This is a genomic window from Bradyrhizobium sp. 33ap4, from assembly GCF_032654765.1.
In the GTDB taxonomy this organism is placed as follows: Bacteria; Pseudomonadota; Alphaproteobacteria; order Rhizobiales; family Xanthobacteraceae; genus Bradyrhizobium; species Bradyrhizobium australafricanum.
On record NZ_JAUMTJ010000052.1, the window covers coordinates 1 to 54,134 of the forward strand.

General features: G+C 61.2%; 58 protein-coding genes and 5 pseudogenes (1 of these 63 running past the window's edge). 20 read left to right on the forward strand and 43 right to left on the reverse strand.

All coding sequences use genetic code 11. From position 1 onward, the window contains the following. Window positions 1-804: 804 nt before the first annotated feature. Both Q2M23_RS31940 and Q2M23_RS31945 read right to left on the reverse strand, forming a co-directional pair. A complete protein-coding gene (locus tag Q2M23_RS31940) occupies window positions 805-1,011 on the reverse strand; it encodes a hypothetical protein (RefSeq protein ID WP_141342846.1) in 207 nt (68 codons plus the stop codon). A 438-nt stretch (window positions 1,012-1,449) separates the two neighbouring features. Continuing rightward, the gene (locus tag Q2M23_RS31945) at window positions 1,450-1,653 is read right to left on the reverse strand and encodes a hypothetical protein (RefSeq protein WP_076834276.1); all 204 of its coding nucleotides are present in this window, start codon (window positions 1,651-1,653) and stop codon (window positions 1,450-1,452) included. Between the two features lie 844 nt (window positions 1,654-2,497). Here Q2M23_RS31945 and Q2M23_RS31950 point away from each other — a divergent pair. Both Q2M23_RS31950 and Q2M23_RS31955 read left to right on the forward strand, forming a co-directional pair. After that, window positions 2,498-2,551: pseudogene (locus Q2M23_RS31950) on the forward strand (twin-arginine translocation signal domain-containing protein); the annotation flags it as partial. Between the two features lie 403 nt (window positions 2,552-2,954). Continuing rightward, a complete protein-coding gene (locus tag Q2M23_RS31955; protein ID WP_316398166.1) occupies window positions 2,955-3,575 on the forward strand; it encodes an amidohydrolase family protein in 621 nt (206 codons plus the stop codon). 61 nt (window positions 3,576-3,636) lie between these two features. Here the strand turns inward: Q2M23_RS31955 and Q2M23_RS31960 are convergent, their stop codons facing one another. Continuing rightward, on the reverse strand, window positions 3,637-3,906 hold the full coding sequence (locus tag Q2M23_RS31960) for a hypothetical protein (RefSeq protein ID WP_141342844.1): 270 nt from the start codon (window positions 3,904-3,906) through the stop codon (window positions 3,637-3,639). 132 nt (window positions 3,907-4,038) lie between these two features. Next, window positions 4,039-4,710, reverse strand: coding sequence for a Crp/Fnr family transcriptional regulator (locus tag Q2M23_RS31965; protein ID WP_233442927.1), 672 nt, complete (start codon window positions 4,708-4,710; stop codon window positions 4,039-4,041). On the opposite strand from Q2M23_RS31965, the gene Q2M23_RS31970 reads away from it, so the two are divergent. Beyond that, window positions 4,700-4,852, forward strand: coding sequence for a hypothetical protein (locus Q2M23_RS31970; protein WP_233442928.1), 153 nt, complete (start codon window positions 4,700-4,702; stop codon window positions 4,850-4,852). The two genes, Q2M23_RS31965 and Q2M23_RS31970, sit on opposite strands and share 11 nt — an antisense overlap. Before the next feature lie 215 nt (window positions 4,853-5,067). Here the strand turns inward: Q2M23_RS31970 and Q2M23_RS31975 are convergent, their stop codons facing one another. Genes Q2M23_RS31975 through Q2M23_RS31995 form a run of 5 tightly spaced genes read right to left on the reverse strand, consistent with a single transcriptional unit; the run spans window position 5,068 to window position 9,620 of the window. Further along, on the reverse strand, window positions 5,068-5,904 hold the full coding sequence (locus tag Q2M23_RS31975; protein ID WP_316398167.1) for a phosphodiesterase: 837 nt from the start codon (window positions 5,902-5,904) through the stop codon (window positions 5,068-5,070). A 3-nt stretch (window positions 5,905-5,907) separates the two neighbouring features. Further along, window positions 5,908-6,972: an ABC transporter ATP-binding protein gene (locus Q2M23_RS31980; RefSeq protein ID WP_316398168.1), complete on the reverse strand. Its 1,065-nt coding sequence runs from the start codon at window positions 6,970-6,972 to the stop codon at window positions 5,908-5,910. Beyond that, on the reverse strand, window positions 6,969-7,754 hold the full coding sequence (locus Q2M23_RS31985; protein WP_316398169.1) for an ABC transporter permease: 786 nt from the start codon (window positions 7,752-7,754) through the stop codon (window positions 6,969-6,971). Before Q2M23_RS31985 ends, Q2M23_RS31980 begins: the two co-directional genes overlap by 4 nt. Window positions 7,755-7,758: 4 nt before the next feature. After that, the gene (locus tag Q2M23_RS31990) at window positions 7,759-8,574 is read right to left on the reverse strand and encodes an ABC transporter permease (RefSeq protein ID WP_076834043.1); all 816 of its coding nucleotides are present in this window, start codon (window positions 8,572-8,574) and stop codon (window positions 7,759-7,761) included. A gap of 38 nt (window positions 8,575-8,612) precedes the next feature. Then, on the reverse strand, window positions 8,613-9,620 hold the full coding sequence (locus Q2M23_RS31995; RefSeq protein WP_069275426.1) for an ABC transporter substrate-binding protein: 1,008 nt from the start codon (window positions 9,618-9,620) through the stop codon (window positions 8,613-8,615). Between the two features lie 192 nt (window positions 9,621-9,812). Here Q2M23_RS31995 and Q2M23_RS32000 point away from each other — a divergent pair, with 192 nt between their 5' ends. Further along, window positions 9,813-10,964 carry a zinc-dependent alcohol dehydrogenase gene (locus Q2M23_RS32000; protein ID WP_316398170.1) on the forward strand — a complete coding sequence of 384 codons (1,152 nt, stop codon included), beginning with the start codon at window positions 9,813-9,815 and terminating at the stop codon, window positions 10,962-10,964. A 36-nt stretch (window positions 10,965-11,000) separates the two neighbouring features. Here Q2M23_RS32000 and Q2M23_RS32005 read toward each other — a convergent pair whose 3' ends face one another. The 8 genes from Q2M23_RS32005 to Q2M23_RS32040 all read right to left on the reverse strand — a co-directional run bounded on the left by Q2M23_RS32005 (window position 11,001) and on the right by Q2M23_RS32040 (window position 19,480). Beyond that, a complete protein-coding gene (locus tag Q2M23_RS32005; RefSeq protein WP_316398171.1) occupies window positions 11,001-11,705 on the reverse strand; it encodes an ABC transporter ATP-binding protein in 705 nt (234 codons plus the stop codon). Window positions 11,706-11,708: 3 nt separating this feature from the next. After that, a complete protein-coding gene (locus Q2M23_RS32010; RefSeq protein WP_316398172.1) occupies window positions 11,709-12,479 on the reverse strand; it encodes an ABC transporter ATP-binding protein in 771 nt (256 codons plus the stop codon). Beyond that, a complete protein-coding gene (locus tag Q2M23_RS32015) occupies window positions 12,476-13,462 on the reverse strand; it encodes a branched-chain amino acid ABC transporter permease (RefSeq protein WP_316398173.1) in 987 nt (328 codons plus the stop codon). The genes Q2M23_RS32010 and Q2M23_RS32015 overlap by 4 nt, the downstream gene beginning before the upstream one ends. Before the next feature lie 9 nt (window positions 13,463-13,471). Continuing rightward, complete coding sequence (locus tag Q2M23_RS32020) at window positions 13,472-14,356, reverse strand: branched-chain amino acid ABC transporter permease (protein WP_076834052.1); 885 nt, start codon at window positions 14,354-14,356, stop codon at window positions 13,472-13,474. A 52-nt stretch (window positions 14,357-14,408) separates the two neighbouring features. Continuing rightward, window positions 14,409-15,662 carry an ABC transporter substrate-binding protein gene (locus Q2M23_RS32025; protein ID WP_316398174.1) on the reverse strand — a complete coding sequence of 418 codons (1,254 nt, stop codon included), beginning with the start codon at window positions 15,660-15,662 and terminating at the stop codon, window positions 14,409-14,411. A gap of 67 nt (window positions 15,663-15,729) precedes the next feature. Continuing rightward, window positions 15,730-18,120: a xanthine dehydrogenase family protein molybdopterin-binding subunit gene (locus tag Q2M23_RS32030; RefSeq protein ID WP_316398175.1), complete on the reverse strand. Its 2,391-nt coding sequence runs from the start codon at window positions 18,118-18,120 to the stop codon at window positions 15,730-15,732. Further along, window positions 18,117-18,602 (reverse strand): (2Fe-2S)-binding protein, encoded by a 486-nt coding sequence (locus tag Q2M23_RS32035; protein ID WP_316398176.1) that lies wholly within the window; start codon window positions 18,600-18,602, stop codon window positions 18,117-18,119. Before Q2M23_RS32035 ends, Q2M23_RS32030 begins: the two co-directional genes overlap by 4 nt. Beyond that, the gene (locus tag Q2M23_RS32040; RefSeq protein ID WP_316398177.1) at window positions 18,599-19,480 is read right to left on the reverse strand and encodes a xanthine dehydrogenase family protein subunit M; all 882 of its coding nucleotides are present in this window, start codon (window positions 19,478-19,480) and stop codon (window positions 18,599-18,601) included. The genes Q2M23_RS32035 and Q2M23_RS32040 overlap by 4 nt, the downstream gene beginning before the upstream one ends. Before the next feature lie 169 nt (window positions 19,481-19,649). Between Q2M23_RS32040 and Q2M23_RS32045 the strand changes: the two genes are divergently transcribed. Both Q2M23_RS32045 and Q2M23_RS32050 read left to right on the forward strand, forming a co-directional pair. Continuing rightward, entirely contained in the window at window positions 19,650-20,747 is a 1,098-nt protein-coding gene (locus tag Q2M23_RS32045) for an LLM class flavin-dependent oxidoreductase (RefSeq protein WP_316398178.1), read from the forward strand. Between the two features lie 12 nt (window positions 20,748-20,759). Further along, on the forward strand, window positions 20,760-21,635 hold the full coding sequence (locus Q2M23_RS32050; protein WP_316398179.1) for a polysaccharide deacetylase family protein: 876 nt from the start codon (window positions 20,760-20,762) through the stop codon (window positions 21,633-21,635). A gap of 6 nt (window positions 21,636-21,641) precedes the next feature. On the opposite strand, the gene Q2M23_RS32055 is transcribed toward Q2M23_RS32050, so the two are convergent. The 4 genes and pseudogenes from Q2M23_RS32055 to Q2M23_RS44150 all read right to left on the reverse strand — a co-directional run. Then, entirely contained in the window at window positions 21,642-22,328 is a 687-nt protein-coding gene (locus Q2M23_RS32055) for a TetR/AcrR family transcriptional regulator (protein WP_018272811.1), read from the reverse strand. Next, entirely contained in the window at window positions 22,325-22,879 is a 555-nt protein-coding gene (locus tag Q2M23_RS32060) for a flavin reductase family protein (protein ID WP_076834073.1), read from the reverse strand. Before Q2M23_RS32060 ends, Q2M23_RS32055 begins: the two co-directional genes overlap by 4 nt. A 10-nt stretch (window positions 22,880-22,889) precedes the next feature. After that, the gene (locus tag Q2M23_RS32065) at window positions 22,890-24,065 is read right to left on the reverse strand and encodes an acyl-CoA dehydrogenase family protein (protein ID WP_168856105.1); all 1,176 of its coding nucleotides are present in this window, start codon (window positions 24,063-24,065) and stop codon (window positions 22,890-22,892) included. Between the two features lie 407 nt (window positions 24,066-24,472). Next, window positions 24,473-24,568 (reverse strand): annotated as a pseudogene (locus Q2M23_RS44150) (GNAT family N-acetyltransferase); the annotation flags it as partial. 846 nt (window positions 24,569-25,414) lie between these two features. On the opposite strand from Q2M23_RS44150, the gene Q2M23_RS32070 reads away from it, so the two are divergent. Continuing rightward, window positions 25,415-25,600, forward strand: a complete 186-nt coding sequence (locus Q2M23_RS32070) for a hypothetical protein (protein ID WP_253626143.1) — start codon at window positions 25,415-25,417, stop codon at window positions 25,598-25,600. Window positions 25,601-25,700: 100 nt separating this feature from the next. Here Q2M23_RS32070 and Q2M23_RS32075 read toward each other — a convergent pair whose 3' ends face one another. Beyond that, window positions 25,701-26,003 carry a hypothetical protein gene (locus Q2M23_RS32075; protein ID WP_316398180.1) on the reverse strand — a complete coding sequence of 101 codons (303 nt, stop codon included), beginning with the start codon at window positions 26,001-26,003 and terminating at the stop codon, window positions 25,701-25,703. A gap of 199 nt (window positions 26,004-26,202) precedes the next feature. On the opposite strand from Q2M23_RS32075, the gene Q2M23_RS32080 reads away from it, so the two are divergent. Beyond that, the gene (locus Q2M23_RS32080) at window positions 26,203-26,463 is read left to right on the forward strand and encodes a hypothetical protein (protein ID WP_076834079.1); all 261 of its coding nucleotides are present in this window, start codon (window positions 26,203-26,205) and stop codon (window positions 26,461-26,463) included. A gap of 29 nt (window positions 26,464-26,492) precedes the next feature. Here Q2M23_RS32080 and Q2M23_RS32085 read toward each other — a convergent pair whose 3' ends face one another. Continuing rightward, entirely contained in the window at window positions 26,493-26,846 is a 354-nt protein-coding gene (locus Q2M23_RS32085) for a phasin (protein ID WP_016847366.1), read from the reverse strand. 218 nt (window positions 26,847-27,064) lie between these two features. Between Q2M23_RS32085 and Q2M23_RS32090 the strand changes: the two genes are divergently transcribed. Further along, window positions 27,065-27,250 carry a hypothetical protein gene (locus tag Q2M23_RS32090; RefSeq protein ID WP_253589732.1) on the forward strand — a complete coding sequence of 62 codons (186 nt, stop codon included), beginning with the start codon at window positions 27,065-27,067 and terminating at the stop codon, window positions 27,248-27,250. A 13-nt stretch (window positions 27,251-27,263) separates the two neighbouring features. Here the strand turns inward: Q2M23_RS32090 and Q2M23_RS32095 are convergent, their stop codons facing one another. The 3 genes from Q2M23_RS32095 to Q2M23_RS32105 all read right to left on the reverse strand — a co-directional run bounded on the left by Q2M23_RS32095 (window position 27,264) and on the right by Q2M23_RS32105 (window position 29,928). Further along, window positions 27,264-27,467, reverse strand: coding sequence for a hypothetical protein (locus tag Q2M23_RS32095; protein ID WP_316398181.1), 204 nt, complete (start codon window positions 27,465-27,467; stop codon window positions 27,264-27,266). A 143-nt stretch (window positions 27,468-27,610) separates the two neighbouring features. Continuing rightward, window positions 27,611-28,744 carry an alpha-hydroxy acid oxidase gene (locus Q2M23_RS32100; RefSeq protein WP_316398182.1) on the reverse strand — a complete coding sequence of 378 codons (1,134 nt, stop codon included), beginning with the start codon at window positions 28,742-28,744 and terminating at the stop codon, window positions 27,611-27,613. A 164-nt stretch (window positions 28,745-28,908) separates the two neighbouring features. Then, window positions 28,909-29,928 (reverse strand): GlxA family transcriptional regulator, encoded by a 1,020-nt coding sequence (locus tag Q2M23_RS32105; RefSeq protein WP_316398183.1) that lies wholly within the window; start codon window positions 29,926-29,928, stop codon window positions 28,909-28,911. 63 nt (window positions 29,929-29,991) lie between these two features. Between Q2M23_RS32105 and Q2M23_RS32110 the strand changes: the two genes are divergently transcribed. From Q2M23_RS32110 to Q2M23_RS32125, 4 genes are all read left to right on the forward strand, one after another. Next, window positions 29,992-30,705, forward strand: a complete 714-nt coding sequence (locus tag Q2M23_RS32110) for a hypothetical protein (RefSeq protein WP_316398184.1) — start codon at window positions 29,992-29,994, stop codon at window positions 30,703-30,705. Further along, window positions 30,705-31,979, forward strand: coding sequence for an MFS transporter (locus Q2M23_RS32115; protein ID WP_316398185.1), 1,275 nt, complete (start codon window positions 30,705-30,707; stop codon window positions 31,977-31,979). The genes Q2M23_RS32110 and Q2M23_RS32115 overlap by 1 nt, the downstream gene beginning before the upstream one ends. A 95-nt stretch (window positions 31,980-32,074) precedes the next feature. Continuing rightward, window positions 32,075-32,761 carry a YqcI/YcgG family protein gene (locus Q2M23_RS32120; protein ID WP_316398186.1) on the forward strand — a complete coding sequence of 229 codons (687 nt, stop codon included), beginning with the start codon at window positions 32,075-32,077 and terminating at the stop codon, window positions 32,759-32,761. After that, the gene (locus Q2M23_RS32125; RefSeq protein WP_316398187.1) at window positions 32,758-33,078 is read left to right on the forward strand and encodes a cupin domain-containing protein; all 321 of its coding nucleotides are present in this window, start codon (window positions 32,758-32,760) and stop codon (window positions 33,076-33,078) included. The genes Q2M23_RS32120 and Q2M23_RS32125 overlap by 4 nt, the downstream gene beginning before the upstream one ends. Before the next feature lie 25 nt (window positions 33,079-33,103). On the opposite strand, the gene Q2M23_RS32130 is transcribed toward Q2M23_RS32125, so the two are convergent. Next, window positions 33,104-33,286, reverse strand: coding sequence for a hypothetical protein (locus Q2M23_RS32130; protein WP_168856031.1), 183 nt, complete (start codon window positions 33,284-33,286; stop codon window positions 33,104-33,106). 25 nt (window positions 33,287-33,311) lie between these two features. Between Q2M23_RS32130 and Q2M23_RS32135 the strand changes: the two genes are divergently transcribed. Further along, on the forward strand, window positions 33,312-33,497 hold the full coding sequence (locus Q2M23_RS32135; protein ID WP_016847356.1) for a hypothetical protein: 186 nt from the start codon (window positions 33,312-33,314) through the stop codon (window positions 33,495-33,497). A gap of 248 nt (window positions 33,498-33,745) precedes the next feature. On the opposite strand, the gene Q2M23_RS32140 is transcribed toward Q2M23_RS32135, so the two are convergent. The 7 genes and pseudogenes from Q2M23_RS32140 to Q2M23_RS32175 form a co-directional block, all read right to left on the reverse strand. Next, window positions 33,746-35,008 carry a CoA transferase gene (locus tag Q2M23_RS32140; protein ID WP_316398211.1) on the reverse strand — a complete coding sequence of 421 codons (1,263 nt, stop codon included), beginning with the start codon at window positions 35,006-35,008 and terminating at the stop codon, window positions 33,746-33,748. Between the two features lie 299 nt (window positions 35,009-35,307). Beyond that, entirely contained in the window at window positions 35,308-35,730 is a 423-nt protein-coding gene (locus Q2M23_RS32145; RefSeq protein ID WP_316398188.1) for a GFA family protein, read from the reverse strand. A 550-nt stretch (window positions 35,731-36,280) separates the two neighbouring features. Then, entirely contained in the window at window positions 36,281-36,727 is a 447-nt protein-coding gene (locus tag Q2M23_RS32150; protein WP_316398189.1) for a hypothetical protein, read from the reverse strand. 393 nt (window positions 36,728-37,120) lie between these two features. Further along, window positions 37,121-37,336 (reverse strand): annotated as a pseudogene (locus tag Q2M23_RS32160) (fatty acid desaturase); the annotation flags it as partial. Between the two features lie 106 nt (window positions 37,337-37,442). Then, complete coding sequence (locus tag Q2M23_RS32165) at window positions 37,443-37,703, reverse strand: hypothetical protein (protein ID WP_316398190.1); 261 nt, start codon at window positions 37,701-37,703, stop codon at window positions 37,443-37,445. 55 nt (window positions 37,704-37,758) lie between these two features. Next, complete coding sequence (locus Q2M23_RS32170) at window positions 37,759-40,074, reverse strand: xanthine dehydrogenase family protein molybdopterin-binding subunit (protein WP_316398191.1); 2,316 nt, start codon at window positions 40,072-40,074, stop codon at window positions 37,759-37,761. Between the two features lies 1 nt (window position 40,075). After that, window positions 40,076-40,528 carry a (2Fe-2S)-binding protein gene (locus tag Q2M23_RS32175; protein WP_316398192.1) on the reverse strand — a complete coding sequence of 151 codons (453 nt, stop codon included), beginning with the start codon at window positions 40,526-40,528 and terminating at the stop codon, window positions 40,076-40,078. 520 nt (window positions 40,529-41,048) lie between these two features. On the opposite strand from Q2M23_RS32175, the gene Q2M23_RS32180 reads away from it, so the two are divergent. Further along, window positions 41,049-41,906, forward strand: a complete 858-nt coding sequence (locus Q2M23_RS32180; protein WP_316398193.1) for a cytochrome c — start codon at window positions 41,049-41,051, stop codon at window positions 41,904-41,906. A gap of 33 nt (window positions 41,907-41,939) precedes the next feature. Further along, window positions 41,940-42,194: a DUF1330 domain-containing protein gene (locus Q2M23_RS32185; RefSeq protein ID WP_316398194.1), complete on the forward strand. Its 255-nt coding sequence runs from the start codon at window positions 41,940-41,942 to the stop codon at window positions 42,192-42,194. 231 nt (window positions 42,195-42,425) lie between these two features. Here Q2M23_RS32185 and Q2M23_RS32190 read toward each other — a convergent pair whose 3' ends face one another. Next, complete coding sequence (locus tag Q2M23_RS32190; RefSeq protein ID WP_316398195.1) at window positions 42,426-44,858, reverse strand: type IA DNA topoisomerase; 2,433 nt, start codon at window positions 44,856-44,858, stop codon at window positions 42,426-42,428. Window positions 44,859-45,554: 696 nt separating this feature from the next. Here Q2M23_RS32190 and Q2M23_RS32195 point away from each other — a divergent pair. Then, window positions 45,555-45,788 carry a hypothetical protein gene (locus tag Q2M23_RS32195; protein ID WP_316398196.1) on the forward strand — a complete coding sequence of 78 codons (234 nt, stop codon included), beginning with the start codon at window positions 45,555-45,557 and terminating at the stop codon, window positions 45,786-45,788. Window positions 45,789-46,233: 445 nt separating this feature from the next. Here the strand turns inward: Q2M23_RS32195 and Q2M23_RS32200 are convergent, their stop codons facing one another. From Q2M23_RS32200 to Q2M23_RS32210, 3 genes and pseudogenes are all read right to left on the reverse strand, one after another. Then, window positions 46,234-47,376, reverse strand: a complete 1,143-nt coding sequence (locus Q2M23_RS32200) for an MBL fold metallo-hydrolase (RefSeq protein ID WP_316398212.1) — start codon at window positions 47,374-47,376, stop codon at window positions 46,234-46,236. Between the two features lie 123 nt (window positions 47,377-47,499). Then, the gene (locus tag Q2M23_RS32205) at window positions 47,500-48,459 is read right to left on the reverse strand and encodes a c-type cytochrome (RefSeq protein ID WP_316398197.1); all 960 of its coding nucleotides are present in this window, start codon (window positions 48,457-48,459) and stop codon (window positions 47,500-47,502) included. Window positions 48,460-48,737: 278 nt separating this feature from the next. Further along, window positions 48,738-49,145: pseudogene (locus Q2M23_RS32210) on the reverse strand (Ku protein); the annotation flags it as partial. Between the two features lie 14 nt (window positions 49,146-49,159). Between Q2M23_RS32210 and Q2M23_RS32215 the strand changes: the two are divergent. Continuing rightward, on the forward strand, window positions 49,160-49,291 hold the full coding sequence (locus Q2M23_RS32215; RefSeq protein ID WP_316398213.1) for a hypothetical protein: 132 nt from the start codon (window positions 49,160-49,162) through the stop codon (window positions 49,289-49,291). On the opposite strand, the pseudogene Q2M23_RS44155 reads toward Q2M23_RS32215, so the two are convergent. The 3 genes and pseudogenes from Q2M23_RS44155 to Q2M23_RS32225 all read right to left on the reverse strand — a co-directional run. Then, window positions 49,284-49,476, reverse strand: a pseudogene (locus tag Q2M23_RS44155) (oxalate/formate MFS antiporter); the annotation flags it as partial. The gene Q2M23_RS32215 and the pseudogene Q2M23_RS44155 sit on opposite strands and share 8 nt — an antisense overlap. Next, entirely contained in the window at window positions 49,459-49,779 is a 321-nt protein-coding gene (locus Q2M23_RS44160) for a hypothetical protein (protein WP_410469800.1), read from the reverse strand. The pseudogene Q2M23_RS44155 and the gene Q2M23_RS44160, both read right to left, overlap by 18 nt. A gap of 411 nt (window positions 49,780-50,190) precedes the next feature. After that, window positions 50,191-51,981 carry an adenylate/guanylate cyclase domain-containing protein gene (locus tag Q2M23_RS32225; protein WP_316398198.1) on the reverse strand — a complete coding sequence of 597 codons (1,791 nt, stop codon included), beginning with the start codon at window positions 51,979-51,981 and terminating at the stop codon, window positions 50,191-50,193. A gap of 47 nt (window positions 51,982-52,028) precedes the next feature. Between Q2M23_RS32225 and Q2M23_RS32230 the strand changes: the two genes are divergently transcribed. After that, the gene (locus Q2M23_RS32230) at window positions 52,029-52,319 is read left to right on the forward strand and encodes a hypothetical protein (RefSeq protein ID WP_316398199.1); all 291 of its coding nucleotides are present in this window, start codon (window positions 52,029-52,031) and stop codon (window positions 52,317-52,319) included. Between the two features lie 295 nt (window positions 52,320-52,614). Beyond that, complete coding sequence (locus tag Q2M23_RS44165) at window positions 52,615-53,118, forward strand: septal ring lytic transglycosylase RlpA family protein (protein ID WP_410469799.1); 504 nt, start codon at window positions 52,615-52,617, stop codon at window positions 53,116-53,118. Here the strand turns inward: Q2M23_RS44165 and Q2M23_RS32240 are convergent. Next, on the reverse strand, window positions 53,115-53,267 hold the full coding sequence (locus tag Q2M23_RS32240; protein WP_316398214.1) for a hypothetical protein: 153 nt from the start codon (window positions 53,265-53,267) through the stop codon (window positions 53,115-53,117). The genes Q2M23_RS44165 and Q2M23_RS32240 overlap by 4 nt on opposite strands. Before the next feature lie 223 nt (window positions 53,268-53,490). Further along, window positions 53,491-54,134: the 3' portion of an adenylate/guanylate cyclase domain-containing protein gene (locus Q2M23_RS32245; RefSeq protein ID WP_316398200.1), read on the reverse strand. 223 nt of this gene lie beyond the right edge of the window; the window shows 644 of its 867 coding nt (coding positions 224-867); the start codon falls outside the window, past its right edge — the gene reads right to left on this strand; the stop codon is at window positions 53,491-53,493.

The following is a 54,134-nucleotide window of genomic DNA, read 5'->3' on the forward strand; positions in this document are numbered from 1 at the left end:
GGATACGGCGCCCCTCATTCGAGCGCCGGAGGGACTTGAACCCTCCTGACTCATGCGCTGCCCAGCGCACACTATGCCCTCTGCTGACTTCTGCACTGCGGTCAGATCGCCTTACGACGACCTCAGTCTCGTTGCCGAGACGCAGCGCAGATCTCCCGAGGTAAGATCGACCGCCTTCGCCGCACGCCCGCCGGATTTACCACCCCGGCCCTTGATGACCGTGGACTTCGCGATCACGTGCTCGCTCGTCCGGCCGGGTAGGCCTCGTTATCCGGTTTTTGTCCATCGGGCCGCGGCTTTGCTCCACGCTTCCTTCAGACCCCACCTCGCGATGACGCCCTTGCGCTTCGCTAATCCTTCACCGTCATCAGGCTGGATAGAGGACTTCCACCTCCAAGCTGCCGGTCATGCTCGGCACACACAGAATAGCGCCCCGTAGGGCGCCTCGTACCTCACGTATTGAGGGCCACTCAGTACACCGATGCAGTCAGCATTGGCATGACGCCGAATGATGCCTGCCACACCCAATAGACGGGCCTGCATTTCACTTTCAAACTTCTGATGATGTGCGTCTAAACAAGCCCCCGCTCCACCGCCATGCGCCGCGCACCAACTTCAAGGTAGAGCCGCGCCGCACTGATCGCCGTACCGCGGTCTGGCCCGTCCAATAACCGACAGAAGTGCGCTCTGCGCCATTCTTTAATGCGACGCAGCCGGCGCCGCATATGCGCCGGTCGTTCGGCGGCGATGTCTTAAGGTAGGCCGTCATTCCCTGCTCCCAGAGCGGCACACCATATCTCGGGATCAACGATTCAGCTTGCCGTATTTTTCTGCAACGGCATACATCGCTTCGTAGTTTTCGCGTCGCAACTCGCCAGAGTAAGCAAAGCCATTTCTTGTCGCAATGTTCTGCAGCGTCCGATAGTAGCTAGGCAAGTTCGTGTTGACCGCCTCCACGATGCGAGGGACGAGAGTCATATCCCTAGATTGTCGGTCAACCTGATCGGCCAACTGCCGGGTCGGGTGGCAGTCTTGATCGAATCAGTTTCCGCCGGGTCGCTCGCCAAAATGGGAACTTCCGGGGACACGGCGGGAGACTTTCGGCCGTCTGGGCTCGGAAGCAGTAAACGCCGAGATGACGGAGACCGACGCGATCCGTAGAAGTCAGCCATTTTGGGCCTATTCTCATGCATTTTCAGGCACTTGCCTGATAGCGGGAGGGATCGAACCTCCGAATGGCGGAATCAAAAATCCGCTGCGGTCAACGCCGTTCGTCAAACGATAAGAAGTCGCACGGCGAACGTACCGTCGTCTTCAAGACGGCGCCGGTCTATTTGCGTCGGTAACACCACCATTAGACTTGCAGGCGCCTCCGATTGGATTCCCGCCCTCGGACCTCAGGGGGGAATTTGATAGCCACCTTAGTCTAGTGACATCTTCTGAAGATAATCAGTTTTTGGTCTGATTCTGACTCTGAAGAATATGCATTTCTGCTCGCGCCAAGTGCCGACGAAGTGCGGCAATTGCCTGAAGGCTCACCTCGAAGGCGACGGGGCCCATCTCCTTAGTCTCCAGTCGAATGGCAGCATGTCCGTCGGAACGCAACATCGTCTCCGAACCAGTCACATTCAGGATCACCAGGTTTCGGTCCATTTTCCCTCCCATCGAACCCGTCTTCTCACGAGGACGTTTCCTTGTTGCTTAGACGAGGCAGTGCTCGCGTCTGGTCGGCTTCGGCGTAAGCAGACCCTATTTCGGCCTCGCTTCTTTCATTTTAGCATCAAATCGCCGTTCCGTTCCGCCAACGGAGCACGCGGCTCCGCCGCACACCGCTGGGTCGCGTCGACTCTTGAGGAAATCCCGCTATCGTTACCAGGAGATTCGTCTTGATTGGCCGGGCATTTTCACGGCGTTGGCAGCTAGCAAATGCGGTGAAAGCGCAAGGTTAGTGGATGATGAACAAGCGGATGGCGACGGACGGCGATCTGTCGCGGTTTCAGTCCGACGGGGAACAGACGATTTTGGGGGTGGCGCCAGAAAACCTTTGATGTCCCACATCAGCGCGAAATCGCGAGAGGGCTGAGTGGCCTTTGGTCCAGAAGGCGCGATTGCTGGCGGCGCCAATCCGCTCGAAAAGCGCTCGCGAAAGTGGCGATAGTGATCAATGCCATCACTTGCATGCTGAACGGTGCGGTGCGGTCGTGATATTGGCATTTGTCGTGTTCGCGACCTGATCAAAGTCGATCGAGGGTGACGCATTGCCGATCTGACTGAATGCTATCCATTACACGGCGACTTGCCCGCAAACAGCGCAATGGCACGCGCAGGCGTATTGCAGACGAAGTGCCGAAATGGCGCGACATCATCGCAAAGGCGGGGATCAAGCCGGTCTGAGCAGATCAACATTGCGCGACACGCACAGCGTGTGATCTTGCGAGCACTAGCCAGCATCCCTACGCTCCCCCTCCATAACATAACAACCAGGGAGGCGATCGTCATGACTACAAGGCGGGATTTCCTGAAAGCGGGAGCAAATGCGGCGGCAGGCATCGTGTTCTGCGGCTGCGGGCTCGTCCACAACGCAAATGCGCAGCAACCGCGCCAGCAGTTGCCGGTCACGGTCAACGGCAAACGTGTCAAGACGATCGACATTCACGCGCATTGCCATTTCCGCGAGGCGGGCGCGCTGCTCGGCGCGGACGCCGGAAAATATCAATTGCCGCCGGTCAACGGCGCCAGCGAGGCCTTCATCGAGATCGACAAGCGACTGGCTGCAATGGACGCGCAGGCCATCGACATGGAGGTGCTTTCGATCAATCCGTTCTGGTACGACCGCGACCGCGATCTGGCCGGAAAGATCGTGAAAATCCAGAATGAAAAGCTCGCCGAACTCTGTGCCTCGAAGCCCGACCGGTTCGCGGCGTTCGCCTCGCTGACGCTGCAGGCACCGGACCTTGCGGTGCAGGAGAAAGCAGGGGCTGAAGGGCGCTGCGATCGGCGGTGTCGTCGACGGCGCCGAATTCTCAAATCCGAAGTTTCATCCGGTATGGGCCAAGGCCGAGGAACTCGGCGTTCCCTTGTTCATCCATCCGCAGGGCGTGCCCGAGCTCAACAAGCGGCTCTCCGGCAATGGGTGGCTTGGCAACACGATCGGCAATCCGCTCGAGACCACGATCGCACTCTCCCATTTGATCTTCGAGGGCACGCTCGATCGCTTCCCGGGGCTGAAAATCATCGCCGCACATGGCGGCGGTTATCTCGGCTCGTACGCCGACCGCTCGGACCATGCCTGTCTGGTTGGACCCAAGGGATGCAATCCGGAGATCAAGCTCCAGAAGGCGCCGGCGGAGTATCTGAAGCAGATATATTTCGACTCTCTGATCTTCACGCCGGAGGCGATCCGGCACCTCGCCGCCCAGGTCGGCGCCGGCCAGATCGTGCTGGGAAGCGACTATCCCTATCCATGGCAACTGGCGCCGGTCGACCACATCTTCGCCTCGTCGTCGCTGAGCGACGATGACAAGGCCAATATTCTCGGGCGGACCGCAGCAAAGCTGCTTGGAGTAGCCGCGTGAGGACGGCTTGCTGTTGAACAAGCGCCTGTCGTCGCGCCTTGCGCGACGACGGCATCAACGATCAGTAGGCCTTCACCGTCCGGATCTCGCTGCCCGGCCGCACCGTTGGTGCCACCTGCGCGATATTGGGTATCGGATCAGTGTAGACGGTGTCGGTTCCGACGAACTCCGCTTGCGCCGCGTCCGATATCCATCTGACCGCAGCCGGGTGACTGACCAGCATCCCGATCAGCGCAACGATGACGAGCAGCGGCAGCGCGACAAGCTTGATGCTGAAGCTCTGGTAATTGTGCTGTGGGTTCTGCCGCCGCTTGTCGAAAGAGCTCTGCATGGATTCCTCCATATTGTGCTCCCTTGACGCGTCGCTTACCGCAGCGCACGCAAGGCCGATGTGAATGGCTTCACAGGCCTTGTTCAGCTCACCGTTTCGTGAAATGCGCGACCGACCGGGCAGCCGGCGCGACTACTCGCCGTCGTTCGCCCCGGCGTCGACCAGCTCCTGGAGGGTCTCGCGCTTCAACACGACGATCGCGCCATGCTCGAGCCTGACCCAACCGCGTATTGCCCACGCCCGGAGCTGCTTGTTGATGCTCTCGCGCGTCATCCCGACCATCTCGCTGATCTCCTGCTGGGTGATCGAGATGGTGCGTCCCTGCGGCTTGTGCTTGTCGCTCAGTCGCAGCAGCGCGCTGGCCAGACGGCCGGGCAGGTTCTGCAGGATGACCTGCTCGACCTGATCGCTGGTCCGGCGCAGTCTTTCGCAAAGCAGCTCGATGAACTTCATCGCAAGCGTCGGCTGGCTGCGCACGAACGGAATGAACTCGCGCCGGTCAATGACGAACAGCTCGCAATTGGTGTTGGCGGTGGCATCGGCCGTCCGCGACAAGCCGTCGAGCAGCGCGATCTCGCCGAAGATCTCTCCGGCCTCGATCAGGTTCAAAATCGCGTTGCGACCATCCGGCGACGAGATGCTGATCTTGACCGTGCCCGAGATCACCGCAATCAGGCTGGTGCCCGGATCGCCCTTGGAAAAGATCGTCGTGCCCCGCTTCAGCGTGGTGTGCTTGGCGTAGCGGCAGAGCTGATCGAATGCTTCGGGCTCGAGATCGGCGAAATAGGGATGCTTGCGCAACACCGACAGCTTGTTGTTCGAAAACAACGGCGCGCCGGAAGTTCGTTCTATGGGCGGCGCTCCGGTCATCGTGATCCAGACTGATTGTGTTGCGTTCAATCGGCCCGCCAGCACAGCGGACGCCGACAAAGCCATCGATCAATGAAAGCAGACAGAAGTATAGCCCCCCCGGGGGCCTACAGCAACAAAGGGACCGAGCCGGCGCATTGGGAGGCATCCAAGGTACAATTTGGAATAAATCTGCGTCGATGCAACGCTCAATTGCAGGCGACGGGCTGCCCTTGATCCGACATGCCCGACCGATCCGCGACAATCTCGCCTGGCAAGATCCCGTCGGTGCGAGGGGTCAACGCGGCCAGCTCACAGCAGCTTGCCGTCCGGCCCAAAGAACGGATGCGGCCCGTCAAACTGACCGATCGGGACCTGGTGCGTGACCAACTGTCCAAAATCCGGACCGGGAAACCACGTGTGCAAATGAAATGCCGGCGGTTCCACCTTGAACGACGGTTCGCGGAGCTGTCCGAGGTCCAGGTCAACCGCATGGTTCGGCGCGGGGCACAATGTCGCGGGAATCCCGGCGAAGGAGGTCAGCATGGCACGATGGACGTGCCCGCAGCCGATCAAACGCACCCGCGGATGGCGCCTGACGATTGCTGCCAGTTCTGCGGCATTGAAAAGGTCCTGGCGGTCCATGTGCCAGATGCCGCCCTTGAACGGCGGGTGATGCAGGAAAAGCAGCGCGGGCCGGTCTGCTGCCGCCAGTGTCGCGTCCAGCCATTGCAGCGTCGACGGCTCGAGCATGCCATGAGGCTTCCCGGCAACGCTTGAATCAAGCAGCAGCAGATCGAGGCCATTCACCTCGATCTCCTGGTCGAGCGGGCCTGTCGCGTGAACATAGGGTGCGGCAGGAAACGCGGCGCGCATCCACGCACGCGAATCGTGATTGCCGGGAATTCCGGCAAACGGAACGCGCAACGGCGCGAGCAGTCGTTTGAGATGGTCGTATTCCTCGACCGACGGCGTATCGACAAGGTCGCCCGAGATGACGACGAAATCGGGCGCCGGCTCGAATCCATTGATCGCCACCACGCAGCGTTCAAGCGCCTTCGCGGTATCGACCCGGCCATAGGCCAACGCTCCCGGCGGCTTGATGTGGAGGTCGGAAATCTGGGCGATGAGGATCGGTTTCGACGGCATCGATCAATCTCGTGGTTCGGAAGGGAGCAGACGGACAGCGTCGGGCGCGATCGAAAGCCCGACACGATCGCCGATCCTGGCTTGAATCGTGTTGGGAGCGTCGACATTGAGCGGCTTGCTCGATGCATCACTCACGACGAGCCGCTGCCGGTCGCCGATGAAGCTGACGGAATCGACGAGTCCCGAGAGCAAACCCGCGCCCGCCTCCGTCACGCGAATGGTTTCGGGGCGGATCATGACGGTCGCGTTCGCGGTCGTCGCGCCACCCTCGATCGGCAGCCGCCCGCCGGGCAGGATCAAAACGCCGTTCTCGACCGGAGCCTCTACAATGTTCGCCGCTCCGATGAACTCCGCCACAAACCGGTCCTTCGGCGCGAAGTAGACCTCGCGGGGCGTACCGATCTGGGCGATTGCGCCTTTCCGCATCACGACAATCCGGTCGCCCAATTCCATGGCTTCGGACTGATCGTGGGTGACATAGATCGTCGTGATCCCAAGCGCTCGCAACAGCCGGTTGAGCTCGCTGCGCAGCCGGTCCCGCAACGCGGCGTCGAGCGCGGTCAAGGGCTCGTCGAGCAGCAAGATGCCGGGCCGGATCGCGACGGCGCGCGCCAGGGCGACGCGCTGACGCTGGCCGCCCGAAAGCTGGTCGATGCGGCGATTCTCCAATCCCGTGATGTTCGTCAGAGCAACCAGCTCGGCGACGCGTGCGGCACGCTCGCCCCTGGCAACACCGCGGATCTTCAGCCCGTAGGCGATATTGTCCGCCACCGTCATGTTGGGGAACAGGGCGTAGGACTGGAACACCATCCCGACATTGCGCCGCTCGATCGGGACCGAGGTCATGTCCTTGCCGTCGAACAGGACCTTGCCGCCGACATCTGGCAGCTCGAGGCCCGCGATGATGCGCAGCATCGTGGTCTTGCCGCAGCCGGACGGCCCAAGCAGCACCAGCGTCTCGCCACGCGCAATGTCGAGGGTCGCGGGATCGAGCGCGCGCGTGCCGTCGGTAAAGGTCTTGCCGCACGCCTCAATCCGCACCGCTGCGCCATGCCCGGCCGTGCTCATCGCTTGTGATCCCTGTCGGCCAATAGCTGCATTGCGACCAGCAGCGGAATGATCATCACGAAGAAGATCAACGTATAGGCCGACGCCACTTCGAGCCGCATCGAGGCGTAGCTGTCGGCGAGCCCGATCGGCAGTGTCTTCGTCAACGGCGTATGCAGCATCCAGGTCAGGTTGAATTCGCCGAGCGACAGCGTGACTACCATTAGCGCGCCGGCGAGAATTCCGGGTAGCGCGTTCGGCACGATGACGTCGCGGAAGCGTCGGCATGGCGATGCCCCGAGCGAGGCCGCCCCCTCATCCAGCGTCTTGATGTCCACGGTCGCGAACACCGCCATCACCGACCGCACCATGAACGGCATGGTGAAGATCACGTGGCCAACCAGGATGAACAGCCAGGAACGGCGAAAGTCGCCGAAGCTGCCATAGGCGAGCAGCAGTGCAAGCGCAATCGCAAGCCCGGGGATCGCCAAGGGCAGCGTAATGATCTCCTCGACGATGCGCGCAAGCCGGCCTCCCCGCGCATGCAGCGCATAGGCTGCGGGAACGCCGGCAAGCAGTGTGACCGCAAGGGTCGCGAATGCGATCACGAAGGAGAGCAGGATGGTGCCGGCATAGAGCTCCCAGACCTGCGCGACCCATTGCAGGGTCACGCCGGACTGGATGCCCCGGAAGTAGTTCACGGTGACGCCGGCGGAGATCGACAACCCCGCGGGGACGACCAGGAAGGCGGCAACGAGCAGCGTGAAGATGAACTGGCCGGTGAAGATCAAGCGATCACGCATGCGTTCACCCGGCCGCCGCGACCGCGCTGCCGCTGAACGAGCGGGCGAGCGCGAGGATGAGCCAGGTGATCAGGCCAAGTCCCACCGACAGGGCGGCCGAGGTCGCGAAATTGGCGGCCAGCGTGAACTCGGTATAGATCAGCATCGGCAGCACATCGATATTCGTCGCCAGCGTAAACGCAGTCCCGAAGGCGCCCATCGCGGTCGCAAATGCGATCGCGCCGGACGCAACGAAGGCCGGCGCCAGCGCCGGCAGCACGACGTCACGCTGGACCGCCCAGGGGCTGGCGCCGAGCGAACGCGCGGCTTCTTCCAGACCGACATCGAGCTTCTGCACGGCCGCCATGATGGTCAGGATCACGCGCGGGATCGAGAAGTAGAGATAGCCGAGGAACAGCCCGTAGATCGAATAGGCGAAGACGAACTTCTCGCCGAAGATCCGGTTCGACAGATCGCCGATCAGCCCCTGCCGCCCCGCCAGCAGGATGATCATGAAGCCGACCACCACGCCGGGAAACGCCAGCGGAAAGGTCAGCATCGCGATCAGCACGGCCCGGCCTGGAAAGCGGTGCCGCTGCAGAAACATTCCGGCGATCGTCGCCACGATCAGCGTGACGACGGTCGTTGCCGCCGCCAGGAGCACGGTATTGATCAGCGTCGCGCGATAACGAGATTCGGTCAGGATGGCGAGATATCCGGCGAGCCCATGCGGCCCTTCGGCGCCTGCGACAACCAGCCGTGCCATCGGCAGCAGGAAGAATGCCGTGGTCACGACCGCGAGCGGCAGCAGGCAGAGCCAAACGAAGGATTTTTGCGACATCGGAAGAATGGTGCCCCGGCGAAGGGCACCATATTGCCTCAGCGAACCTCGGCGAGATAGCGGTCGACGAAGGCTTTTTGCACGTTTTCCATCTCGCCCCAGTCGACGCTCTTGGCGCGGGCATAGTCGCTGTCGGGGAGGAATTTCCCCTTCACGGAAGCCGGCAGCTCGATCGGGCGGGCCGGACGCAGATAGGCATTGGTCCAGATCGCCTGCCCCTTGTCGGACAAGAGATAGTCCATCACCTTCTTGGCCTTCTCCTTGTCGGGCGCGTTCTTCACGAGACCAACGACATAGGGAAACACCACCGATCCCTCGCAGGGAATCACAAACTCGAAGTTGCCCTTCTCCGAATATTTCGCGCGATAGGCATTGAAGTCGTAGTCGAACAGGATCGGCATCTCACCGGAGACGACGCGGGCATACGACGTCTGCTTGGGTACGATCGGATCGTTCTTGCGCAGCTCCTTGAAGAAGCTGATCGCCGGATCGAAGTTGCCTGGCGAGCCGCCGAGCGCCAGATTGACGGCGACCGCGCCGACATAGCCGACCGCCGCCGACGACGGATCGAGATAGCCGACCATCCCCTTGTAGTCGGGCTTCAGGAGATCCTTCCAGCAGGCCGGCACCGGCTTGCCGCCAAGCGCATCCTTGTTCACGAACAGGCCGAGCGTGCCGGAGTGGATCGTGGTCCAGTAGCCATCCGCGTCCTTGAGGCCGGCCGGGACCTGATCCCAATGCGCCGGCTTGTAGGGCTCGAGCGCGTCCTGCGCCTTGGCCTTCATGCCGAAAGTCACGCCGAAATAGCCGATATCGCCGACCGGATTGCTCTTCTCGGCCAGGATCTGGGCCAGCGCCTGGCCGGAATTCTTGTTGTCATGCGGGATATCGTAGTTGAGATCCGCCTTGATCGCCTTCAGCATCGAGGCCCAATCCGCCCATTCCGGCGGACAATTGTAGCAGATCACGTCGGCCGCCCTGGCGGATTGCCACGGCGCGATCAGCATCAGCGCCAGCAACGCAAGGACAAGGCGGACGGTCTTCATGGGAGGCTCCGGTCTGGGAGAGGATGCAATGAGGATTTCAACATCAACCGGGCGACCAAGTATAGGCCGCGTATGAATGTTTTGCGACGCGCTTGCTGCCGTGCAGCAAATGCAACGGCTCCGATGCCGACCATCGGGTGCTCGCGGCAGCCACTGGTTTCGCGCTAGGCTGACGGCCGAAAGAGGAAGCCCATGTACCAGCCGCCCGGCGTCAACACATCGCCTGATCTGCCCGTTCCCGGCCTGATGCAGGCCTGGGTCCTGGGTGACCCCGGCCGGCTCCTGCTTTGCGAAAAGCCGACGCCGGTCCCCGCGCGTGCCGAGGTGCTGGTGCGCATCGATGCGGTTGCGATCTGCGCCACCGATCTCGAAATCATCCATGCCGGGTCGCCGGCAAGCATTGAGGGCGGCCTGCCCTTCAACAAGAACTTCACGCCGGGCCACGAATACATGGGCACGGTCGCCGCACTCGGACCGGACGTTGACGAATTCAGGATCGGCGAGCGGGTCAGCGTCGAGATCCATGCCGGCTGCGGTCAATGCAAACGCTGCCGCCAGGGCATGTACACATCCTGTCTCAACTATGGAAAGCCGGAGAAGGGCCACCGCGCCAACGGCTTTACGACCGACGGCGGATTCGCGGAGTACGCAGTCAACCACATCAATACGCTGGCGCGCGTACCGGATAGCATGAGCGATGCGGAGGCGACGCTCGTGGTGACCGCAGGCACGTCGATGTACGGCTTGACGGAATTGGGAGGATTGGTGGCCGGCGAGAGCGTCGTGGTGATCGGCCCGGGGCCGATCGGACTTCTCGCAGTTGCCGTGGCCAAGGCGCTTGGCGCAAGCCCGGTGATTCTGACCGGCACGCGCAACAAGCGGCTGGCGATCGGCGGGGAATTGGGGGCCGACCGCGTCATCAACATCAACGACGAAGACGCCGTTGAGGTCGTGAAGCAACTAACAGGGGGAATCGGCGCGGACTATGTCGTCGAATGTGCCGGCACCGAAGCGACACTCAACCAGGCCATTCACATGACCAATCGTGGCGGCAAGATTTGTCTGGCCGCCTTCCCACACGAGGCTGCGACGCTGGACATCGCGCATCTCGTGCGAAACAACATCTACGCTTACGGGATCCGCGGCGAGGGCCGCAGCGCCACTCGCCGCGCCATGGAATTGATGGCAGCGAAGCGATTCGACGCGACAAGGATCCACACGCATACGTTTCCGCTGGAAGACCTGCCGACGGCGCTCAGATATGCACGGGATCGCGTGGATGACGCGATCAAGGTCGTCGTCACCACCCGCAAGGTCGACGCGATCGCGCGCGCTGCGGAGTAAGGTCCGTTCGCGCCGGCGGGAGACCGGAAAGCCCGCTCACACCGAACAATATCGCTCCTTGATCTCGTCGTCGGCCAGCAGGGCCTGCGCCGAGGCCTGGTGCACCACTGCCCCCTGATCAAGGATGTAGGCACGATCGGCGATGCCAAGCGCGAGCTCGACATTCTGCTCAACCAGCAGCACCGTCGTTCCCTGTGCCTTCATGTTGCGGAATAGCTCGAACATCTCGTCGACCAGGACCGGCATGATGCCCTCCGAAGGCTCATCCAGCATGATCAGGTCGGGCTTTGCGATCATCGCCCGCGCGATCGCCAGCATTTGCTGCTCGCCGCCGGACATCGTGACCGCCTCCTGGTCCATGCGCTCGGCCAGCCGTGGGAATATCATCGCGATCTCGTCGATCAGCTCGGCTTCCCGCTTTTTGGCCGACGACGCCACCAGCCCGAGCCGCAAATTTTCCCGGACCGACAATCCCTGCACAATCCGCCGCTCTTCGGGAACATAGGCAAGTCCCAGCGCGAAGCGCACATGCGCCGGCCGGCTCAGCAGCTCCTTGCCCTTGAAGGTGACCGAGCCGCGCGTTCGTCCCATCAACCCCATGATCGATTTCAGCGTCGTCGTCTTGCCGGCTCCATTGCGACCGATCAGGCAGACGATCTCGCCCTTGGTCACCTCGAGAGTGATGTCCTGCAGCGCGTGACTTGCGCCGTACCAGGCATTGAGCTTGCTGATCTGCAGCATTCGTCAATGCTCCCGCTGGCCGAGATAGACGCGCTTCACCGCCTCGTTCTGCCGGACCTCCTGCGGCGTTCCTTCGGCGAGAAGTTCTCCGTGATGCAGCACGAGGATGCGATCGCTGATCCCGAGCACCAGCTTCATCTTGTGCTCGACGAGGATGACCGTACGCTCCTTTGCGAGCTTCACGATCAGATCCATCATGGTCCGGGTCTCCTCCGGGCTCATGCCGGCCGTCGGCTCGTCCAGCAACAGCAACCGGGGTTGGCTGGCAAGCGCCATGCCGATCTCCAGCGCCCGCTGCTCGCCATGGGCCAGCGTCCTGGCGGCACGTTCGCGAGATTCCCACAATCCGACCAGCGCAAGCAGCTCGTCCGCCCGCTCGACTAGCTCGGTCAGGCGCGCGCGGGGACGCCAGATGTCGTATCTCGACACCAGCGCCTGCAGACCGACGCGGATGTTTTCACGGGTCGTGAGCTGCGGGAACACGCTGGTGATCTGAAAGGACTTTGCGATCCCCATATGCGCAAAGCGGTGCTGCGGCAGCCCGGTGACATCCTTGCCCTCGAATTCAACGCTGCCTTTGGTGGGCGCAAACGCGCCGCACAGCAAATTGAAATAGGTGCTCTTACCGGCCCCGTTCGGGCCAATAATGGAGGTGATCGCCCCTCTGGAAAACTCCGCCGAGATATTGTTCAGCGCGACAAACTTCCCGAACGTCTTGCCGACGCCCCTGGTACGCAGAATGATTTCCGCGGTTTGGCCTTCGGCGGCGCTCATCGCCTGCCTCGCGCGATCAGTGTGCCCCAGATGCCGGCGGGGAAGAACAGCACGCATGCAATGAAAATGGCGCCAACGATCAGTTGCCAGTGAACCGTCCACACGGAGACCACGTTCTCCAGGACCAGGAACACCGCGGCACCGATCATCGGCCCGAAGAACGTCCCCATACCGCCCAGGAGAGCAATCATCACGACCAGGCCCGAGGTCTCGTAGTGCAGGATCTCGATCGGAACGATCGACAGATGCAGCGCCTGCAAGGCTCCCGCGAGACCGCAGAAGCCGCCTGACAAAACGAAGGTCAGCAATCGGGTCTTGGTGACGTCATAGCCTGACGCGCGGGCGCGCATCTCATTCTCCCGCACGGCCTCAATGACGGCGCCAAATGGCGAGGCGAGAATGCGCGACATCACGAAGAAAGCGGCAATCACAAAAGCCGCGATGACATAGTAACGGATCATCGGATTGATGAAGTCGAGCCGCAAGCCGAACAGATCGATGGTGCGGACATTGATGCCGCGGAGGCCGTTTTCGCCACCGGTCAGGTCAACCGCCTGATAGAACAGGTAGTAGACACACTGCGACAGCGCCATCGTTACCATCGCGAAGTAGATGCCGCGGGTCCTGATCGCGAGCACGCCAATCAACGATGCCATCAACAGGCCGCCGGCGATCCCGGCTGCGATGGCCGCATACCATGGCCAGCCAAAATGCACGATGGCGATGCCACAGAGATAGGCACCGGTTCCGAACAGCGCGGCATGACCAAACGACAGCAGACCGAGATAACCAAACACGAGGTTGAAGCCGACGGCATACAATCCATAGATCAGGATGTTCACCGCGAGGGCCGTGAACGGCATCACCAACGGGAAAATCAGGATCACCGCGGCCACGATGCTGGCGCGATGCCGCGTTGCGAATTCGTACCAACTGCCCGTCGTGGCACGAGACTGTTTGATGGATTCGGTGGCTCCGATCATCCCTGGCTCTCAGCTCATCAGTCCGGCGCGGCCGAAGAAGCCTTGGGGACGAACGATCAGGACGATGGCCATCAGGGCAAAGATCGAAACCTTGGCCATCTCGGGCGCAAACAGCGACGTCATGCTGACCACCACACCAACGAGGAGGCCCGCCAGTACGGCGCCACCGATCGAGCCCATGCCTCCTACGACCGTCACCACGAAAGCCTCGGCGAGAATCGTGCCGCCCATCTCAGGAATGACGCCTTGAAGCGGGGCAGCCAGCAGCCCGGCAAAGCCCGCAATCGCGGTGCCTATCCCGAACACGATCAACCAGACCCTGGAAACGTCGACCCCGAGGACGCGGACGATTTGCGGATCGCGCGCGCCGGCGCGGATAATGAGTCCGAAGCTGGTCTTCTCCAGAAACAGCCAGAGCGCCAACAAGACAACGGCCGTCGCGCCGATCACGAACAGGCGGTAAAGTGGAAAATATCCGACACCGATGTCGACGGCCCCCTGCAGCAGCTCAGGCGTGTCGAATGGATAACCGGTCTTGCCGAAGGCAATGCGCACGCATTCGACCATGACGTAGCTCAGCCCGAAGGTCAGCAGCAGCGGATAATCGATGCCGCGGCCGTAAAGCGGCCGGATCAGCACGCGCTCGACGGCAAGGCCGAACAGCCCGATCAGAAGCGGTACCGCCAGCAAGCAGAGCCAGAAATTGCCGCCGATCGAAATCAGGTACAGCCCGACATAGGCGCCGACCATGTAGAACGCGCCATGGGCGAAGTTGACGACGGTCAACATCCCGAAGATCAGCGAGAGGCCGATCGCAAACAGCACGTAGATCGCGCCGAGCGCCAGCCCAGCGAATAGTTGCAGTGCAATCAGATCAAAGCTCAGGCCCGCCATTTGTCCCCCCCTCAGGACGCGCACCGCTCCGCGGTGCGCGCCGGCGCATGGCTCAGCTCTTGTGGCCAAGCGTGTCGCAGGTACGCAGGTTCTTCTCGTTAGGCTCTTCGGTCGATAGAACCTCGAACACATCTGACTCGTTCTTCATGTCCTTGGACTTCGACTTGATCACGAGCACCGATTGCACCGATTGGTGATCGCATTTGCGATAGTATTGCGGCCCCTTGTAGTAGTCGTACTTCAGAGCCTCCAGTGCCGCGACGACCTTGTCGGTCTCCACGCTGCCCGCGCCCCTGACCGCCTCGAGCACCGTCCGAACACCGCCATAGCCTAGCGCACCGTAGTCGGTAGGCAACTTGCCGTCATACATCTTGCGGAACGCGTCGTTGAACGCCTTGGTCGAGGCGAACTTGTCCTCGATGCCCCAGAAGAACGAGCAGCCCCCGACGACGCCTTCGAATGCCTGGGGGCCCGCCGCAACGCGACTGGCATGCGACAGCAGCGGCGCGATGATCTGGATCGATTTCTTGATGCCGAAGTCGGTCGCCTGCTTCAGCGCGATCTGCTGATCGCGGCCGAAATTGCTGATGCATAGAATATCGGGCTTGAGCGCCTGGAGACGCGGCAGCAGGGTCGAGAAATCCGTCGTTCCAAGCGGATGACGGATGTCACCGAGGTTCTCGATGTTGAACTGCTTGCCGACCTCGAGAAAGCCGCGAACCATCTCGTGACCATAAGCATAGTCCGCCGTGAGAAACGCCACCTTCTTGCCGAATTTGGTGAAGGCGTAGCGCCCGACCGCCCCTGACGTCATGTGCGGGTTCAGCGCTTCGTGGAACGTGTATTTGCTGAAATCTGCCGCCTCGTTGATGGCGTCGGACTGGCTGATCGAATTGAAGATGACGCCGCGTTCCTTGGTGACGTTGTTGATCGCGAGCTGAACCGCCGCGGACAGACTGCCGACGACGAAATTCACCTTCTCCTTCTCGACCAATTCCAGGGTCCGCGTCGCCGCCTCCCCCGGATTCAGCTTGTCGTCACGCACAACGAGCTCGGCCTTGCGGCCGTTGAGACCGCCGGCATCATTGAACTGGGCGACAGCAAGCTGACCCGCCCGCACCTGGTCCTGGGCCTCGGCGCCGTATGGACCGGTCAATGGAACCGGAAAGCCGATCTTGATGGGCGCTTCCTGGGCCTGAAGCAGATTGATGCGAAAAGGCGAGACGGCGAGAACGGCGCCGGCGCTTGCCGTCGTCAGCAGACGACGCCGTGATATCGATCCAGCTTTGGTGACCTTCTTCGTCATGACTATTCCTCCCCAAGAACTGTCTGCGTTTTGCGTATCGTATTATCGTTGCCCGGAACGTCTCCACTCAGATCCGTCCCAGGGCGGTCAGGATAACCTGAGGCGTGAGCGGAATCTCGGTAATTGTTGCGTCGAACGGCCGGAGCGCGTCATTGACCGCGTTGGCCACCGCAGCTGCCGCGCCGGCCGTCCCCGCCTCACCTGCCCCTTTCGCTCCCAGCTCCGATTCCTGCGTCGGAGACACCACGTGGCCGACCCCGATATCGGGCATCTCGCCGGACATCGGGACCAGATAGTCCGCCATATTGGCATTGGTCAGCTGACCGCGTTCGTCGTAGATGCACTTCTCGAACAGCGCCGCGCCGAGACCCTGCACGACCCCGCCCCGGATCTGCTCGTCGACCAGTTGCGGATTGATGATGGTGCCGCAGTCCTCGACAACCCAATGCTTCAGCAGCTTGACGAACCCGGTCTCGGTATCGACCTCGAGCCATGAGGCCTGAACGCCGTTGGTGAATGCAAAGGGATATTGGCGCGGAACGAAATGCCGGGTCGCCATCAATTCGGGCTGGATGCCGGGCGGCAGGGTGTCCGGTCGAAAATAGACGATCCGCGCAAGCTCGTGCAGTTCGATGCGCGGCGCGCCGTCGGCGGCGTTGACGATACCGTTGTCGACGATATCGAGCTCGGCCGGCGTCGATTGCAGGATGGCCGCGGCGACGTCCAGGATATTCTCTCGCAGGGCCTTGGCTGCCTGCAATGCAGCTTCGCCGCCGATGCCGGCACCGCGCGAGGCCCAGGTGCCACCGCCATAGGGCGTGTGGTCGGTGTCGCCCAGGATGACGCGAACGCGTTCCATCGAAACGCCAAGCACGCTGCCGACGATCTGGGCCGTCAGCGATTCCGACCCTTGCCCCTGTTCCGTGATGCTGGTCTGGCAGATCACCGACCCTTGCGCGTCGAGCCGGACCGCAACGCCATCCTGCGATGAGATTTTCGCGCCGCCCACGCCATAGAAGGCAGCGCTGGGATTGGTCACCTCGATGAAGCTCGCGATTCCGATGCCTCGATGGACGTTTCTGGCGCGCAAGGCCGCTTGCTCAGCCCGCAACGCGTCGTAATCCATCATCTGAAGCAGCTTGGTCAACGAGGCGTGATGCGAAAGCTGCTCGAACTTCATGCCCGAGGGCGATGCACACGGATAGGCATCGTCGGCGATCAGATTGCGCCGCCGGATTTCGACGGGGTCCATGCCGATCTTCGCTGCCGCCAGATCGACCAGGCCTTCGGTGACCGAACAGGCGATCGGGTGTCCGACCGCCCGGTACTGGCACATTACGTTCTTGTTCTGGAAAACGACGCGCGCCCGTGCCCGATAGTTCGCCGTGGCATAGGGCCCACCGACCAGGTTGACCACCTGATTGGCCTCGATGGCGCTGGTGCGCGGATACATCGAATACGGGCCGATCCCCGTCAGGTCGTCGATCTCGAAGGCTGTGATGGTGCCGTCCGGCCTGACGCCGATCCGACCCCTGCATCGATGATCGCGGGCGTGGATGTCCGTGTTGAAACTCTCGACGCGGTCCGCCACGAACTTGACTGGCCGACGCAACAGCTTGGACAGCGCGTAGGTCGCCATTTCGTCGGCGTAGATATGGACCTTGATGCCGAACGAGCCGCCGACATCCTTGCAGACCACCCGGACCTGCGCTTCCCCTAACCCAAGATGCAGCGCCGCGATGTTCTGCACCATATGGGGCGCTTGCGTGCCCTGATAGATCGTGAGCCGTGCCTCGGCCGCATTCCAATCGGCAACGACGGCGCGCGGTTCAAGTGTCACGCCGGTGTGGCGCCCGAATACGAAGTCGGCCTCGACGAGTTCGGACCCCGACAATGCATGATCGACGTCGCCGGCGTCGAGCGTCCGCTCAAAGGCAAGATTGTCGCCGAGCGCAGCATGAATGACGGGAGCTGCCGGATCGAGCGCAGCACGCATGTCCGTGACCGCCTCGAGCTCCTCGTAGTCGACTGAAATGTGCTCCATGGCATCTTCAGCTGCAGCACGGCTGGTCGCCACAATCGCTGCAACGGCCTCGCCCTGCCAGCACACGCGGTCGACCGCGATCGCGTGCTGCGGCGCTGACTTCAGTCCCTTCAGGTGCGAGAGCACCCCGACCCACGGCGTGATGACCGCTTCAAGTTCACGACCCGTGACGATGGAAACGACACCGGGCATGCGCCTTGCCGCCTCGGCGTCGATCGCTGCGATTTTGGCGTGGGCATGTGGCGACCGTAGAAAAACCACATGCGCCATCCGCGGCAATTCGAGATCACTGACATATTGGCCCCGCCCCTGCAGTAACCTGTCGAGGTTCGGCCGCGGTACGGTCTTGCCGATGTAGGAATTCGGGCGATCAAGCACCGAAAGCGTGTCTGCTGGCGCCCGCGTCACCGTCATACGCCCCGCTCCGCGCGCGTCTTGGCTGTCGCCTCCACCGCATCCACGATGGCCTGATAGCCTGTGCAGCGGCAATAGTTGCCGGAAAGATGTTCGCGGATTGCTCGACGATCAGGCACGGACACGTGCTTCAGCAAGTCCTGCGCCGTGATCAGCATCCCAGGCGTGCAAAAGCCACACTGCAATGCATTGCGCTCGCGAAATGCCGCCTGAAGATCGGCTATCTCACCGCTGTCAGACAGCCCCTCGATTGTCTCGACTGACGCGCCCTGCGCCTGGACCGTCAGCATCAGACAGGAGCGAACGATCTCGCCATCGAGCCGGACCGTGCAGGCACCGCAAACGCCGTGCTCGCACCCAACGTGAGTTCCGGTAAGCTTGAGATTCTCGCGGAGGAAATCAGCAAGATTGAGCCGCGGCAAGACGAAGGCGTCGATGGGTTCGCCATTGACCAGAAGCGAGACCGGTACCGGAGCGTTCACTTGCCGACTCCCGTTTCCAGTTCTGGCCGTGCCAGCAATGCTGCCACGCAGCGCCGGAGCAAGACCGTCGCGAGGTGTCGACGCATGGCCGCGGTCGCCTGCTGGTCCTCCTGTGGATCGAGTTCATCGGCCAATGCGGCCGTCGCCTCTGCGAGCAAGGCGGGAGTTACCGTGGCATCGATCAGTTTGCCGGCGGCCGCCGCGAGCAATGGCCGGTCGCCAACAGCAAAGAAGCCGAGGCGAAGAGCTGAGAACCTGCCGGCCGCAACTACGGCACGGGCGGCGAGACCAACGACAGCGTAGTCGCCATGCCGCCGGGCATATTCCTGAAAGAAAAATGTCGAGCCTTGGCCTGCGACCGGCACCTCGACCGCGACAAGCAACTCGTCGGGCAACAGTGCCGTTTCGTAAATTCCCCTGAAAAACGCCGTCGCAGTAATCCGGCGTTCGCCGGCCGAGCCCCGAACAACGATCGTGGCGTCAAGCGCCACAACACAGGCCGGCAGCTCCGAGGCAGGATCGGCGTGAGCGAGGCTACCGCCGATCGTTCCGCGATTGCGAATTGCGGGATGGGCAACGTGGGCAACGGCATCGCGCAACAGCCGCGCGTGCAGTGCAACCTCCGGCGATCTGAGCAGATCGACGTGCCGGGTCAGCGCGCCAATGACCAGCACGTCTCCCCTCACGGTGATGCCGCGCAACTCGGCGAGGCCGCCGATATCGACCAGGATGTCCGGAGACAGGAGCCGCAGGTTCATCGCCGGCATCAGGCTCTGACCACCCGACAGAACCTTCGCCTTGTCGCCGTGCATGGCGAGCAACTCCAGCGCGTTCACGACGCTGGTCGCGCGGGCGTAGGCGAAAGCCGCAGCTTTCATGTGGGCGTGGCCTCCCGGGCCCAATTTTGGTTTGCCCGATTAGAGGGCCGCCCTCTTCAAAGGTCAAGCTTGTTTATCGAGTGATTATTTGTGCGGCAGGACTTGTCTTCGCCTCGGGAAGGCCGCAGGTTCCTTGCCAACTAAAGTTCAAATCGCGGGGAGGCGGATCATGAAGCTCGGTTTTTTTACGATGCCGATCCATCCTCTCGACAAGGATTGGCGGCAATCGCTCCGGGAGGATCGCGAGGCCTTTCTGCTCGCGGACGAGCTCGGCTTCACCGAGGCGTATGTCGGCGAACACGTCACCGACAAGGCCGAGAACATCACCTCCAGCATCGCCTTCATTGCCTGGCTCGCAGCCGCAACCAAACAGATCAAGCTCGGAACCGGTACGATCAACATGCCAAACACGCATCCGGCAGCTATCGCAGCGTCCGTCGCCATGCTCGATCACATGCTTGATGGCCGTTTCATCCTTGGAATCAGCCCCGGTGGATTGCTGTCCGACGCGGAGGTTTTCGGCAATCTCGATGCCGACCGCAATGCCATGTTCCTTGAGGCCATCAACCAGGTTCTTGATATCTGGGCTGGTAAACCGCCTTATGATCTGCAGGGCAAATATTGGAACGTCTCGGTCAAACGGACTCTGATCGAGGACATCGGCCAGGGAATCGTCGCTCGCCCTTTGCAGGCGCCTCACCCGCCAATCGTGGTAACCGCGGTGGCGCCATTCTCAAAAGGTGTCACGGAGGCGGCGGCGCGCGGCTGGGATCCGATCTCGGCAAACTTCCTGATGTCGGCCTGGGTGAAGAGCCACTGGCCGAAATATGTCGAGGGTTGTGCGCGCGCGAACCGGGCAGCCGAGCCTGCCAATTGGCGCGTCGCCAAGAGCGTGTTCGTGGCAAGGGATGCAGCAACCGCGAAGGCCTATGCCACGTCATCAGACAGTCCGTACGTGTACTATTATCACCAGTTGTTCACGAAGCTGAAGCGTAGTGGCCGGCTCGAGTTGTTCAAGACGCGACGGGATCAAGCCGACGCTGAGGTCACACTGGAATCGATCTGCGACAAATTGATCATCTACGGCACGCCCGAAAGCGTGGCTGACCAGTTGCTGGCGTTCCAGGAAGAGATTGGCACCTTCGGAACCCTGCTTTACGCCGGCAAGGACTGGAAAGATCGCGAGCTTGGCCGTCAATCGATGATCCTGATGGCCGAGAGGGTCCTGCCGCGGATCAATGCCACCGCTGCCGGATCATCGACGTGAAGGAGGTTCGACATGGCCTTTACTGATCGCATTCCGTACCAGGCGCAGGTCGACCGACCGAAACTGACATTACCTGACGGCAAGAAGCTTGCCGTGTGGGTTATCCTCAATGTCGAGGAATGGCGCATCGAGAATGCGATGCCACGCACCGTGCTGAGCCCACCGATGGGCCAGCCCCTGCTGCCCGACGTGCCGAACTGGTCGTGGCATGAATACGGCATGCGCGCCGGCTTCTGGCGACAGTTCAAAGCCCTCACCGATCGAAAGATACCGGTGACGCTGGCTGCGAACGCCAACGTCTGCAACAGCTATCCGCGTGTGGCGTCGGCGGCGCGCGAGGCGGGATTCGAATTCATGGGACACGGGTTTGTTCAGGGCCCGATGCACAAGGTCGAGAACCAGGCGGACGCAATCAAGCGCGCGGTCGACACGATTGCTGGATTTACCGGCAAGCCGCCGCGATCATGGGAAAGCCCGGGCCTGACCGAAACCGAAGAAACGCTCGATCTCCTGCGCCTCAACGGGATCGAATACGTGGCCGATTGGGTGATTGACGATCTCCCCCAGGACATCGCCACGCCGCACGGCACCGTGACGACGATTCCCTATTCGGTCGAGACCAACGACATTGTCATTCACGCGCTGCAACACCTTCCGTCGGAACAGTTCCTGACCCGCTGCACTGACCAGTTCGATCGGCTGTACCTTGAGGGCGCAGAGAACGCGCGGATCATGGCCATCTCGGTGCATCCCTACATCACGGGCGTGCCGCATCGTATCAAGTACCTGGAGGCCCTGCTCGATTACGTCATCGGCCATGACGGCGTCGCCCTCATGACGGCAAGCGAGATCGGAGATTGGTATCGGGGGCAGATGGCGACAATGTAGCCCGGGTCAGCCGACGACCTTGATCGGCGCCCGTCGACGATCGGTCGCGCTCTCCGCCATCCTCTCAAATCCCGCGAGGAAGATATCCAGCGCGTCACTGATCATTTGCGCCTTGTCCTCGAGGACAGGCGCTTCGTAGATGTACTTGCGTACGCCATAATAGAAGATGCCGCCGTGAAACACCCAGGCCAGCTCGAGTTCTGCGGCGCTGGGCCTGCCTTGCGTCGCGAGGCCGGCGTCGTGGCGGCATTCCCGGAGAATGCGTGTCAGGATCTTGTCCTTGACCATGCCAACATACCACCGATTGATATCGAGGCCCTTCAGGCCGGAGTAGAGATAGATCCGGAGCCATCTTCGGTTGAAAATCGCGTCGGTATAGATCTCGTAAAATTCCTGAAGCCGCACGCGGAGCGGACGTGACCGATCCGAGAGCAACTTCTCCCAGCCGATTTCAAGCGGTTCGAGATATACCTTGCGGTAGACCTCCTTGATGAGATCGTCCTTGCTCGGAAAGTAGCGGTAAAGCAGCGGCTGCGTTACGCCGAGCTTGTGAGCAAGGGCGCGCGTGCCGCCGCCAAATCCCTCCTCCGCAAATAGCTCGGTTGCCTTGGTAACGAATTCACTGCGACGATCGACGGCTGATAGTCGCCTCTGCTTGGCACGAACGCGCTTGACGGGCGTCTTTCGATTCATGATGTCTTGTCACCACCCTCAGCCAAAAACCCGCCAAAACCTCCGCGCGCGAACACCAGCGGATTGTTCCGGTTATAGGCGTAGGCTTCCACCGCGCCCAGGAAAATGACGTGATCCCCGCCATAGTAGCGGTTGGCGGCACGGCATTGGAAATTCGCGACCACATCGGCAAGCACGGGAGCATTCCCGAGGCCCGGCGTCCAGCTTACGCCCGCGAACTTGTCACCCGACGATCTGGCAAACTGCACCGCCAGCGCCTGTTGCGACGCGTCTAGAACGTTGACCGTAAAATGGCTAGCATTCTGGAAGATCGGCAGTCCCTGCGAAAACATGCCCAGGCTCCACAACACAAGTGGCGGATTGAGCGACACCGATGCAAAGGAATTACAAGTAATTCCATAGGGCCGTCCTTCAGCCGCCATCGCGGTGACTATCGTCACACCTGTTGCGAACGTACCGAGCGCATTGCGGAAATCACGGGGATCGATCGCCGAACTATCGCTTGCGAGCTCACTGGCGGGATCCAGCGGATGTTTGGGCGAGTCGGACATCCGGCTTACCTCAAAGCGTCAGGTTTTCAGACGGGAGCCCCAGAGCCACCCGCCCGTAATTGGTGCCCGCCGCGTCAAAATTGAACGCGAGATGCGAATTCACCGCGTGCGCGTCGCGGAATTGGCGCTGCAACGCTCCCGAGGTAAACAGGCTGCGTGCGCCGCCCGCCGCAAATAGAAGAGACACCGCCTCGGTGCACAAATTGACCGCGAACGCACCGTCGCGCCGAAGCTTCGTCTTCGCTGCAATGCCCGGGATATCGCCGCGCCGGACCTCCGCAAGTGCCTCAACGCAGTTCGTGCGCATGATTAGCCGCGCGGCATCGATCTTCGCCGACGCCTCGGCGATCTTGATCTGTGTGCTTTGCAGGTCCCCGATCTTGGCCCGGTTATATGTCGAAGCGCGGTGTCGCGCGATCTCGACATAGTCATCAAGGCAAGCCTGCGCATTTCCCAAACCAACCCCGGACAACACATAGGGAAACAACGAAAAGACTGGAAGCATGTAGAGCGCATTCGGATTGACGATACTGCCCGGCGTCGCACCTCCCGCAAGATCGCTGACGGCAACGGTCATATGCTCGGGAACGAATGCGTCGGTGACCCGCACGTCGTTCGATCCCGTTCCGCGCAAGCCAGCCGCATTCCAGGTGTCGTCGATGCTGTAGTCCCGCCTGTTCAACAGGAATAGCCGATACTCGACACCATCGGCCTCATCATCCGAGGCGACCACGCTCGCGAGCATGTTCCATCCGCAGGATTCCACCCCGGACGAAAACGGCCAATGACCACTCAGAACATATCCGCCACTTGCCTTCCTCGCACGACCTGCCGGGAAGACAAAGGAAGACGCGATCAGCGCATCCGGATCCTCTCCCCACACCGCGCTCTGCGCTTCGGGCGCGAACATAGCCAGCATCCAGTGGTGACTTGCAAGGTTGGCAAAATTCCAGGAGACCGAGGCGTCTCCCTGCCCGAGGGCATCGGCGCAGTCGACCAGGGCAACATAGTCGAGCTCGCTGCCTCCGACGCGCTTGGGCTGCAGGATCCGGAAAAGGCCGCTGTCAAGCAAATCCCGCTCGGTCTCCGGCGGCAATCTGCGCAGCTCTTCGGTCCGCGATGCCCGTTCGCGCAATGCCGGAACAAGCGCTTTGGCTCGTGCGACCATGACCGAATAACGATCCATATCCGGGCCTGGCTGTACCTTCGTGTCGAGCCCGCGGCCAACCTCAACCATGGTCTCTTCCTTCGTTCGATCTCCAAGACATTTGCGCGCGCGATCGAGCCGTCAACTCAGTTTATCGATCGATCACCAGAGATCAAGGCGCGCAAGCCTGCATTCCGCGAATTCAGCGCTCAGGATCCACGACTGCCGCCGGGCGCCCATTTGAGGAAACGCTTCCAGCGATGCTTCGTTCGCACTGCAGAGGCCCATTCTAGCATCCCCACGCCCAAAATTCGATGCCGGCTACGACCGCGGCTTGCCGAAGGATGTTACCCATGGCCAGAAACGCAAAAAACCCGATCGCCGAAGCCACCGGGCGCTCAACGTCATCGAATTGTTCGCGACAACCCGAACCCACGTCGCAGGATCTAGACGAGCTCCTTCCTCCAATACAGCGTGTGCTGCCATGCCCAGGGCGAGACAGGTTCGAAGAGCCGATATCCTCGCCGGATAAAATCATTGGCCAAGAAGACGGACTCGCTCGGAGCCGTGTCGCAATCCGGATCAGGATCAGGCAACACCGCACGAAAATGCGACCGTGGGAACGTCCGTCTGCTCGCGTTTGGAATGCGGGCGCTCTAAATGAACTGGATGATCTCGGCGCTCATGCAAAGCTCCCACAACGCGATGGCAACCAGATCCCGCGAGCGCGAGCGATATCAGATAGGCGGTCATGCAAACCTCGTTGATCGGCCGTCAGCGCGCGATGCGGCCATGGCATGAATGTGCGGCAGATCGCGCAGCGGGCGGCGATCTTTGGGGCGCGAACCTTAGCCCTGACGAGTGGGGCCGCGGGCGGCGCCGGCTTTCGCCGTGCCGCAGGACCGGCGCGTTCGCGCGCACCAGCCAATTCGTTCTCTTTTCGAGGGGTCCGGACGGCGGCGCGTTTGCGACACTCAGGCGACGGGCTGGGAGGATGTAGCGTTGTCACGGTGCGGTCGCCGTCCGATTGGTGAAACGGCAAAGGAAAAGCCCGCCGCGGATTGCTCCGCGCGGGCTCAACAATTTCTGATTTTCGGATTACGACCCTGAGTTGCCCGACGTGTCAAACCTATTTCGGGCTGAATGCGATCGGTAAAATGCGATGCGTCGGCTTCGATGGTGAGAAACCGCCTTGAGCGAAAGTTTGGGCATTGATCCGGAATCGCAGCGCAGGCCGGTGCCAAGCGCCTATGCTTGCTGCGATGATGTCAGTGTGCCCGACGCGTCAAGCGGACATCTCACAATATTTGGATCGACATCAATGCAGTTTTTGGCCTGCGTCGGTCGAACTGACCCGCGCCGCATTTGATTGCAAGAAGGAAGCGTCGATGTATTTCGTTGCTGCCGTGCTCGCGGTCCTGTCCGGCCTGTTCTACGCCGCGGGCCATCATCAGATCGGCTCTCTCGGCGTCACCATGTGCAAGTATGGCGGCATGTTCTGCGACAGCCCGGTGCTGGTTCTCGTTGGTGCAGGATTTGCAGCAGCGTGGGGCATGCTGGTCAGCATTCGCTGATCATCCCGCGACATTCCGACGATGATTTTGTGCCGCTGATTTGCCCGACGTGTCAATTCCCGCGCCCTGCGTCGGGATGTGATTCCACGAACGCCCGCAGCTATTGCGGCGTGGTCGGGTTTGCCGGATGAGCGGGCTTTGGGCCGGGTGGATCAGGCTCGATCGGTGCCTTGGGCTCGGTCGGTATGACCTTTGCGCCAGCGGCTCGCGCCGCCTCGCCGGTCGTTGAGTAGTTAGCCGAAGCGGCCGGCTGCACGTTCGGCTTGTTCCACGGGCCGTGATCCACGATCAGCATGCCGAGCACGCCGAGGATCGCAACCACGGCCGCCACCAACAGCGGTGTGCCACCATGCCGATTTCGATGCTTGACCGAACCGCCATCTGCAATGCCATGCGCCTGCATTGTCATCATCGTCTCCTCCACGGAAACAAGCCGCGACCCGCGCGTAAGTTTCCGGTTCCCCGATGTGAAAGCGAGACATGTCGGTGGAACCAATCCGCCGCTGCGGAATTTCTGGGATATGTGACCGCCATCGCCGTTCAATACGTGCGGATGGCAAAGGCGTTGGTCACCTGACTTTCAATAAATCGCGGCACGGCACATGAGCTCCGAAACACCCGAGTTCCCGCTTCAACCCACACTCGGTGAACGAGCGATCGATACCGCGACGGACGTCTCGCGTACGATCACGGAGGTGTCGGACGGACTTCGAGCCGCCGCCGATCGCCTCAGCGATGCCATCGCGACCTCGCGCCGACCGGGCGGAGCCCTGGCCATCGTGAGTGCGGTCACGCGCGAAGCGCCGCTCGCAAGCCTGTTCGTCGCCTTTCTGCTCGGCGTCGCCGTCGCGCGCCGGCGCTAAAGCGTCGATGGGGCCGCGAACGCCGTGTCCTAGAACTTGCCCTTCGTCGCGTCCTTGGTCGCCGACATCACGCTACCGCTGATCTGGCGCATGTGTTCGCCGGCATTGGTGAACTGGCTGCGCAGGAATTCCGACTGGATCCGCATCGCCTCCTGCAGATCCGTTGCGTGCACGAGCTTGCGCGCATGCTCGAACGCCGCCTTCATGTTCTGCTCGGTGAACGACAGCGCCTGTTTGGAGATCTCGGTACCGGCGCCCGGCATCGACGTCATCGACTTGCTCGCGGCATCAAAGAACAGGCTGAAGGCCTGTTCGGCCTGATCGATGGTCTTTTCCGCGAGATCGCGCAACTCGGCGGGAACTTCAAGCTTCGGCTCAATCATGATCGCGCCCCCTGAAATAAGCGTCCGGCGAGGTTAGCATAGATTGTGACGGCGTCAGCGCCGGATCGCGAGCTATAAAGACCCCACCCGCTCCGGCCGATTGAGGAAAAATTACCTAGCCGCGACCGACAGCCGATTCCAATCATGTCAGCACTGTGGCATAGTGATTCGGCTTCTTCGTCGGTCGCGTTCGCGTCTCTGGGGAATAAGGGGATCCGATGCTGCGCGCCGTTCGTCCGACACCGACCTGCACCCGGTTCAAGACCAGTATAGAAATGCCGTGCATGAGGTGCGGCACGCAAATGCGGCTTGCCTTGATCGAGCCGCGCGACCAAGTCTACGACGTGCTGACCTATCAGTGCACGCCTTGCAATTCCGGTGAAAGCTTCCTGAACGCGCGCTAGGCTGCGCGCCTATTCAGTCCCTCACCACGGCGGCTCCCGCCTCCGTCAGCCCGGGCTCGTCGTCATGCAGTTCGACGAGACCGAGCTCAGCGAGGATGTGCAGATCCTCGTCGCTGACCGGTGACAATTTGAGCCTGCCGGCCTGAATATCCCGCAAGGTCCAGCGCAAGCCGATGGCGCGCTCGAGTGAAAATTCCGCGAATGGATTATTTGCCATCCGCCTCGACTAGTGCGGCATTTGGATCAGACTTTGTCGTTGCCGCGGCGGCTTCATGGACACCACAGATTGATCGCGGCTGGCACGATCGAGGCGCACAATGCCTCGACCACGCCAACGCTTCATACATTGCTCGCAGCGGCTCAGTAGCGGTAGGGATCGATATCGAGAAGCGGGAATGCACTGAACACGCTCGGCAGATTGGTCGGCATCGCCGGATGCAGGTAGGATTTGTCCAGTTCGGCAAAGCTGGTGACGCCGAGCAGACCGAGGCAGCGGATCACCTCGTCCTCCAGCAGTTCAAGCATCCGGACAATGCCGGCCTCGCCGGCCGCGGCGAGCGCCCAGCACTGCAACCGGCCGATGCCGACAAGATCAGCGCCCGAAATGATAGCCTTCACAATGTCGGTGCCGCGGCAGAACGAGCCATCGACCATGATCTTGGCACGGCCGGCGACCGCCTGAACGATCTCGGGCAGGACATGCATGGACCCACGGCCATGGTCGAGCTGTCGGCCGCCATGATTTGAGACGTAAATCCAGTCGACCCCGTGGTCGAGGGCGATCTTGGCATCTTCGGCGGTGGCGATCCCCTTGAGGATAAGTGGAATCTTGAACTTGTCCTTGATCAGCTTCACCGTCCGCCATTCCAGCCCCTTCTGGAAATCGCCGCCGGTGGCGCGGATGCGGCTCTCGCGGACATAGCGCTTGGCTATATCGCGCTCGCGCCGGCTGTAATGGGCAGTGTCCACCGTGAGGCAGAACGCGGCATAACCGTTGTCGATGCTGCGGCTCACCACATCCTCGACAAAGGCATCGTCGCCACGCACATAGAGCTGGAAGATGCGAAGCGCATCCGGTGCCGCCCTGGCGGTGTCCTCCAGCCCGGGCTCGGACACCGAACTCAGCATGTGCGCCGCGCCGAACGTTCCCGCTCCACGCGCGACGGCCGCGCCCGCATCCGGATCGAAGATCTCGAGCGCGCCGACCGGGGCGATCATCACGGGAAGCCGGAGCTTGCGTCCGAATACGTCGGTGGAAGGATCGACGTTGATGACGTTGCGCAGGACGCGCGGCCGGAACGCGATCTCGTCAAGCGCCATTCTGTTGCGGCGCATCGTGGTCTCGGTCTCCGAGGCGCCGACGATGTAGTCCCAGGCGTTCTGGTTCAGCTTGGCGCGGGCCTTTCGCGCGAATTCGTGCAGGTTCTGGATTTCCTCGCCGCTGGCGCCGAGTTCGACATTGCGCGCCTGTCGAATGGGGGTCCCGTCATTCATGGTGTTTCTTCTCCCGATTTGGCCGGCACATTAGCCGCAGACAAACCGGAAAAGCTACCACCTTGCGCCACGAATCCTGCCAGCGAAGGCCAGCTATTCGCTCGTAAGATAGATCGGCTTTCGACGCGAAGCGGTCCGCATCCAGACGGCCTCGCCGAGGCGAGCTAGCTGCCCGAAAACCGGTTTCGGTACTCGGTCGGCGATACGCCGAGGTGGCGCAGGAAGGCCCGCCGCATTCGCTCGTCATCGCCAAATCCCGCGCGCTTGGCGACCTCGACCACGCCGCCGATCTGGCGGCTTTCGAGCAGCAAGCGCGCCGTCTCCACGCGCAGCGCCTCGACGCCGCTTGCGGGCGTCATGCCGGTGCGGCTGACATAGGTCCGGGCAAAGGTGCGTGGCGTCATCCCCGCCTTTTCCGCGAGGGTCTCGACCTTGAGGTCGCTCGTGATGTTCTCGATGATCCAGGCGTGCAGCGCGCTGAAGCGTCCCTCGACGTCCGATGCCTGTGCGGCAAGGACGGTGGAGAACTGGCTCTGACCGCCCGGCCGTTTCAGAAACACCACAAGTCTGCGCGCAACATCGAGCGCGATGGTGTGGCCGAAATCCTCCTCGATCATGGCGAGCGCCAGATCGATGCCGGCGCTGACCCCGGCCGATGACCAGACCCGGCCGTCCTTGACGAAGATCGCGTTGGGCTCAACCCGGATATTGGGAAAGCCATCCTGCAGACGGGGACAATAACGCCAGTGCGTTGCCGCCCGCTTGCCGTCCAGAATCCCGGTCCAGGCCAGCGCAAATGCGCCAAGGCAAACCGACGCGATACGGCGCGCCTTGGGCAGCGCCTCCGCGATCCAGTTCATCAACTTCGCGTCGTAGCGAATCTTCCAGATGCCGGGCCCGCCGGGGATCACCAGCGTGTCGACCTCGGCAGGCGCAATACTGTCGATCGGCGCCGTATCGATCATCATGCCGACATCGGTCGGCACCAAGCCGCCGGAGGTCGACAGGTAGGACAGCGAGTAATCCGGTCCCGGCAGCTCGATCGCTTCCAGTTCTGCAAACACCTGCGCCGGTCCCGAGATGTCGAGCAAGGTCACACCCGGAAAGGCAACGATCGCGATCCGCCGCGTCGCTTTCTTGTCGCGCGGCTCAGGCCGGGGCGCTTTGGCAGTTTTCGAGGGCATATTGTCCTTTAAGCCATTCGAGGCTGCCCTGTATAGCTCGCAATGGAATTCTGGAGTTCTGCCATGTCGCGAAATCTGGGCAGCGGATACGAGGCGATCAAATCGCCTTGGACGGATTACGCGATCTACAGTCTACCCGATGCCTCCCGGGTCGAAGCCTGCGACCGTCAGCCGCTGATGGATGCCATGAACGGCATCATTGCCGTCAACTGGCAGGCCACCGAGCCGCACTGGACAGCAACCTCCTCGCCCTTCGACAAGAAGTATAGCCTGATCCTCGTCTATGATCGGTCCGGCCTCATTGCCTTCTCGGTCTACCGCATCCTGGAGATGTCGGCCGGACTTGGAATCTATCGCAGCGGCACGGAAGTGCTCCCGGCGCACCAGGGCCGCGGCTTCTACGGCTTCTTCACATCGGAAGTCCTGAAATGCTCCGGCGCCGCCGCGAGAGCCGAGGGCAACGTGCTCTACGGCTGGCGAACCCGCAACCCGATCGTCTGGGCAGCGAACGCTAAGATTTGCGAAAAAGTGACTCCATCTTTGCTCGACGATACGCAGGATCTCGCCCTGCAGGCGGCCTGTATCGAGATGTGCACCTCGCTCTATCCGGGCAAGCCGCTCGAACTGCCCGACATGATCATGCGCGGCGCTTACGGCCACATTAAGCACCATCGGCAGGCCTATCATGGCACCGCGTCGCTGGTCGATGCCGCGATGTCGCGGAAGATTCCGAATTCAGCGGATGCCCTTTTCTCGGTGGGTTACGCGAGGGTGTGATGTCGATGCTCGGACAACAAGCTGTTTATGCCCCGACGTCGCGCTTCACCGATCGCGCCTATCTCGCGTGGACTGCGGTGGCCATCGCCTACGCCATTGCCTTCCTGCAGCGCGTGTCGCCGCAGTCGGTCAGCTTCAGCTTCATGCACGACTTCAACACCGACGCGGCCGGCGTTGCGATGCTCGCCTCAAGCTACTTCTGGGGCTACACCTTGATGCAGATTCCGGCAGGCCTTCTGGTCGACCATTACGGCGTCAAGCGCGTCGTCCTCGTCAGCATGATCGCCTCCTCGCTCGGCAGCGCCGCGTTCGCGCTGGCGCCGAACCTGCTCGACGTTTTTGTTGCGCGCCTGATCGTCGCCTGCGGTGATGCGCTGGTCTTCACCGCACTCCTGAAGCTCGTGGCACAGAGCTTCGCGGATGAACGGTTCGGCATGATGTCGGGTATTTCGCAGGTCTCGGGCTATATAGGAGGCGTGATCGCGACCACGCCGCTTGCAGCTGCGGTCTCGGGCTTTGGCTGGCGGGCCTGCTTCCTGTTCATCGCCTGCATTGGATTGGCCAACCTCGCTTTCGCCCAGCTCGCGCTCAAGCCCGATCCGGCCTCCCACAGCAACAAGACGCTGAAGGGCGTGGTGATCGCCGCGCGGCAATCGCTGGCCCATGTCGCGAACTGGGGTTGCGCAATGACGTTTGCGTCGCACTTCGCGGTGGTGACGACGCTGTCGGGCGTCTGGGGCATTCCGATGGTCGCGCACTTCTTCCACATCTCCCCGACGGCGGCCGGCACGCCCCTGCTCGCCTTCATGATCGGCAATGCGCTCGGCTCGATCTTCCTGGGTCACGCCGCCGATCGCGCCGCGGCGGCGCTTGAGCGCGCGCTGATCGGCATTTGCGTGCTGCGCATGCTGCTGATCGCGATGCTGCTGCCGCCGATCGCCCAGACATTTGGTCTCGCCTACGTCACCGTCGTGTTCACTGCCTTGGGGCTCGTCGCCGGCGGCACCGTCCCGCTGGTGCTGAAATGCGTCAAGAAGCTCTACACCGCCGATCTGATCGGTGTGGGCGCATCCGTGAACACCACAGCCGCCGGAATTTTCGCCGGCATCTCGCAGCCCATCATCGGCTTCGCGATGCTCGCCGCCAGCAACGCCTCGGGGACCGACGCCGTACACAACACGGCCGCGATCGGCGACGGCGGCTACAGCGCCTTGATTGTCATTCTGCTTCTTATGTCGCTGCCGGGCATTAAGTCGGAGGCCAAGCGGTCTTAGGAAGACAACTATAACACTCAACTCCTTGGCTCACAGAACGACATGGCTACGATCCGACTTCGGCAAACTTTCCGGTCAGCAGCTGGCAGAGCGTGATGTTCTCCGAGTTTGAAGCGCAGATGAGCAGCGAGGCAAGGCCGTTCCCTTGCGTGTTCGGCGTGACCGGACATCGCCAGGATCAGCTCCGCTACCTTTTCCTCGATCCATATGACGTGGCGGTGCTGGGCGAGCAACTCGGGCAATATGTCTCGCAGGCGCGCTCGTTCGGTCCCAACACCTCGTTGATCGTGTTCACGCGGCCCCGCCCGGTGCAGACGCTCGATGCCTATTATCGCAAGATGTGGCTGACGCTTGATCAGCTCGCGCGGCTGGACAAGAACCCATGGCCATCAGAGATTCCGGAACAGATCGACCATCCGATGTGGGAGTTCTCGTTTGCGGGCGAGCCGATCTTCGTGGTCTGCACGACGCCCGCGCATGTGATGCGGCAGAGCCGCCGGTCCAGCGCCTTCATGCTCACGTTCCAGCCGCGCTGGGTGTTCGACAAGATCCTCGGGACGGAGAAGGCCGCGAACGCTGCGTTCGCGGCGGTGCGCAAGCGCCTGATCCCGTACGACAGCGCAAGCCCCTCTCCGCTTCTTGGCCGCTACGGCGCAACCGACGGCCGCGAGTATCTGCAGTACTTCCTGCACGACGACAACCATGCGAGCTCGGGCTGCCCCTTCGCCAAGCTCGCGCAGAACAAGGCTCAACCGATCGCGAACAAGGAGCAGGCAGCATGACCCAGATCATCGCAGGCACGAAGACTGAATTTGCCATCGCCCCGGAGATCCTGAACCTGCTCCCGGCCCAGGGCTCGGTCGAGCTGCAGCATGATGCGGCCGGCAAGGTGCATCAGTTCCATGCCCATCCGGTGGACGAGATCCTGATGATCGTCAGCGGCCGGCTGAACTTCATCTGGGATGGCGGCGAGCGGGTGGTCGGCGCCGGCGACACCATCCTGCTGCCAGCCGGCACCCGTCACCAATCCGAAGCGCTCGAGGGCGGCGCGATCTACGTGATCGCGACGCAAGCGCCCGCCAAGCCAATGAACAGCTGACGCACAGGAAAGATTTGCGAGCACCTCAGGACAGTGAGGGATCGCGCGGCGGCTCAACCGCCAAACGTTCGATCAGCTCGATGACCTCGGAACGCTGGTCGGGCGCAAGTCGAAGGAAAGCCTTCAACAGTCGCAGGCTTTCCAGTGTTTCGCTCGATGGAGCTCCGAGCTTCTTCTGCAGCTCCGCAACGTAAGTGGGATTTTTCATCTCGCACCTTAAGTGAGGATTACGAATGGCATACCCAGGTAAACGTGAAGGCTTGGCCCAGAAGGTCGACACCGCAGCACAAGAGGCCGAACGCCTCGGCCTCACCACGGCAACCCTCATCCTCCGGATGGCACGCCTCGAGATCGATCGGGCGGAGCCCGAGGAAGTTGAAAGTATGCCAAGGAACAACTTGCGCAGCAAGCCGAACTGAGTTCCCGAAACGGACCAGCTTCAAGGCCGCCGGCGACGCGCCGGGGCCTGCGACGCCTGAAAGACATCTCGCCAGGCGAGAGGCTTTCCTCTCGCCTGCTGTCAGGTTGTTTTGCGAATAGTTGATCTTTTGTGCAGGCTGAGCACGCTGGAGCGTTTTCGAGCGAAGCGGATACCGGTTCGTGTCAAGGAAGCGCGTCAAACTGGAATCTAGAGCCCCATTCCGATTCCATCGGAACGGAAAAGACCCTAGCCGGTGTTGCCTGCCTTGCCGAACGCGCCGGCCTCGGCCAGCGCGGCGATGCGCCGATCGTCGTAGCCGAGCGTCTTGCTCAACACGTCCTTGGTATGCTGACCGAGCAGCGGGGCAGCAACAGGATCAACGGACGGCGTCAGGCTCATATTGACCGGCGACTCGATGTTCGGAACCAAGCCGGCGGTTGGATGCGCAATCCTGCTCAGGCGATGCCGGTCGCGCACCTCGGGCGCGTTGAACCCCTCCTCGACCGTCCGCAGATAGCCAACCGGAATGTTGGCCTTCTTCATCTTCGCCATCCAGTTCTCGAGCGTGTCGCCCGCAAACACGCTGGCAATGATCGCGCGCAGCTTCTCCTTGTTAGCCGTGCGCGCCTTGCGGTGAGCAAACTCGGGATCGGTGACGAGATCCGGACGTTCCAGCACGTCGGTGACCAGCCGGCGATAGAGCCGGTCATTGGCGCAGGCCATGTAGAGCGGACCATCGGACGCCCGATAGACGCCGACAGTCGGCGAACCGTTCGGAGAGTTGCCGAAACGGCCGGGATTGTTGCCATTGATGAGATAGGCCATGCCGTAGAAGCCGGTCATTGACACCGCGGTGTCGATCAAGGCGACCTCAACCTGCTGACCGCGACCGAGCCGATCGCGCGCAATCAGCGCCAGCAGGATGGCGTTGCAGGCCGACATGCCTGTTGCCATGTCGACGATCGGCGGCCCGGTGCGCACCGGCTCGCCATCCGGAAAGCCGTTGAGCGACATGAAGCCGCTTTCGGCCTGCGTGATCGGGTCGAAGCCCGGGCGCAGCGCGAAATCGCCTTTGCGGCCGTAGGCGGAGATCGAGCAGTAAATCAGCCGCGGGTTGGTCGGCGCCACCGACGCATAATCGAGGCCGAATTTCTTCATCACGCCGCCGGAGAAATTCTCCACCACGACGTCGGCCTTGGCAATCAGCGCGCGCGCCACCTCGAGCGCGGCCGGATTGTTGAAATCGAGCGCAATGCCGCGCTTGTTGCGGTTGAGGCTCAGATACGCCGCGCTCTCCCCGCCGATTTCGGCGTGCTCATAGGCGCGCGTGTCATCACCGCCGTCCGGATTCTCGATCTTGATGACTTCGGCCCCGAAGTCGGCCAGCGTTTGCGTGCAGGCCGGGCCGGCCACGACGCGGGTGAAGTCGACGACCAGCAGGCCGTCGAGCGCCGTCGGAACTCCCTCCCCGCGCGGCGTGCGCCCCGGCAATTCTGGTCTGGTCATGATCTGACGCTTCCTCTGTTATTTTATCAGGCGAAATACGACGGTCCCTGCCAAGACCGGCACTGCTCGCCTTTTAGCGGAAGCTCGTCAGCAAAACCAAACCCGGATTTTGCAGGGCGGGACCTTCGTCCGACATGGCTGTCAATGGCCAGAGCGCCCCGGCGGCGCCGGCGGCCGCCGACATGGTCGGACGCCTCGCATGCGAAGCAAGCCTGCCGGATACCGATTTGTGGGGCGCGGAGCCCATACGCAGGCGGGTGGCGGCACGCCGCCGCCCGCTTTCGTGATGGGGAGCCTTCGAGCTATTCGGCGATCATTTCGCCGGAGCCGCCGAACTCAGCCGGAAAATCCTTCAACTTCGGCAGGCCATCGCGTATGTGCAGCACTGCCTCGGAATAGTTGACGTGAACCCCTGGGCTGAATTTCAGCGTCGGGATCGTTGCGGTGAACACGTCGACGAGCCCGAGCGTCGGGTGGTTGGTCATCAGGTGACCGCCGCATTTTGTGCAATATTTGCGCTGGCTCATCGCGGTCTTCTCGAATGTCGCGATGTGGTCGGCGCCCTTGGTGACCTCGACCGCCTCGGGCTTCCAGAGGCTGAACGCATTCACCGGACCGCCGGACCAGGAACGGCATGAACGGCAGTGGCAATAGCCCATTGCCTCGGGCTCCCCGTTGACCTTGAGCTCGACGGCGCCACAAAAGCAGTTTCCAGTGTGATTCATCGGTCGTTTCTCCCTTGGTTATTTTGATTGGGCTCCGCGTCGGCATCGATCCACGTTGCCCGTGGTGTTCGTGATGCAGAGAATGTGGACAGGTGCGTAGCCGCGGCGAACTCCCTTACGTGGACGTACCAGACCCTTCCTTGCGCCAGAGGCCTCGAATGCAGGCAGGTCGTCGACGCGACGGAAGTTACATGAGAGTCCGCGCCGCTGTCGACCATCTTTGACACAGCCTGGCAGGGCCCAATCCCGACCGCACACAAGGAATGAGTTCAGTGTGAGGCAAGGCACAGTCATGTCGTGAGTTGCTGCCGTGCCGGATTCATGCGCGGCAAACCGAGCATTGTTACTGACGTCGATCACAATGAACCTTCGGACTATCTAGGCAAAAGATTCGGGGGGCTTGCGAGCGCACATGCCCGAGCAGTGGTCTCGTAAGCGAGACCGCTGCTCTTAGTCATCATCGTGGTGAGTGTAGGTGCGCACAACATTGCTCAGTCGAGCGCTACCTGGCGCTCCAGCTCTTTTTTTTGGCCTGCTTTGTTTAGCCAGCTCAGACGCGTTCTACCAGCGACCGAGACAGCGCTCCGAAAGTCTGAAAGGGCTCGATTTTGTAGGCCGCGCGTGTGTCCTCAGAAAAAGAGAATACGTGGCCTTTGAACGAAAGTAACGCCGACGGCAATAATAGATAATCCAGGACCGCCTCGTTGTTCTCACCCATCCTTAGCGCGACGACCCATCCCTTCTGCAATGCCACGCGACCAACCATCGCCCAGCGCAGCGGCTGGCGCCCATACTTGCGCCATTTGGCCAATCGGAAGCAGATATTCACAGCGTTATCTATTCGCAAACATTCGGTCGACTGATCAAGTGTGGCGCGCCTACCCGCATCCTCAAAGGCTTCGCGAAGACGGCTGGCATTTTCGAGGTGGAAATTGACCCATTTTCTGTGCGCGTCAAGCTTGTCGAAGCGGTCTTGGTTGCCCGTGTAGCCTATCAATCGATAGAGATTTCGAAGCGTGCCAAAGTGAACTAGCAGGTCGGCGCCAAAGGCCGGGCGAAGTCAGCCATTCGGTCATATGTGAGGCTGTCTCATCTTGCCGGGCCTTACGAAGTAAGGCCTCGCGCTCGGGACAGGGCGGAAGGTGTTTCGCCTCCTCCCGTAGTTCGGTGGCCTCCGTGGCGAGATGCTCTTTACGGTCTGTTTGAAACGACGGCGCTTCTGCGTTCTCCTACTCCCTCGCTGTTGCGAGTGGGAGTTAACGATTTTTGTCGGAGAAGGTTTCAAACGCGGAACTCGGTTCGCTGGAGGGTCTATCGCCCGCAGCTACAGCATCGATGGCCCGCCCGATGACCGCCATCATCCGCGCGTCCTGCCTATCGAATGCCAGCCGCCACGATGCGTGCGGCGCCACCAGTCGTATGGCGTCAGCGTGAGCACGCCAATGACGCGGCCGACCCAGTCGTTCGCCAGACGGTCGGCGAAAAAGGTGCCATGGCCGCAGTCGTGCTGAATCACGAACAGGCGCAAGAGAAAGCCAGCAGCTGGAATCGCTATGAGCAATGAAGCCCAAGCATGGCCAAGGGAGAACGTGAACCGAGCCGCGGAGCCGCAGGGCGGTGTGGTCTGGGGTGTTCGCGGTCAAGAAGTAGCGGCGCGACCACGCTGCAAGGCCCGGAGCGGCGGATCGAAAGGTCCGCCGCTTCTGTTTGGGCTATTTGCCCTTGGTCTCGACCTTCGCTTTCTCGTCCTCGTTCATCTTCTTCACCGTCGGATCGCGGCTGGATTCGCCGGTGGTCTGGGTCGTGGTGGCCGGCGGAGCGTTGCTGGGCGTTGAGCTTTGCTCGGCAGGATTCTTGGCCGGCCGCGTGGCGGTGGCCGGCGGCGAGTTCGTCTGCGCGCTCGTCGCCTGCACGGTCAGAAGGAGGGCGCCCGACAGAAGCGATACCGCGAGCGCCGTGGGGTTCGTTTTCATTGATCCATCTCCTGTTCAGAACAATGAAACGGTCCATACGATCTTGCGTTCCGCCTCACGTCTCCAGCTGCTTGCCGATCGGGAGGGCGCGGATGCGCTTGCCGGTTGCAGCGAAGATCGCGTTGATCAGGGCCGGCGCGAACGGCGGCACGCCAGGTTCGCCGACGCCGCTCGGCGGCGTGTCGGGTCCGGGCGGTACGATATAGACGTTGGTTACCGCAGGGGATTCGTCGATCCGGATCACCGGGAAGTCGTCGTAATTGCCCTGCTGCACCCGGCCGTCCTTGAAGGTGATCGCGCCATGTTTGGCGAGACTGAGCCCCATGATCGCGGCGCCCTCGATCTGCGACTGGATCCGCTCCGGGTTGACGTAGGTCCCGCAATCAACGGCGGTATCGACCCGCGGCACGGTCAGCTTGCCCTTTTCGTCGACGGCTACCTCGACAATGGTCGCGATATAGCTGACGAAGCTGCGGTGCGCCGCAATGCCGAGTCCATTTCCCTTAGGTACGGACCGGCCCCAGCCACCTTTGTCGGCTACCAGCTCGACCACCTTGCGCAGCCGTCCGGTGTCGATCGGATAGCTGTCATACGGCTCGCCATAGTTCCACAGATCCTTCACTGAGGTGAGGTTGAGGATTCTTGGCGCGCCGATCAGCTCCAGCAGCATCTCCTTCGGGTCGCGATTGGTCGCTTGCGCGATCTCGGCGACCATGGACTGCACCGCAAAGGCGTGCGGGATGTTGGACACCGAGCGGAACCAGCCGATTCGGGTATGCGCGGCCGCCTCCGGGTTCTCGCACTGGACGTTGGCGATCTCGAAGGGCATGTCGACCAGCCCCATGCCGAGTTCGAACGGTGCCTGGTGCACTGTTTGGGCGGCAAAGGTCGAGGCGATGCTGGGCGCGACGCTGCGATGCCGCCAGGCGATTACCTTGCCGCCCTTATCGAGGCCCGCCTCGATCCGCTCGACCGAGACGGTGTGCAGGAAACCGTTGCGAATGTCGTCTTCCCGCGTCCACTGCACCTTGACCGGCGCGGCGAGCTCCTTGGAGAGCAGCGCAGCCTCGAGCGCGAAATCGCATTTCGACTTGCGCCCAAAGCCGCCGCCGAGCAGCGTGACATTGACGGTCACGTTCTCCTCGGGAATGTCCAGCGTCTTGGCCGCGTCTTCGCGTGTTCCGCCGGCGCTTTGCGCCGGCGCCCAGATCTCGGCCTTGTCGCCCTTGACGTCGGCGACCGCGACCGGCGGCTCCATGGCGACGTGGGCAAGATGCGGCAGGTAGTACTCGCCGATGATCACCTTGTCGGCGCCCTTCAACGCGGCCTCGACGTCGCCTTCCTTGCGCACCACCAAGCCGGGCTTCCGAGCCGCCTCCTCCAGCTCGGCCCGATAGGCGACCGAGTCGTATTTGGCGTTGGCGCCGTCATCCCAGGTGATTTTCAGCGCATCGCGGCCCTTGATCGCCGCGCCGGTGTTGCGCGCGATCACGGCGACGCCACCGAGCGGCTGGAATTTGGACGGCCACGGCCAGCCCTTGACCTCCATGACCTTCTCGACGCCGGAAACCTTCATTGCTTCCGACCCATCGAACGACACCACCTTGCCGCCGGTGACCGGTGGGCGCGCGATCACGGCATACTTCATGCCGGGCAGCCGCACGTCGGCGCCGTAACGCGCAGCGCCGGTGGTGATGTCGTGCAGGTCGACGATTCCGATCTCACCCTTGCCGAGGTAGCGGAAATCCTTTGGATCCTTCAGCTTCAAGCCTTCGATGCTGGGCACCGATTCCTTCGCGGCATCGGCGGCCAGTTCGCCAAAGCCGAGCTTGCGCCCGCTCGCGCTGTGGATGACCTCGTGGTTGGAAGCTTTCACCTCGGTCGCGGGCACGCCCCAGCGTTTTGCCGCGGCCTGCTCAAGCATCGTGCGGGCGGAGGCGCCAATCTGGCGCATCGGCATCAGATAGTGCCGCGTGCTGCGCGAGCCGTCGGTATCCTGGTTGCCGTACTTGACCTCGTCGCCATGGGCCTGCTGGACGCGGACCCGCTTCCAGTCGGCTTCCAGTTCTTCGGCGACAATCATGGGCAGGCTGGTGCGCACGCCGGTTCCCATCTCAGCGCGGTGCGCGACGATCGTGACGATGCCATCAGGTGCGATCGATACGAACACGCGCGGGTCAACCACAGTGCCGTGCGGCATCTTGCTGGCGCCGGTCTCGTAGGCAAAGCTCGGGCGCATCATGACAGGCGCGGCGAGCACGAAACCGCCGGCGAGGCCGAGGCCTTTCAGGATGCTGCGACGCGAAACGTTCTCGACCTTGATGTGTTTCTCAAAGCCACGAAGCTTGTTCTGATAAGTGAAGATATTCATGTCACACTCCCGTCGATGCGAGATGGACCGCGTTCTCGATCCGCTGATAGCAGCCACAGCGACAGATATTGCCGGAGAGAGATTCGCGGATCTGTTTGTGCGACGGCTTTGGATTATCCATCAACAGCGCCGCCGCCTGCATGATCTGGCCGGTCTGGCAAAAGCCGCATTGCGGCACGTTGAGCTGGCGCCAGGCCTTTTGCACCGGGTGATCGCCGGTCGGGTGCAAGCCCTCGATGGTGGTGACCTCGCGTCCGCTGACGTCGGACACGGAGGTGATGCAGGCGCGCACCGCCTGCTTGTCGACGATGACGGTGCATGAGCCGCACAGCGCCTGGCCACAGCCGAACTTGGTGCCGGTCAGCCCGACCTCGTCACGGATAAACCAGAGCAGCGGAAGAGCGGGATCGCCATCCCAGTTCTGTTCCTGGCCGTTAATCTTCACCTTGATCATGATCGTCTCTCCCTCTTCCTACAGGAGCCGTCATGAGCGTGTTTTCGAGGTGAGCAAGAAAATCTTTTCTGGGAGATCCCTTGCACGGTCTCAGGCAAAACTGCCCTCGCTGAGAAACCGCAGACTGCACCGTAGGATCTGATTGATTATGTGTGTCGCGCCCATCCTCCTATTTTGCTTTCGCTTTGTTCAAGGTATGGACATCCGGCAAGCTATCACAAAGCGGAGCGAATAGGCTTCACAACGCCTTGTTTGCCCTCGTATTTAGACAGAGCTGGGCCTCCTCGAACGGCGTGCTTTTGGTCAAGAGCCCTTACGCAGTGACCCGCATGACCCGGCCATTGCTTTGAGTTTTTCATTCGTCTGGGGTCGCGCATTTTCGGCGCCTGAATTGGCGGCGTTTCATTTTAAGTCGGCTTCGCTGCTGGAGGGAGTTGGGAATAGGTGTAACTTTGCGATAGTCGCATTGTGCGTCTACCCATTGCCGCGTTCGAGGGACGCTTCGGATATGCCTATAACGATGATCAGGCTCGCTGTCACGTTAGCTTTCCCGCTGGTTGCCTTCACAATGCCAACATCGGTTTGGGCAGCTGGTCCGACGTTGACGGTGTCAGCCGATGGCGGCGTCCTTATCTTCGATCGGGACGCGCTGCTTGCGCGCACGGATGTCGTCGAGATCACCACGTCGCGTGATGTGGCGTACCGTACTCCTCGGACGTATCGAGCCGTGGCGCTCGCGAAATTACTTGAAGGAGTTGCCATTCCGCCCGACGCCGTGGTGGAAGTGGCAGCGCAAGACGGCTTCGTGACGCAACTCCCTCGCGATCTGGTCTACGCCAATGACGGCATCGTCGCGTATATGGCAATCGAAGTCGCCGACACGCCGTGGCCGCCAATTCCAGGTAAGGATAAGAGCGCAGGCCCCTTCTATATCGTATGGCTCGGCGATCAAGCATCATCCGTCCCAATCATGAAGTGGCCCTACCAAGTTGTCAGTTTGTCGGTGCAAGACGCGCCAGCCAAGCGGTGGCCCTCGCTCGCGGTTGATCCCGTGCTCCCTGCGCTCCATCCGGCGCGAGACGGGCAAACCATCTTCGTGAACAAATGCTTCACATGCCATACGATGAACCAGGCAGGATCGGCGTCGGCTGGCCCCGATCTGAATTTGCCGATGAATCCGACGGAGTACTTCACCGATGCCGGTTTGCGCGCGCTGATCCGAGATCCGCGCTCGGTACGGGTTTGGCCCGAGCAGCGGATGCCCAGCTTTGCCGAACAGGACCTGAGCGATGAGGAACTCAGGCTGATCTTGGCATATTTGGGTCACATGGCGGATAGGAAGAGCCGAGCAACGGAGGGCGGAAGCAGCAAACGCTAAGTAAATCGTAAAACTCGATTACGGTTAGCGACGATGGGATTTGCGAAGGAATTCGCGCCGTTGGCACGTGACAGCGTCAAGACTTACGGTGGGCGCTACCTCGCGGGCGGAAACGGGATTTCGATCAACGGCGAACCGCCGAAGGGGCGGCGCGTCGTCCTCGTCCAGTGGGACAGCATCGATCAACTCATGGAATGGCGCCGCTCCCCGGAATGCATGCGGGCCCGCGCCGTCGGTGAGAAGTACGGCGCGTTCCGCATCATCATCACGATCGAGGGCGCGCCCTAGTAGTAGGCTGATAAATGGCCGGCCAATGCAGCAGGGCATGTCGAGGACCGCGCCGACCCTTGATCGAATATTGCGTAATCTGCTGCGGAGCATGGTCCACTGTTGGCAGCACAAGGCAGAGATCCGACCAGCATCGAGCATCGTCTTAGCGGGGAGAGGGTTCTACTTTTTTGCCCGGTGGAACCGCGTTGTGCCGATGCGTTCTCCAACGCACGCTATAGCCGCCGATCGTTATAGCCAGCCGCGCTCGCCAAATGCGGCAAGATCAACTCCTGGCGGGGCATACCATCCGCCCGAGCCATAGCGGGCGCCAAGTTTCAGAGCGACATCCTTGTTGCCATAAGGAATCCGTAGCGGCGTCCCCTTTACGGACTTGGCCTGTTCGATCGCCAATGCGGCGGCCGCAGCAGTAGCTTTGCGAGTCCGGGATATCTTCTTCGACGCCATCGATCCGGGCGCAATTGATTTTGTCGACTTGTAGGCGGTCTTGCGACGGTGTTTCCGCCGCTTCGTGTCCCGGTTCGATGCAATCCATACGGACATAGCGGCCGAATTGGCCTTGGCCTCGTCCGGAATGACAACACCTTTCTCCTGTGCAATTTTTTTAGCGTACATTAATTGCGCCGGGCTAACCGCCTTGGGTTCATGCGTCCCAGGCGTTTCACTGTTGGCTTTCTTCGGCGCGTGTTCGCTGAGGAATTTGCGGCAGATCGATATTGATGTCTTGTAGCCGGGCGGAGGCTTGATGCCCTTCTGCCGGATGATGCCGTCGGCAAAGCGCTTCATTGCAGGCGTAGGCGGATACGCCGCAACGCCGTCGCCGACCGCAACACCCAACGAGGGTAGCCCTCCGGCCGCCGCACCCTCCTTCAACTTGCCGATGATGCGCTGGGCGACATCGCACACGGCATCGATGGCACCAACCATCTCCTGCTTGCCCACAACGACATCGTCCAGCAAACACTCCAATTGCGCGGTTAGACCGGGGTCGACAAGCGCCGGGTCGGCCTGTCTCAAAACCTCGAACAGTGAGAGGCCGATCTCGGTCGGCACGATGTGCTTCCCCTGGGTGATCAGAAGGCTCTGTTTCTTGAGCCCACCGATGATCTCTGCTCGGGTCGCCGGCGTGCCGATACCCTTGGCTTCCTTCAGGCGTTCCCGAAGAACCTCGTCGTCGATGAAGCGCCAGGCGTTTTGCATCGCATCGATCAGAGTGCCTTCGTTGTAACGCGAAGGTGGCCGGGTCTCCTTGTCCTCAATTTTTGGATCCTGCAGTTGTGCGGTCTCCCCGTTACGCAGCGCCGGAAGCAATTGTGCTTCGTCGCCTTTTTCGTCGGCGGGCTGCCAGTCCGGGAATGCCGCGCGCCAGCCGAGTTCGATGGGCTGGCGGCCGGAGGCCCGGAATTCGAAGCCGCGCACGTCAAGAAACGCGGTTGTCTGCCGATAATGAAAATCGGGCATCAACGCGGCCAGATAGGCCCGCGAGATGACGTCAAACAGGTTCTTCTCATCGGACGACAAACGGGGCCAGACCTCGCGCACCTTGTCGATCGTGTTGACGTTGGGAATGACAGCGTGATGGCTCGCGCCCTCCAGTCCCTTATCGTAGAAACTGCCGCCAGCACCCTTGCGGATCATCGGCGGCTCAGGCACGGGGATTACGCTGAACGATTGGCCTACCTGCAGTCCGGCCACGATCTTCGGCACGTCCGATATCAAGCTCTGCGGCAGGTAGCGTACCTCCGCACGTGGATAGGTGATGATCTTCTTGCCCTGACCGTCATAGAGTTGCTGCGCCACCTCGAGCGTTTTGTTGGCCGGCCAGCCGAAGCGCGAGCCACATAGTTTCTGCAGCGACGGCAAATCGTGCAGCTTGGGCGGGCCCTGCCGCTTGTCTTCGACGCGCACGGCAAGCGCCCCCTCGAAGCCCCGAGCCGCATTGACGACATCCTGCGCAACCTCGCGCCGGACAATCCGCTCCTGCGGCGCGTGGCGCACCTGGAATTGCCCTCCGGCAACCTTTGCGGTCGCAACAACCTCAAAATAGGCAATTGGCACGAAGTTACGGATTTCCAGTTCGCGCTTGCAGACAATCGCCAACGTCGGCGTCTTCACGCGACCAACCCCGATCACCCGCCGAGCGCCTTGACCCAGGATGACGGTCGCGGTGCGGGTGAGCGACAGGTTATAGATCTGGTCCGCCTGCCGGCGCGCGACGGCCGCGGCGTAAAGCCTGGCATATTCGGCATTGGGTTTTGCCCGGTCGAAAGCGTCACGGATGGTCTGCGCGTCCTGCGCAGTGAACAGCACCCGCAGGACGCGGCCGCGGTAACTGTAATGCTCGAGAATTTCCTGACCGATAAGCTGACCTTCCCGGTCGCAGTCTGTGGCGAGCCAAACCTGCTTGGCGGTCCGCAGGGCTTCGCGAATGGCTTTGAGCTTGGCGGCTTTATTGCCGCCCTCTGCCGCCCGCGTACCGTAAAGACCTTCCGGCCGAAGCAGGGTCGGTGACCAGCGCTTCCATTCCGGCACCACATCTTCCGGTTCGAGCAGGTCGAACAAATGACCCTCGGCCGGGAGAACGTTTCCGTAGCGAGAACCAACGGCTGCGCGGACGTCTTTCGCCTGGCTTGATTTCTCCGTGATGACGATTTGGTCAGCCATGATGCGCTTTTTGGTCAGGATACGTGTCGGAACATATAGTGAACAGAGCTACCTCGCAAGCCGCCTTTGGCAACTCTACCTTTCCACCCTGTCTATAGGCACAATGAGGTGGCGGGCGCGAACGCATCTGCCACAGCCGCATGCTATTCGTCCGGGCTTATCCGAACTGTATCCGGCTGAATTTCTCTCAAGAGCATGCCGCAGCGGTGGCTGCGGGACGGCGCATCGTCGAGATGACGCATCGGTATCAGAAGTGAGGCGCGGTATTACTGTCGAGCTGCTGCGCCAACGCCTTGCGGTCGCCCCAGAGAGCGGGCAGGCGGTCTTTCGGGCCATTTGCCGGCTATCAAACCGCAGATAGCTAGGCGCGCTGCAAATAGCCCCACGTGTCGTCCGAAAGGTAGCCTGCCATACAGGCTGTGGTGGCGCGGGCGGCTCGATGCCGGTTCGCCGTATTTGCATTGATGCATCGATGAAGGTGCCGGCGGGCACGGCCCGCCATTCCAAGAACCCAACATTGATCGCGTTCTCAACGTCTGGATGCGGATTTGGAATTGGTTTCGAGCTTCTTAACCAAAGCCGGCGATCCACTCGCAAGGTCTTGCCAACCATTCTCGCTTTCCACTCTGGCCGCTAACGGATCGAAAATCGTTCTGCTGCTAATTCGCGCCCGGGAGGGAATCGGGAGATCCAGACATGACCGGGTTGGCCGTTATGGAAGACGTGCGCCGCTACCGCGCAATAGCATCGTTGTGCCGCCAGGCCGCGGCATTCCGGCCGAATCAACGATGCTCATTGCTGACGCAGGCGGACGAATGGGAGCGCCGAGCAGTTGCAGAGCTCGAAGGGTATTTCAACGCTTTAGACCTTCCGGCACGAACCATTCGGCCTGCCGGCGGCGCACGGTCTGCGGTGCCGCTGGATCTGTGAACAGCGTGCCGCACTGGCATGGCCGGATCGGCCATGCGGTGACATTTGGCAAAGCTGGAAGCCGCAATTGCCGATGAAATTCAGCGCCACATCGCAGGCGCATGCAGAGCGTTGTGACCCGCTGCCTTCAAATCATCTATCGAGAGCTATCCGCTTGCGGCGGCTTCGAGGATCTTGGAGGCAACGTGCGCTCTTTCGCCGGTTTCGTACACGGAAATATTCTCGCACACTTCCTCAACCGCCGCCTAGTGATCTCCGACGCCGCGATGATGGCCCGGCGCTGGCAGTCTCAAAAGGACTTGCCAATCACTGCAACGTAGACACTAACAACCCGACACACGCAATGAGGGTTGCGGTGCTCAGGGTCGCCACGACAAGGGCTTGCTCAGCGCGGGCTTGCAGATCGTCGTCGTCCATTCCCGTCAACTCCATCTGGAGTACTCGCTCAAGCAGCAAAGATGAAGCGTGTACCCGTGTAGGAGCGCAGAAGCTTGTTCGGAATCTCGGCCTTGGCTATCTCATAGAACGGCTCGCCAGTGCAGTGCAGTGGAATGACGTAGTCGATGTCCATACCCTTGAGCGCTGCGATCGTGTCGCGCACATAGACTTCCTTATAGGGCGCGAGGTGGAAGCCGCCGATCACCGCATGAACCTTGTTGACGGCCGAAGCCGCTTGAGCCTGTTTGATTGCGTTGATCACCCCGCGATGGCTGCAGGAGGTCAACACGATCAACCCGCGGCCTATTAGATTGAACGCGATGGCGATCTCATGCCGGAACTGGTCCGGGATGACCGCTTTCGTCCGTTCGTCCTCCGGAAGCTGGTCGGCATAGCATCCAATGCCGTGGTCCACGCCGATCTTCATGGCGCTGGGGGACAGCAGCTTCTCAAAGCTCGTCTGGCCGATGTGCCCCGTGGTGAAGCCGTGATCGGCAACCAGTGCCGGTCCGTCTGCATAGGCCACCGCCAAATTGGCCGCCTCCAGCGCTTTGCGATCCAGGGCTCCGAAGTCGCCGCGCACCGGCGGCGCCGTCCATTCACGCGAGCAGAATGCCTCCTCGCCGCCGATGTAAATCGGTAGCCCGGCTTTGAGCTTGCCGCTGTTTTGCTTCAGGAAGCCGGCGAGACCGCCAAAATGATCGTAGTGACCGTGGCTCAAGACAAGGGCGTTGAACTCGGCCGGATCGATGCCAACGAGGTTGGCGTTGTTGACCAGCGCGTCCGGTGTGAAGCCAAAATCCATCAGGACATTTCGCGTCTCGGTGCCGCGCCGGGTCTCGACGTGCATCGACAGGCCGAACTCGCTGATCAGCGTCTTGCCGGGCGGCTTGCCCGCCCCGATGCCCCAGCCGAAGTGCTCGATCTCGACATCGGGAAGCTTCCGGCTCGGCGCCACGGCAAATTGATAGCTGTCGACGACCACGCGCACTGCGACGCTATCAATCTCCGGAACCTTGCCGGTTATCGTCTCTGCGCGCACTGGCTTCGTGCTACCGATCAACGCCGCCACAAGGGCGCTGAACAGGGCAGCGCCGCCGCCACACACCACATCGCGACGATGAATTGCGTTGCACTGGCAAGTTAACATGATCAAGTCCTCCCCTTGCGCCGCCTTCGCTGCCGAAAGGCATCATGCGAAAACGCTCTCCAACCACGGCGGAGACGTTGGGGTGCCGAACGCACTAGCGTCTGACAGCCCGCACACCGAGCATTAGGGCATGAGCGACGCCGAATAGGCGGCTAGTGCGATCATGTCCCCGATGCTGAGATTTTCAACAACCGGTTTCATAAGTTCGCTCTTGGCGCCCTTCCGCGCGCCGGATCTCAAGTCATAGAGTTGCCGGAACATGTAAGTCGGCGAACGCGCCGCAATCCCAGGCGCGGCAACGGTCCCTTTGAGGTCAGCGCCGTGACAGGCCGCGCACTGGACGCGCAGATCGCTGTTGGTTGCCAGAGCCCGCCCTTTCTGAACGCTGCCGACCGGGACGTAGGCGATGAAACGAGCGAGCGAGTCCCGGCTGACAAAGTGTTCGACGTTTTCTGGGATCTCTATGATGCGCTGACCGATGGGCTCTTTCTCGGTGCCATCCACCGAAGCCAAGAACAAGTCTCTGACATGCGTTTTCGGCACGGCGTCGGTCTCTACGACCGCAATGTTCGCTCTCGGCTTGATCGATGCAAAGTAGGCCCCAGCCTCTCTGAGCTCCTGATCGGTCACCGCTTTAGACAACTTGATCATCAGATCGGTGGCGACCCGAGGCACCGAGTTCGTGCGCAGACCCGCCTTGAATTCCGCCGTCTGCTGAATGATGTATTCCGCGGAAAGGCCAAACAGACTGGCATTCTCTGGACCGCCGGGTCCGTCTGCCCGGTGACAGACTCCGCACGCGAACACATCTGGCTTTCTCCCCGTTGCGACGATTTCAGGCATTGGCGGATGATCGTCTGGATGCCAGTCGGGCGCGGCGAACAGATCGCGCACTTGCGTGAGCGTAAAACCGGCGGCGCTGTCCGGAACCCGCCTGATCGTGCCATCGTCAGGCGCGCGCTGAAAATTGGGAGGGTTCACTGGATAGGCCCATGCCGGTGGGCCGTCCTGGCTTTGCGCACGCGCTCCTGCCGCAGCGAGCGAAGCGAACGAAAACACCAAAAGCGCAGTCGAAAATCTCATGGCTCTCGCCCCCGCGCGCGTCGGTGAAGCCAGACTGTTGTTTCCGAAGGCAAAGATCAGGAGCGGCTGCCCGAGCGTTTGAGGGCGACAAACGCCGCTACTCCTCCGGCCGCAGTTCAAAGACCCATTCAACGCTCGGGACTCGCCGGCGTCAATGCGAATTCAGGTGGTCCGCGGCCGAGCAGCGGTCGAGCCCATAAAGGCGACTTTCACGCCCACCCCGACGACCGACGTGCCGACGATCGTCGCACTGCATCAGCGCCCTTAATACACGCTAGCTAGGCCGACTTCCTGTCCGGTCTGGCCGCAGGCTTCTTCGAGCTTCCTTCGCCGGCTCCTTCGATCGGCATCAGCATCTCTTTCTGGCCGCTGGTTGCCTTGCGCGGCTTCTTGGCGGGCTTGCCCGCCTTCGCCGACGAGGCCCCCTGGCAGACGCTTCGTAGTAGCGCTTCCATCAGGTCCACGACGTTGCGTGATCGGCTTGCCGGCGCGCTCTAGTTGATGAGGTCGATCAAAGCGGTCTCGTAGTGGTTCTCGAACTTCTCCGGCTCGAACCGGACCGCCTTGTTCACGATCTGCCTGGAGAGGTCGAGCATGTCCTTCGTCAGCTTCGCCTCTTGATCGAAATATTCCTGCTCGCCGCGCACCTCATAGATGTTGCGCAGCAGCGTGCCGACCAGCCCCTTACGCCGGCGACACCGTGCCGGTGATCGTCGATCGGCTTTCGGGCGAGACCCGGCCGGCGCAAATCTTCGTCGCGGTGATGGGCGCCTCTAGCTTCACTTACGCCAAGGCCGCCTGGACGCAAGGGCTCTGCGATTGGCTCGTGTAAGGCCGTTGAGAACGCGATCGATCGTCAGCGCAAACGTCAGCGCCGGGAGTGTGATGCCGATTAATGAGACTGGCGGTGTCGAGCTGAATGTCCTTGGCAATAGGCTTGAGTTGTGCCGTTGCCATCAACCCGCCCGCCGCCATTAGCACAAACATCACATACATGACCTAAAACGTCGGCTCTCTAAGTACCTGCAGCGGTTTGTATTGAATGCGACCTAGCTGGACGAACTTGCTGGTCGAGGCCTCCGGGGTTTGTCCGCGCCGCGGCGCAAACAGCAACAGCGACAGCACCACCACGATCACGCCTTGGCCGATCCCGTTGGGGAATTCCCCATGACGGGTTCTTTCTCCCCCGGTGGCCTGAATTTCGATCTCTTGGGACATTAGCTTCCAGATGCCGACCACTTTCTCGCGGTCATCGGCAAAGCACGGCTGGGCCGCAAGAAACCATGCAACGACGAAAGCAAGAGTATGTACTTTGCGCATGATGCGACCCCTTCTTACTCTGCCCTTTTTGATAGCTCTAAAGCTTAGCACGGGTGAGCGCCGCATCGCAAAACGTGAGGACTGCTTCGGGTCAAGAACGTCGATTTTGCTCCATGCCGAATCAAGCGGACGCTGGATGGCGCGGAGATCGATCAGATCATCCGGGATATGGAGGCACAGAAGGCGCTGGCGGTTGAGCGTCTGCAGCGGGCTAACTGGCGTGAGCGTGAGCTGGCGGCTAGTTGATTTCGCGCGGAATGTGAACGCACTAGTGCCCTGTCGCTGTCCCGGCCGGCTTATGATCGGGTGGTTTAGTCAGCGATAGGCTTGATCGAAGGGCGTGGCGGACGTACCTGCGCCTGATGGTCTCGAAAGGCCCCGTGCGTAAAGCGCGGGGCCTTTTATATCTCATTAGCCCTCAGGAACACCGGCCAGCCGCATACCTTTGAGTAGTCGTTCCCGCCCCGCGATGTATGCGGGATCATCGCTCGATGAGCCCGCGAGCATGCGCCGGATGGTAAAGCTGGGATCGATTGCAAGGCCGGCTTTTGCGGCGCTCTGCGCCTCAGCTTTAACGTCCATCAACGCGAAAGCGGCGGCCAACACAAAATGGGCGAGGGGAAAGTTCCGATTGCTTTCGATGCTTCGTCGAAGCCAGGTTGCGGCTTCAGCATCTGCGCTGAGTTGCACTTTGGCTCTACCTACGCAATAGGTCCACCAATACACGCTCAGGTCACGCGGCGACAGCCGAAGCGCTTCCAGTATATGGCCTTCTGTGTCGCCAGCTTGCCCGGAAAACAGCTTGCCCAGACCTATAGCCGTATGAGCATCAGCCAGATTACGGTTGAGCAGCAGCGCTTGCTGACATTCGGCAATGCCAGGGAGTGCGCGATTTGTGAGAACATAAGCCAAACCTAATGCTAAATGCGCTTCCGCATATTCGGGCGCCAGTGCAAGCGCCTTAATTGCAGATGCTTCGGCTGCCAGTAGGCGCGTGGCTCTGTCGTCAGTTAGTAGGGCGGCTCCAGCAGCTAGATCAACGCTTGCCAAGCCAAGCAGTGCTCCCACACTTCGCTGGTTAATCGCTAGCGCACGCTCGAAAAGGTCGCGCGCCTGTGCCATACGCTTGGGCGTCGGCCCTTTGTAAAAGCAAGCGCGGCCCTGAAAGATTAGATCCGTTGCATCCGGATGCGGCGAGCGCTCCGCCCGCCGTGCCTCCGCCACAACGAGTTGTGCGCTTATTGCGTTCGCGAGCCTTGATACGATCTCGTCCTGCATGTCGAACAAATCGGCTACAGACTTGTCGAAGCGGTCAGCCCACAGATGATTGCTCGTTTCAGCATCAACTAGCTGTACGTTTACGCGAACGCGGCTACCGCTACGTTGCACGGAGCCTTCGAGGACGTACCGGACTTTCAACTCGCGGCCAATCTTCCTGAGATCGAGTGCTTTATTCTTGTAGGTGAATGCTGTGTGTCGGCCGATAACGAACGATCCGCCAATGCGCGATAGATCGGTGGTTAGGTTCTCGGTTACGCCGTCCGCGAAATAGTCCTGCTCCGGATCGCCGCTAAGATTGGCGAAAGGCAGTACAATGATTGAAAGGCGCGGTGGCGATAAAGAACGCGATCTGATCGCGTCACCCCGCGCCTTCGAACTGCGCGCATCCAGAACGGCTGCGTACGCTCGGACCGGTCGGGCAATGTTTTTGAGGTTTTGCTCACCGAGGTCGATGAATTCAACGCGGACTTTTCCTCGGACCTGATCATAGGCGGAAGACGAGATGCAAATGCCGCCCGGCTCTGAGATGCTTTCAAGGCGCGCAGCAATATTGACGCCGTCTCCGAATATGTCGTGGGGCTCGACGATTACGTCGCCGATATTGACGCCCACGCGGAAGGCGATACGGCCTTCTTCCGGATCGGCAGCCGTAAGTTCGTGGATGCGGGATTGAAACCGCAATGCGGCTCGAACCGCTTCGACCGCGCTCGGAAACTCTGCCAAGAACCCGTCGCCGGTATTCTTCACAATACGGCCACCGTGCTCTGAGATCGCAGGCGCGACGCCGTCGGCAAGAAGACTCGCCAATTTTGCATGCGTCGCCTCTTCGTTGCTGTGCATGAGCCGCGAATAACCGGCGACATCGGCGGCCATTATGGCCGACAGCCTGCGCTCTATCCGACCTGGCCTCTCTTGCACCATGGCCCCGCGATCCAACCTCAATGCTATTGTACGACGGATCGTATGGGATGCCCAGCCGGGCCGATGTCCGCTTTAGCGTTGTGGCTGTTTTGCGGTCGGTCAGCCAACTTGGCCGAACGCTCGCGGTTATGTTTGATTTGCTAATGCCATACGGCGATGTCGTGATGGCGTTGTCTGTGGTTCTGCGCATCAAGCGGACGCTGGATGGCGCGGAGATCGATCAGATCATTCGGGATGTGGAGGCGCAGAAGGCGCTGGCGGTTGAGCGTCGGCGTCGGGCCGACTGGCGTAAGCGCGAGGAGGCGGCCAAACGCTTTCGAGCCGCATGTGTGCCGTAGCCTTGCCAGGAAGTGCACTAGATCAAGTGCAGCAATCGGGGCGTCCTCATTGGCGCGCCGATGACGGCTCTTGGTGCCCGCGTCGCCAGAGACGCCAGCCCTGTCAGGCCGCTCAACGTGATGCGCTGCGGCGGATAAATGCGTGCTGCAGTGCGTCACAATTCGGAAATATCGGTATGCACTCACTTTCCGGCCCGTGACCCTCTGCGTGTGCAGGAACACACTTCATAAGTTTGCATTGATCTGTTGTTGTTTTAAATATTGAGTGAGGCCGATCATGCGTCCGCTTTCTGGAATGATCGCGATTGCAACAGTCCCGACGTTGATCGCAATTCAGGCGCCCCCTGCTGTCGCGCAGTCCTTCGACGACAGGTGGTCCGTCATTCCAAAGGCTCATGCAGAGCCCGCTCCTGAGAGACCTGACCAGACAAAGAAGGATGAGCCACAACTGCAACCACCGAGCGGACAAGAGCCGACAAGTGAGACGGGAGTTCGCTCGGGGACTCGATCTTTCAATCGAGTGCTTTCCGGAAAAGCCTCGTTCTACTCATACACGAAAGGAAAGACAGCCAGTGGTTCTCCGTTCAATCGGGATGCGCTGACAGCAGCGCATCGCAGCCTGCCGTTCGGCACCAGAGTTCACGTCACTGATCTTACGAGCAGAAAATCTGTGGTGGTTCGTATCACCGACCGCGGACCAAGGGTTCGCGGTCGCGTCCTCGACCTTTCACTTGGCGCTGCGCGCAGCTTGGGCATTACGGATCGTGGCGTGGTCCAGGTTCATGCTAAAGTGCTTTAAAAGGCAGAATGACCTTTATGCGGCGCCGAGATCGATGAGATTTCCGGGACGTGGCCGCGCGCAAAGCGTTGGCGGTTGAGCATCGGCGGCGGGCTGATTGGCGCAAACGCGAAATGGCGGCGAGCCGGTTTCGCGCTGAACTTGATCATCTCAATGCCGCGCCGGTGTCACATCTTGCGCAAGATCGGATAGTAAATCAGCCCTAGTTGATCGGAGGGCCGCGACGGATGTACTCGTGCCTCATGATCTCAGATGGGCTCCGGCGTGAAAGCGCCGGGGCCTTCGCTTTTGAGAATGCCCGCCCCCTCGCGAGATGAGCATGGGCTGCGATGGCCATATTTCTGTGCTGGTCTGCACTTCGCGCGGGTTCCGTCATCTGCTGGCGGCGAAAAGCTCCCATTTTCCCGGAAGTCCTTTCAACTGATACGATCCACGCCCAGCAAACTTTAGGTCCGTACCCGCGACGAGATCGGTAACGACGCGGGATACGAGAACCTCGCTTCTCGATGATTGAGACATAACGCGAGCGGCGGCATGCACGGCGATGCCACCAATATCGTTACCTCTGATCTCGACCTCTCCACAATGAAGACCCGCTCGAACAGGCAAGCCGATATTTTCGGCTTCCTCGCTGAGTGCCAGAGCGCACCGCACGGCTCTACCAGGACCGTCAAAAGTTGCAAGAACGCCGTCGCCCGTGCTCTTCACCAAATTTCCGCGGTGCTTGCTAATAAGCCTGCTCGAAACGTCGTCATGGCTGTCTAGGAGGTCGCGCCAACGATGATCGCCGGCTTGTGAAGCGCGGTTCGTTGAATCAACGATGTCTGTGAACAGTACTGTCGCAAGAACGCGCTCCAAATCGTAGTCGTCACCGACGCGGTGCCCGATGAGAAATTCTTCGATATCTCTTACAACTTGGTCAATACTTCCGGTCCAAAACGCGTGATCACCGGAGGGATACTCAATGTATTTCGCGCCCGGAATGCCATCGGCCAATTGACGCCCGAGCCTTACAG

What these genes read in the sequence shown, in the direction of transcription:
- Q2M23_RS31945 (WP_076834276.1), bottom strand. Translation starts at nt 1,653, where the DNA reads ATGGACCGAAACCTGGTGATCCTGAATGTGACTGGTTCGGAGACGATG.
- Q2M23_RS31960 (WP_141342844.1), bottom strand. Translation starts at nt 3,906, where the DNA reads ATGCAGAGCTCTTTCGACAAGCGGCGGCAGAACCCACAGCACAATTAC.
- Q2M23_RS31975 (WP_316398167.1), bottom strand. Translation starts at nt 5,904, where the DNA reads ATGCCGTCGAAACCGATCCTCATCGCCCAGATTTCCGACCTCCACATC.
- Q2M23_RS31980 (WP_316398168.1), bottom strand. Translation starts at nt 6,972, where the DNA reads ATGAGCACGGCCGGGCATGGCGCAGCGGTGCGGATTGAGGCGTGCGGC.
- Q2M23_RS31985 (WP_316398169.1), bottom strand. Translation starts at nt 7,754, where the DNA reads ATGCGTGATCGCTTGATCTTCACCGGCCAGTTCATCTTCACGCTGCTC.
- Q2M23_RS31990 (WP_076834043.1), bottom strand. Translation starts at nt 8,574, where the DNA reads ATGTCGCAAAAATCCTTCGTTTGGCTCTGCCTGCTGCCGCTCGCGGTC.
- Q2M23_RS31995 (WP_069275426.1), bottom strand. Translation starts at nt 9,620, where the DNA reads ATGAAGACCGTCCGCCTTGTCCTTGCGTTGCTGGCGCTGATGCTGATC.
- Q2M23_RS32000 (WP_316398170.1), top strand. Translation starts at nt 9,813, where the DNA reads ATGTACCAGCCGCCCGGCGTCAACACATCGCCTGATCTGCCCGTTCCC.
- Q2M23_RS32005 (WP_316398171.1), bottom strand. Translation starts at nt 11,705, where the DNA reads ATGCTGCAGATCAGCAAGCTCAATGCCTGGTACGGCGCAAGTCACGCG.
- Q2M23_RS32010 (WP_316398172.1), bottom strand. Translation starts at nt 12,479, where the DNA reads ATGAGCGCCGCCGAAGGCCAAACCGCGGAAATCATTCTGCGTACCAGG.
- Q2M23_RS32015 (WP_316398173.1), bottom strand. Translation starts at nt 13,462, where the DNA reads ATGATCGGAGCCACCGAATCCATCAAACAGTCTCGTGCCACGACGGGC.
- Q2M23_RS32020 (WP_076834052.1), bottom strand. Translation starts at nt 14,356, where the DNA reads ATGGCGGGCCTGAGCTTTGATCTGATTGCACTGCAACTATTCGCTGGG.
- Q2M23_RS32025 (WP_316398174.1), bottom strand. Translation starts at nt 15,662, where the DNA reads ATGACGAAGAAGGTCACCAAAGCTGGATCGATATCACGGCGTCGTCTG.
- Q2M23_RS32030 (WP_316398175.1), bottom strand. Translation starts at nt 18,120, where the DNA reads ATGACGGTGACGCGGGCGCCAGCAGACACGCTTTCGGTGCTTGATCGC.
- Q2M23_RS32040 (WP_316398177.1), bottom strand. Translation starts at nt 19,480, where the DNA reads ATGAAAGCTGCGGCTTTCGCCTACGCCCGCGCGACCAGCGTCGTGAAC.
- Q2M23_RS32045 (WP_316398178.1), top strand. Translation starts at nt 19,650, where the DNA reads ATGAAGCTCGGTTTTTTTACGATGCCGATCCATCCTCTCGACAAGGAT.
- Q2M23_RS32050 (WP_316398179.1), top strand. Translation starts at nt 20,760, where the DNA reads ATGGCCTTTACTGATCGCATTCCGTACCAGGCGCAGGTCGACCGACCG.
- Q2M23_RS32055 (WP_018272811.1), bottom strand. Translation starts at nt 22,328, where the DNA reads ATGAATCGAAAGACGCCCGTCAAGCGCGTTCGTGCCAAGCAGAGGCGA.
- Q2M23_RS32060 (WP_076834073.1), bottom strand. Translation starts at nt 22,879, where the DNA reads ATGTCCGACTCGCCCAAACATCCGCTGGATCCCGCCAGTGAGCTCGCA.
- Q2M23_RS32065 (WP_168856105.1), bottom strand. Translation starts at nt 24,065, where the DNA reads ATGGATCGTTATTCGGTCATGGTCGCACGAGCCAAAGCGCTTGTTCCG.
- Q2M23_RS32070 (WP_253626143.1), top strand. Translation starts at nt 25,415, where the DNA reads ATGTATTTCGTTGCTGCCGTGCTCGCGGTCCTGTCCGGCCTGTTCTAC.
- Q2M23_RS32075 (WP_316398180.1), bottom strand. Translation starts at nt 26,003, where the DNA reads ATGCAGGCGCATGGCATTGCAGATGGCGGTTCGGTCAAGCATCGAAAT.
- Q2M23_RS32080 (WP_076834079.1), top strand. Translation starts at nt 26,203, where the DNA reads ATGAGCTCCGAAACACCCGAGTTCCCGCTTCAACCCACACTCGGTGAA.
- Q2M23_RS32085 (WP_016847366.1), bottom strand. Translation starts at nt 26,846, where the DNA reads ATGATTGAGCCGAAGCTTGAAGTTCCCGCCGAGTTGCGCGATCTCGCG.
- Q2M23_RS32090 (WP_253589732.1), top strand. Translation starts at nt 27,065, where the DNA reads ATGCTGCGCGCCGTTCGTCCGACACCGACCTGCACCCGGTTCAAGACC.
- Q2M23_RS32095 (WP_316398181.1), bottom strand. Translation starts at nt 27,467, where the DNA reads ATGGCAAATAATCCATTCGCGGAATTTTCACTCGAGCGCGCCATCGGC.
- Q2M23_RS32100 (WP_316398182.1), bottom strand. Translation starts at nt 28,744, where the DNA reads ATGAATGACGGGACCCCCATTCGACAGGCGCGCAATGTCGAACTCGGC.
- Q2M23_RS32105 (WP_316398183.1), bottom strand. Translation starts at nt 29,928, where the DNA reads ATGCCCTCGAAAACTGCCAAAGCGCCCCGGCCTGAGCCGCGCGACAAG.
- Q2M23_RS32110 (WP_316398184.1), top strand. Translation starts at nt 29,992, where the DNA reads ATGTCGCGAAATCTGGGCAGCGGATACGAGGCGATCAAATCGCCTTGG.
- Q2M23_RS32115 (WP_316398185.1), top strand. Translation starts at nt 30,705, where the DNA reads ATGTCGATGCTCGGACAACAAGCTGTTTATGCCCCGACGTCGCGCTTC.
- Q2M23_RS32120 (WP_316398186.1), top strand. Translation starts at nt 32,075, where the DNA reads ATGTTCTCCGAGTTTGAAGCGCAGATGAGCAGCGAGGCAAGGCCGTTC.
- Q2M23_RS32125 (WP_316398187.1), top strand. Translation starts at nt 32,758, where the DNA reads ATGACCCAGATCATCGCAGGCACGAAGACTGAATTTGCCATCGCCCCG.
- Q2M23_RS32130 (WP_168856031.1), bottom strand. Translation starts at nt 33,286, where the DNA reads ATGAAAAATCCCACTTACGTTGCGGAGCTGCAGAAGAAGCTCGGAGCT.
- Q2M23_RS32135 (WP_016847356.1), top strand. Translation starts at nt 33,312, where the DNA reads ATGGCATACCCAGGTAAACGTGAAGGCTTGGCCCAGAAGGTCGACACC.
- Q2M23_RS32145 (WP_316398188.1), bottom strand. Translation starts at nt 35,730, where the DNA reads ATGAATCACACTGGAAACTGCTTTTGTGGCGCCGTCGAGCTCAAGGTC.
- Q2M23_RS32165 (WP_316398190.1), bottom strand. Translation starts at nt 37,703, where the DNA reads ATGAAAACGAACCCCACGGCGCTCGCGGTATCGCTTCTGTCGGGCGCC.
- Q2M23_RS32170 (WP_316398191.1), bottom strand. Translation starts at nt 40,074, where the DNA reads ATGAATATCTTCACTTATCAGAACAAGCTTCGTGGCTTTGAGAAACAC.
- Q2M23_RS32175 (WP_316398192.1), bottom strand. Translation starts at nt 40,528, where the DNA reads ATGATCAAGGTGAAGATTAACGGCCAGGAACAGAACTGGGATGGCGAT.
- Q2M23_RS32180 (WP_316398193.1), top strand. Translation starts at nt 41,049, where the DNA reads ATGATCAGGCTCGCTGTCACGTTAGCTTTCCCGCTGGTTGCCTTCACA.
- Q2M23_RS32185 (WP_316398194.1), top strand. Translation starts at nt 41,940, where the DNA reads ATGGGATTTGCGAAGGAATTCGCGCCGTTGGCACGTGACAGCGTCAAG.
- Q2M23_RS32190 (WP_316398195.1), bottom strand. Translation starts at nt 44,858, where the DNA reads ATGGCTGACCAAATCGTCATCACGGAGAAATCAAGCCAGGCGAAAGAC.
- Q2M23_RS32195 (WP_316398196.1), top strand. Translation starts at nt 45,555, where the DNA reads ATGACCGGGTTGGCCGTTATGGAAGACGTGCGCCGCTACCGCGCAATA.
- Q2M23_RS32200 (WP_316398212.1), bottom strand. Translation starts at nt 47,376, where the DNA reads ATGTTAACTTGCCAGTGCAACGCAATTCATCGTCGCGATGTGGTGTGT.
- Q2M23_RS32205 (WP_316398197.1), bottom strand. Translation starts at nt 48,459, where the DNA reads ATGAGATTTTCGACTGCGCTTTTGGTGTTTTCGTTCGCTTCGCTCGCT.
- Q2M23_RS44160 (WP_410469800.1), bottom strand. Translation starts at nt 49,779, where the DNA reads ATGCGCAAAGTACATACTCTTGCTTTCGTCGTTGCATGGTTTCTTGCG.
- Q2M23_RS32225 (WP_316398198.1), bottom strand. Translation starts at nt 51,981, where the DNA reads ATGGTGCAAGAGAGGCCAGGTCGGATAGAGCGCAGGCTGTCGGCCATA.
- Q2M23_RS32230 (WP_316398199.1), top strand. Translation starts at nt 52,029, where the DNA reads ATGCCCAGCCGGGCCGATGTCCGCTTTAGCGTTGTGGCTGTTTTGCGG.
- Q2M23_RS44165 (WP_410469799.1), top strand. Translation starts at nt 52,615, where the DNA reads ATGATCGCGATTGCAACAGTCCCGACGTTGATCGCAATTCAGGCGCCC.
- Q2M23_RS32240 (WP_316398214.1), bottom strand. Translation starts at nt 53,267, where the DNA reads ATGATCAAGTTCAGCGCGAAACCGGCTCGCCGCCATTTCGCGTTTGCG.